Origin of the sequence: Streptomyces beigongshangae (assembly GCF_019710745.1) — a bacterium.
In the GTDB taxonomy this organism is placed as follows: domain Bacteria; phylum Actinomycetota; class Actinomycetes; order Streptomycetales; family Streptomycetaceae; genus Streptomyces; species Streptomyces beigongshangae.
In genome coordinates this window covers 1-49,152 of sequence record NZ_JAHKJW010000057.1, presented here as the reverse complement: position 1 = coordinate 49,152, position 49,152 = coordinate 1, and the positions used below count along the sequence as shown (strand labels likewise).

At 71.1% G+C, this 49,152-nt stretch carries 46 protein-coding genes, 2 pseudogenes and 1 riboswitch; of the genes and pseudogenes, 32 read left to right on the top strand and 16 right to left on the bottom strand.

Going from position 1 to position 49,152, the window contains the following annotated elements:
• The first annotated feature begins 147 nt into the window (after positions 1-147).
• The 10 genes from clsA to KM933_RS31705 all read left to right on the top strand — a co-directional run bounded on the left by clsA (position 148) and on the right by KM933_RS31705 (position 10,372).
• On the top strand, positions 148-780 hold the full coding sequence (clsA, locus tag KM933_RS31750; RefSeq protein WP_221358695.1) for a cardiolipin synthase ClsA: 633 nt from the start codon (positions 148-150) through the stop codon (positions 778-780).
• Positions 781-869: 89 nt separating this feature from the next.
• Positions 870-3,365: a mannose-1-phosphate guanyltransferase gene (locus tag KM933_RS31745; RefSeq protein WP_221358693.1), complete on the top strand. Its 2,496-nt coding sequence runs from the start codon at positions 870-872 to the stop codon at positions 3,363-3,365.
• A gap of 90 nt (positions 3,366-3,455) precedes the next feature.
• Positions 3,456-4,358, top strand: coding sequence for a DUF881 domain-containing protein (locus tag KM933_RS31740; protein ID WP_221358691.1), 903 nt, complete (start codon positions 3,456-3,458; stop codon positions 4,356-4,358).
• Positions 4,355-4,687 carry a small basic family protein gene (locus tag KM933_RS31735; protein WP_003988855.1) on the top strand — a complete coding sequence of 111 codons (333 nt, stop codon included), beginning with the start codon at positions 4,355-4,357 and terminating at the stop codon, positions 4,685-4,687. The genes KM933_RS31740 and KM933_RS31735 overlap by 4 nt, the downstream gene beginning before the upstream one ends.
• Before the next feature lie 5 nt (positions 4,688-4,692).
• A complete protein-coding gene (locus KM933_RS31730; RefSeq protein ID WP_221358689.1) occupies positions 4,693-5,562 on the top strand; it encodes a DUF881 domain-containing protein in 870 nt (289 codons plus the stop codon).
• A gap of 61 nt (positions 5,563-5,623) precedes the next feature.
• A complete protein-coding gene (locus KM933_RS31725) occupies positions 5,624-6,595 on the top strand; it encodes an FHA domain-containing protein (RefSeq protein WP_221358687.1) in 972 nt (323 codons plus the stop codon).
• Positions 6,596-6,639: 44 nt separating this feature from the next.
• Positions 6,640-7,374, top strand: a complete 735-nt coding sequence (ftsR, locus tag KM933_RS31720) for a transcriptional regulator FtsR (RefSeq protein WP_221358676.1) — start codon at positions 6,640-6,642, stop codon at positions 7,372-7,374.
• An 85-nt stretch (positions 7,375-7,459) separates the two neighbouring features.
• Positions 7,460-7,933 carry a bifunctional nuclease family protein gene (locus KM933_RS31715; RefSeq protein ID WP_006123076.1) on the top strand — a complete coding sequence of 158 codons (474 nt, stop codon included), beginning with the start codon at positions 7,460-7,462 and terminating at the stop codon, positions 7,931-7,933.
• Between the two features lie 215 nt (positions 7,934-8,148).
• Positions 8,149-8,781, top strand: coding sequence for a MerR family transcriptional regulator (locus KM933_RS31710; RefSeq protein WP_221358674.1), 633 nt, complete (start codon positions 8,149-8,151; stop codon positions 8,779-8,781).
• A 223-nt stretch (positions 8,782-9,004) separates the two neighbouring features.
• Positions 9,005-10,372, top strand: a complete 1,368-nt coding sequence (locus KM933_RS31705; RefSeq protein WP_221358672.1) for a DNA polymerase IV — start codon at positions 9,005-9,007, stop codon at positions 10,370-10,372.
• A gap of 52 nt (positions 10,373-10,424) precedes the next feature.
• Here KM933_RS31705 and KM933_RS31700 read toward each other — a convergent pair whose 3' ends face one another.
• Positions 10,425-10,799, bottom strand: a complete 375-nt coding sequence (locus tag KM933_RS31700) for a PRC-barrel domain-containing protein (protein ID WP_221358670.1) — start codon at positions 10,797-10,799, stop codon at positions 10,425-10,427.
• 103 nt (positions 10,800-10,902) lie between these two features.
• Positions 10,903-10,998: riboswitch (glycine riboswitch) on the top strand.
• Positions 10,999-11,180: 182 nt separating this feature from the next.
• Here KM933_RS31700 and gcvP point away from each other — a divergent pair.
• The gene (gcvP, locus tag KM933_RS31695) at positions 11,181-14,072 is read left to right on the top strand and encodes an aminomethyl-transferring glycine dehydrogenase (RefSeq protein WP_221358668.1); all 2,892 of its coding nucleotides are present in this window, start codon (positions 11,181-11,183) and stop codon (positions 14,070-14,072) included.
• A 135-nt stretch (positions 14,073-14,207) separates the two neighbouring features.
• Here the strand turns inward: gcvP and KM933_RS31690 are convergent, their stop codons facing one another.
• On the bottom strand, positions 14,208-14,411 hold the full coding sequence (locus KM933_RS31690; protein WP_149510476.1) for a DUF5999 family protein: 204 nt from the start codon (positions 14,409-14,411) through the stop codon (positions 14,208-14,210).
• 378 nt (positions 14,412-14,789) lie between these two features.
• Entirely contained in the window at positions 14,790-15,392 is a 603-nt protein-coding gene (locus KM933_RS31685; protein ID WP_221358666.1) for a hypothetical protein, read from the bottom strand.
• Positions 15,393-16,058: 666 nt separating this feature from the next.
• Here KM933_RS31685 and KM933_RS31680 point away from each other — a divergent pair.
• The gene (locus KM933_RS31680; RefSeq protein WP_221358664.1) at positions 16,059-17,579 is read left to right on the top strand and encodes a glutamate-cysteine ligase family protein; all 1,521 of its coding nucleotides are present in this window, start codon (positions 16,059-16,061) and stop codon (positions 17,577-17,579) included.
• 55 nt (positions 17,580-17,634) lie between these two features.
• Here KM933_RS31680 and KM933_RS31675 read toward each other — a convergent pair whose 3' ends face one another.
• Positions 17,635-19,404 (bottom strand): substrate-binding and VWA domain-containing protein, encoded by a 1,770-nt coding sequence (locus tag KM933_RS31675; protein ID WP_221358662.1) that lies wholly within the window; start codon positions 19,402-19,404, stop codon positions 17,635-17,637.
• 167 nt (positions 19,405-19,571) lie between these two features.
• Here KM933_RS31675 and KM933_RS31670 point away from each other — a divergent pair, with 167 nt between their 5' ends.
• On the top strand, positions 19,572-20,372 hold the full coding sequence (locus KM933_RS31670; protein WP_430727395.1) for a CPBP family intramembrane glutamic endopeptidase: 801 nt from the start codon (positions 19,572-19,574) through the stop codon (positions 20,370-20,372).
• 45 nt (positions 20,373-20,417) lie between these two features.
• On the opposite strand, the gene KM933_RS31665 is transcribed toward KM933_RS31670, so the two are convergent.
• On the bottom strand, positions 20,418-21,236 hold the full coding sequence (locus KM933_RS31665) for a PhzF family phenazine biosynthesis protein (protein WP_221358658.1): 819 nt from the start codon (positions 21,234-21,236) through the stop codon (positions 20,418-20,420).
• A gap of 245 nt (positions 21,237-21,481) precedes the next feature.
• Between KM933_RS31665 and KM933_RS31660 the strand changes: the two genes are divergently transcribed.
• From KM933_RS31660 to KM933_RS31650, 3 genes are all read left to right on the top strand, one after another.
• Positions 21,482-22,138 (top strand): PadR family transcriptional regulator, encoded by a 657-nt coding sequence (locus KM933_RS31660; protein ID WP_221358656.1) that lies wholly within the window; start codon positions 21,482-21,484, stop codon positions 22,136-22,138.
• A 207-nt stretch (positions 22,139-22,345) separates the two neighbouring features.
• A complete protein-coding gene (locus KM933_RS31655; RefSeq protein ID WP_221358654.1) occupies positions 22,346-22,924 on the top strand; it encodes a Clp protease N-terminal domain-containing protein in 579 nt (192 codons plus the stop codon).
• A 154-nt stretch (positions 22,925-23,078) separates the two neighbouring features.
• Positions 23,079-24,089, top strand: coding sequence for an EamA family transporter (locus KM933_RS31650; protein WP_221358644.1), 1,011 nt, complete (start codon positions 23,079-23,081; stop codon positions 24,087-24,089).
• Between the two features lie 7 nt (positions 24,090-24,096).
• Here the strand turns inward: KM933_RS31650 and KM933_RS31645 are convergent, their stop codons facing one another.
• The gene (locus tag KM933_RS31645; RefSeq protein ID WP_221358642.1) at positions 24,097-24,774 is read right to left on the bottom strand and encodes a pyridoxamine 5'-phosphate oxidase family protein; all 678 of its coding nucleotides are present in this window, start codon (positions 24,772-24,774) and stop codon (positions 24,097-24,099) included.
• A 121-nt stretch (positions 24,775-24,895) separates the two neighbouring features.
• On the opposite strand from KM933_RS31645, the gene KM933_RS31640 reads away from it, so the two are divergent.
• Positions 24,896-26,227, top strand: coding sequence for an aminotransferase class I/II-fold pyridoxal phosphate-dependent enzyme (locus KM933_RS31640; protein WP_221358640.1), 1,332 nt, complete (start codon positions 24,896-24,898; stop codon positions 26,225-26,227).
• 84 nt (positions 26,228-26,311) lie between these two features.
• Here KM933_RS31640 and KM933_RS31635 read toward each other — a convergent pair whose 3' ends face one another.
• Positions 26,312-27,406, bottom strand: a complete 1,095-nt coding sequence (locus KM933_RS31635) for a DMT family transporter (protein WP_221358638.1) — start codon at positions 27,404-27,406, stop codon at positions 26,312-26,314.
• Between the two features lie 38 nt (positions 27,407-27,444).
• On the opposite strand from KM933_RS31635, the gene KM933_RS31630 reads away from it, so the two are divergent.
• Positions 27,445-28,347, top strand: coding sequence for a LysR family transcriptional regulator (locus KM933_RS31630; RefSeq protein ID WP_221358636.1), 903 nt, complete (start codon positions 27,445-27,447; stop codon positions 28,345-28,347).
• Between the two features lie 108 nt (positions 28,348-28,455).
• Here KM933_RS31630 and KM933_RS31625 read toward each other — a convergent pair whose 3' ends face one another.
• Positions 28,456-28,923 (bottom strand): pyridoxamine 5'-phosphate oxidase family protein, encoded by a 468-nt coding sequence (locus KM933_RS31625; protein ID WP_221358634.1) that lies wholly within the window; start codon positions 28,921-28,923, stop codon positions 28,456-28,458.
• A gap of 140 nt (positions 28,924-29,063) precedes the next feature.
• Here KM933_RS31625 and KM933_RS31620 point away from each other — a divergent pair, with 140 nt between their 5' ends.
• The gene (locus KM933_RS31620; protein WP_221358632.1) at positions 29,064-29,732 is read left to right on the top strand and encodes a cysteine hydrolase family protein; all 669 of its coding nucleotides are present in this window, start codon (positions 29,064-29,066) and stop codon (positions 29,730-29,732) included.
• Here KM933_RS31620 and KM933_RS31615 read toward each other — a convergent pair.
• Both KM933_RS31615 and KM933_RS31610 read right to left on the bottom strand, forming a co-directional pair.
• Positions 29,719-30,180, bottom strand: coding sequence for a Rieske (2Fe-2S) protein (locus tag KM933_RS31615; protein ID WP_221358630.1), 462 nt, complete (start codon positions 30,178-30,180; stop codon positions 29,719-29,721). The genes KM933_RS31620 and KM933_RS31615 overlap by 14 nt on opposite strands.
• A gap of 98 nt (positions 30,181-30,278) precedes the next feature.
• On the bottom strand, positions 30,279-30,542 hold the full coding sequence (locus KM933_RS31610) for a hypothetical protein (protein WP_221358628.1): 264 nt from the start codon (positions 30,540-30,542) through the stop codon (positions 30,279-30,281).
• A gap of 72 nt (positions 30,543-30,614) precedes the next feature.
• Between KM933_RS31610 and KM933_RS40740 the strand changes: the two are divergent.
• A pseudogene (locus KM933_RS40740) lies at positions 30,615-30,689 on the top strand (HipA family kinase); the annotation flags it as partial.
• A 212-nt stretch (positions 30,690-30,901) separates the two neighbouring features.
• Here the strand turns inward: KM933_RS40740 and KM933_RS31605 are convergent.
• The gene (locus KM933_RS31605) at positions 30,902-31,453 is read right to left on the bottom strand and encodes an EF-hand domain-containing protein (RefSeq protein ID WP_221358627.1); all 552 of its coding nucleotides are present in this window, start codon (positions 31,451-31,453) and stop codon (positions 30,902-30,904) included.
• Between the two features lie 132 nt (positions 31,454-31,585).
• Positions 31,586-33,883 carry a molybdopterin-dependent oxidoreductase gene (locus KM933_RS31600; RefSeq protein WP_221358625.1) on the bottom strand — a complete coding sequence of 766 codons (2,298 nt, stop codon included), beginning with the start codon at positions 33,881-33,883 and terminating at the stop codon, positions 31,586-31,588.
• 667 nt (positions 33,884-34,550) lie between these two features.
• Between KM933_RS31600 and KM933_RS31595 the strand changes: the two genes are divergently transcribed.
• Positions 34,551-35,669: a hypothetical protein gene (locus KM933_RS31595; RefSeq protein ID WP_221358623.1), complete on the top strand. Its 1,119-nt coding sequence runs from the start codon at positions 34,551-34,553 to the stop codon at positions 35,667-35,669.
• Between the two features lie 202 nt (positions 35,670-35,871).
• Here the strand turns inward: KM933_RS31595 and KM933_RS31590 are convergent, their stop codons facing one another.
• Positions 35,872-37,095, bottom strand: coding sequence for a flavin-containing monooxygenase (locus KM933_RS31590; RefSeq protein ID WP_221358621.1), 1,224 nt, complete (start codon positions 37,093-37,095; stop codon positions 35,872-35,874).
• 289 nt (positions 37,096-37,384) lie between these two features.
• Between KM933_RS31590 and KM933_RS31585 the strand changes: the two genes are divergently transcribed.
• A complete protein-coding gene (locus tag KM933_RS31585; protein ID WP_308013604.1) occupies positions 37,385-38,020 on the top strand; it encodes an ABC transporter ATP-binding protein in 636 nt (211 codons plus the stop codon).
• A complete protein-coding gene (locus KM933_RS31580) occupies positions 38,017-38,823 on the top strand; it encodes a hypothetical protein (protein WP_221358619.1) in 807 nt (268 codons plus the stop codon). Before KM933_RS31585 ends, KM933_RS31580 begins: the two co-directional genes overlap by 4 nt.
• Before the next feature lie 266 nt (positions 38,824-39,089).
• Here KM933_RS31580 and KM933_RS31575 read toward each other — a convergent pair whose 3' ends face one another.
• Positions 39,090-39,905, bottom strand: coding sequence for a Rossmann-fold NAD(P)-binding domain-containing protein (locus tag KM933_RS31575; protein WP_221358618.1), 816 nt, complete (start codon positions 39,903-39,905; stop codon positions 39,090-39,092).
• 87 nt (positions 39,906-39,992) lie between these two features.
• Here KM933_RS31575 and KM933_RS31570 point away from each other — a divergent pair, with 87 nt between their 5' ends.
• From KM933_RS31570 to KM933_RS31545, 6 genes are all read left to right on the top strand, one after another.
• Positions 39,993-40,415: a winged helix-turn-helix transcriptional regulator gene (locus KM933_RS31570; RefSeq protein WP_221358616.1), complete on the top strand. Its 423-nt coding sequence runs from the start codon at positions 39,993-39,995 to the stop codon at positions 40,413-40,415.
• Positions 40,416-40,721: 306 nt separating this feature from the next.
• Positions 40,722-41,900 (top strand): Cmx/CmrA family chloramphenicol efflux MFS transporter, encoded by a 1,179-nt coding sequence (locus tag KM933_RS31565; RefSeq protein ID WP_221358614.1) that lies wholly within the window; start codon positions 40,722-40,724, stop codon positions 41,898-41,900.
• 539 nt (positions 41,901-42,439) lie between these two features.
• Complete coding sequence (locus KM933_RS31560; RefSeq protein ID WP_221358612.1) at positions 42,440-43,222, top strand: HipA family kinase; 783 nt, start codon at positions 42,440-42,442, stop codon at positions 43,220-43,222.
• Entirely contained in the window at positions 43,219-43,611 is a 393-nt protein-coding gene (locus tag KM933_RS31555) for a DUF3037 domain-containing protein (RefSeq protein WP_221358601.1), read from the top strand. The genes KM933_RS31560 and KM933_RS31555 overlap by 4 nt, the downstream gene beginning before the upstream one ends.
• Before the next feature lie 137 nt (positions 43,612-43,748).
• Positions 43,749-44,510, top strand: coding sequence for a 3-oxoacyl-ACP reductase FabG (gene fabG / locus KM933_RS31550; protein ID WP_221358599.1), 762 nt, complete (start codon positions 43,749-43,751; stop codon positions 44,508-44,510).
• A gap of 16 nt (positions 44,511-44,526) precedes the next feature.
• Positions 44,527-45,285: an SDR family oxidoreductase gene (locus tag KM933_RS31545; protein WP_221358597.1), complete on the top strand. Its 759-nt coding sequence runs from the start codon at positions 44,527-44,529 to the stop codon at positions 45,283-45,285.
• Positions 45,286-45,477: 192 nt separating this feature from the next.
• Here the strand turns inward: KM933_RS31545 and KM933_RS39860 are convergent, their stop codons facing one another.
• Positions 45,478-45,729 carry a hypothetical protein gene (locus KM933_RS39860; protein ID WP_260334454.1) on the bottom strand — a complete coding sequence of 84 codons (252 nt, stop codon included), beginning with the start codon at positions 45,727-45,729 and terminating at the stop codon, positions 45,478-45,480.
• On the opposite strand from KM933_RS39860, the gene KM933_RS31540 reads away from it, so the two are divergent.
• From KM933_RS31540 to KM933_RS31530, 3 genes are all read left to right on the top strand, one after another.
• A complete protein-coding gene (locus KM933_RS31540) occupies positions 45,611-47,188 on the top strand; it encodes an ABC transporter substrate-binding protein (RefSeq protein ID WP_260334448.1) in 1,578 nt (525 codons plus the stop codon). The genes KM933_RS39860 and KM933_RS31540 overlap by 119 nt on opposite strands.
• A gap of 79 nt (positions 47,189-47,267) precedes the next feature.
• Positions 47,268-47,951, top strand: a complete 684-nt coding sequence (gene ung / locus KM933_RS31535; RefSeq protein WP_221358594.1) for a uracil-DNA glycosylase — start codon at positions 47,268-47,270, stop codon at positions 47,949-47,951.
• A gap of 307 nt (positions 47,952-48,258) precedes the next feature.
• Positions 48,259-48,810: a hypothetical protein gene (locus KM933_RS31530; protein ID WP_221358697.1), complete on the top strand. Its 552-nt coding sequence runs from the start codon at positions 48,259-48,261 to the stop codon at positions 48,808-48,810.
• A 93-nt stretch (positions 48,811-48,903) separates the two neighbouring features.
• Here KM933_RS31530 and KM933_RS31525 read toward each other — a convergent pair.
• A pseudogene (locus KM933_RS31525) lies at positions 48,904-49,152 on the bottom strand (hypothetical protein); the annotation flags it as partial.

Below are 49,152 nucleotides of genomic sequence, written 5' to 3'. Positions count from 1 at the left end.
CAATCATTCCAGGAAAGCCCCCGCACCTCGGTGCGGGGGCTTTCCTGCGTTCAGGGGAAGTTCGTCGCAACCCCTGCACGCTGCGGGCAGAAGCCTGAGGGTAAGGTCAGGGGACAACGTTGGCACGTTCCCACAGGAGGCCCCCGGGTGGAGGTCCAGGAGACCCGCGTCCAGACGAACCGGGTCCTCACCATCCCGAACATCCTCAGCATGGCGCGCCTCGCGGGCGTACCGCTGTTCCTGTGGCTGATCCTCAGGCCGGAGTTCGGCGGGCCCAACAGCGACGGCTGGGCACTTCTGGTGCTCATGCTGAGCGGCATCAGCGACTATCTGGACGGCAAGCTCGCCCGGCGCTGGAACCAGATCAGCAGCCTCGGCCGGCTGCTGGACCCCGCGGCCGACCGTCTCTACATCCTGTCGACCCTGTTCGGGCTCACCTGGCGGGAGATCCTGCCCCTGTGGCTCACGGCCGTCCTGCTGGCGCGTGAGCTGGTCCTGCTCGTGATGGTGGGCATCCTCAGGCGCCACGGCTATCCGCCGCCCCAGGTGAACTTCCTCGGGAAGGCCGCGACGTTCAACTTGATGTACGCCTTCCCGTTGCTGCTGCTCAGTGACGGAAGTGGATGGCTTGCGTCACTCGCTGCGATTTTCGGCTGGGCTTTCGCCGGATGGGGTACAACTCTGTATTGGTGGGCAGGGATCCTATACGTGGTCCAGGTCCGCCGCCTTGTTCGCGCGGACAACCATGGCCGACTGAGCTCGCCCAATGGGCGGCCGTAGAGGCCTCTGATGGCCCGCAACCAGAATGTGCGGGACAATCTGACGGGTGAAGTCGGCTTGACCGTCTCTTCGAGGAGGACGCTTCCGACATGAAGGCCGTCGTGATGGCCGGCGGCGAAGGCACACGCCTTCGCCCCATGACCTCAAGCATGCCCAAGCCGCTCCTGCCTGTGGCCAACCGCCCGATCATGGAGCATGTGCTGCGGCTGCTCAAGCGGCATGGGCTCAACGAAACCGTCGTCACCGTCCAGTTCCTGGCCTCCCTGGTCAAGAACTACTTCGGTGACGGTGAAGAGCTCGGTATGGAGCTCACCTATGCCAACGAGGAGAAGCCACTCGGTACAGCCGGCAGCGTCAAGAACGCCGAGGAAGCACTGAAGGACGACACCTTCCTCGTCATCTCCGGTGATGCTCTGACCGACTTCGACCTGACCGACCTGATCAATTTCCACAAGGAAAAGGGCGGACTGGTCACCGTCTGTCTGACCCGGGTCCCCAACCCTCTGGAATTCGGCATCACCATTGTCGACGACGAGGGCAAGGTGGAACGCTTTCTCGAAAAGCCGACCTGGGGCCAGGTCTTCTCGGACACCGTGAACACGGGCATCTACGTCATGGAGCCCGAGGTCTTCGACTACGTGGACGCCGATGTCTCCGTCGACTGGTCCGGCGACGTCTTCCCCCAGCTGATGAAGGAGGGCAAGCCGATCTACGGCTATGTCGCCGAGGGCTACTGGGAGGACGTCGGCACGCACGAGAGCTATGTGAAGGCGCAGGCCGACGTCCTGGAGGGCAAGGTCGACGTCGAGCTGGACGGCTTCGAGATATCGCCCGGCGTCTGGGTCGCCGAGGGCGCCGAGGTGCACCCCGACGCGGTGCTGCGGGGACCGCTCTACATCGGGGACTACGCCAAGGTCGAGGCCGACGCCGAGATCCGCGAGCACACCGTGGTGGGCTCCAACGTCGTCGTGAAGAGCGGGGCGTTCCTGCACAAGGCCGTACTGCACGACAACGTGTACATCGGTCAGCACAGCAACCTGCGCGGCTGTGTCGTCGGCAAGAACACCGACATCATGCGGGCCGCGCGCATCGAGGACGGCGCCGTCATCGGCGACGAGTGCCTGGTCGGCGAAGAGTCGATCGTGCAGGGCAATGTGCGCGTGTACCCGTTCAAGACGATCGAGGCGGGCGCCTTCGTCAACACGTCGGTCATCTGGGAGTCGCGGGGTCAGGCCCATCTCTTCGGGGCCCGTGGCGTGACCGGGATCCTCAACGTGGAGATCACGCCCGAGTTGGCGGTACGCCTGGCCGGGGCGTACGCGACCACGCTCAAGAAGGGCTCCACGGTCACCACGGCCCGCGACCACTCCAGGGGCGCCCGCGCGCTCAAGAGGGCGGTCATCTCCGCTCTGCAGGCCAGTGCCATCGACGTACGGGACCTGGAGAACGTACCGCTGCCGGTGGCGCGGCAGCAGACCGCGCGGGGCAGTGCCGGTGGAATCATGATCCGTACGACTCCGGGGGTTCCGGACTCGGTCGACATCATGTTCTTCGACGGGAACGGGGCGGACCTGTCGCAGGGGAGCCAGCGCAAGCTGGACCGGGTGTTCGCGCGGCAGGAGTACCGGCGGGCGTTCCCCGGTGAGATCGGGGACCTGCACTTCCCGGCCAGCGTCTTCGACTCCTACACGGGTTCGCTGCTGCGGAACGTCGACACGACCGGGATCGCCGAGTCCGGGCTCAAGGTGGTCGTGGACGCGTCCAACGGCAGTGCCGGACTGGTGCTGCCCAGCCTGCTGGGCAAGCTCGGGGTGGACTCGCTGACCATCAACCCCGGACTCGACGAGTCCCGGCCCACGGAGACCGCCGAGACCCGCCGGTCCGGGATGGAGCGGCTCGGCGAGATCGTGGCTTCCGCGCGGGCCGCCTTCGGCGTGCGCTTCGACCCGGTGGGCGAGCGGCTGTCGCTCGTCGACGAGAAGGGCCGGATCATCGAGGACGACCGGGCGCTGCTCGTCATGCTCGACCTGGTGGCGTCCGAGCGGCGCAGCGGCCGGGTGGCGCTGCCCGTGACCACCACGAGGATCGGCGAGCAGGTGGCGGCGTACCACGGGACGCAGGTCGACTGGACGACCACCTCCCCGGACGACCTGACGCGTGTCGCGCGCGAGGAGTCGACGATCTTCGGGGGCGACGGGCGCGGCGGGTTCATCGTGCCGGAGTTCAGCAGCGTCTTCGACGGCACGGCGGCCTTCGTCCGGCTCATCGGTCTGGTCGCGCGGACACAGCTCACGCTCAGCCAGATCGACGCGCGGATCCCGCGGGCGCATGTCCTCAAGCGCGACCTGGCGACCCCGTGGGCGGTCAAGGGGCTGGTGATGCGGCGCGTGGTGGAAGCGGCCGGAGACCGGTCCGTGGACACGACCGACGGTGTCCGGGTCGTGGAGACCGACGGACGCTGGGTGATGGTCCTCCCCGACCCGGCGGAGGCGGTCACCCACCTGTGGGCCGAAGGACCCGACGACGCGTCGGCGCAGGCGCTGCTCGACGAGTGGGCCGCGGTGGTGGACAGCGCCGGCCGCTGACCGCACCCAGGCGCGCCGGACGGGTCCTCAACAGGACCCGTCCGGCGCGTCGGTGGGGCCGTTCGGAGGTACGGGGCGCGACGTGCGACGATGTGCGGCATGCCGCAGCCGCCCCCCGTTCGGAGCACCCCCGCGCGCCCCGCGCGCCCGGACGCGTCCATGTCGCTGCTCACCAACGTCATGGACCACAGCCTCGACGAGGGTTACGCCGAGGCGGCCGCCCGGAAGAAGGCCGAGGGCACGGGCGGGATGCCCAGGACACTGCGGGCCAAGCTCGGTCTCGCGGCGGGTCTGGTGCTCGCGGCGCTCGTGGTGACCGTCGGGGCGGCGCAGGCCCGGATAGCGGCTCCGGTCGTCGCCAAGGAGCGCGAGGAACTCATCGACCGGATCGACCGTGAGACGTCGGCGGCCGAGGACCTCGAGGACCGCATCGACGAACTCCGCGACGACGTGGGTGCCCGCCAGCGCGAGGCTCTGCGGGAGCACGGCGGCGACCAGGGCGAGCTGGTGGGCATCCTGGCCGGGGCCGTCGAGGTGCGCGGCCCCGGAGTGAAGCTGGTGGTCGACGACGCGAAGGAAGCCGACCACGCCGGTGACGGCGACGCGCGGGAGACGTCCGGCTTCTCCGACACGGGTCGCGTGCGCGACCGCGACATGCAGCGCGTGGTCAACGGGCTGTGGGAGTCGGGCGCCGAGGCCGTCACGATCAACGGACAGCGGCTGACGGCACTGTCCGCGATCAGGGCCGCGGGCGACGCGATACTGGTCGACAACAAACCCCTGGTGCCGCCGTACACGGTGCTGGCCGTGGGGGACGGCGACCGGCTGGCCACCGCGTTCCGCGGCAGCGGCGACGGGCAGTACCTGGACGCCCTGCGGAAGAACTTCGGGATCAGGACCAGCCTCTCCGTCGAGGACGAGGTCCGGCTGCCCGCAGCACCGAGTGTGATCGTACGAACAGCAGAGCCGCGCACAGAGAAAGGCACATCGTGATCGCCGTACTGGGTCTCGTCGTGGGAGTCGTGGCCGGACTGCTGGTCCGGCCCGAGGTTCCGGCGGTGGTCGAGCCCTATCTTCCGATCGCCGTCGTCGCGGCGCTCGACGCCGTGTTCGGAGGTCTGCGGGCGATGCTCGACGGTATCTTCGACGACAAGGTCTTCGTGGTGTCGTTCCTGTCCAACGTCGTGGTGGCCGCATTGATCGTCTTCCTGGGCGACAAGCTGGGCGTGGGCGCCCAGCTGTCCACGGGTGTCGTGGTCGTCCTCGGTATCCGCATCTTCTCCAACGCCGCGGCGATCCGCCGGCACGTCTTCCGGGCGTGAGGCCGATGAGCCGCGAGGAAGAGATCCAGGGAACCCCGGGCGGGCCCCTGCGCAGAGAACTGCCCGAGGAGGTGCCGGCGACGGTGGCACCGGGGACGCAGGCGCCCCGGGAGGCACCGGAGGCCGTGCCGCAGCGGAGCGGACCCGCTCGCCTCACGGGCCGTCAGAGGCTGGTGAAGGGCCTGTGGCCGCCCCGGGTGTCCCGTGCGCAACTCATCGTGGCGCTGCTGCTGTTCGGCCTGGGCTTCGGCCTCGCCGTCCAGGTGGCGTCCAACAGTGAGAGCGACGGTGCCCTGCGCGGCGCGCGTCAGGAGGACCTCGTACGCATCCTCGATGAACTGGACGACCGTACACAGCGTCTGGAAGAGGAGAAGCAGGGGCTGGAGGACCAGCGCACCGAGCTGGAGAACAGCTCGGACCAGGCCGAGGAGGCACGCAGGCAGACGGCCGAGAAGGAGAGGCAACTCGGCATTCTGGCGGGCACCGTGGCGGCGCAGGGCCCCGGCATCACGCTGACGGTCGACGACCGGAAGGGGACGGTCGAGGCCGACATGCTGCTCGACGCGGTCCAGGAGCTGCGCGCGGCCGGAGCCGAGGCGATCCAGGTCAATGGCGTACGGGTGGTCGCGGGCACCTATCTGACGGATGAGGACGGGGGAGTGGCCGTGGACGGGAACAAGATCGGTTCCCCTTATCGTTTCAAGGTCATCGGCAAGCCGCAGGACCTCGAACCGGCGCTCAACATCCCTGGCGGAGTGGTGCAGACTCTGGAGAAGGAGCAGGCCACTGTCATGGTGGAACGCGTCGACAAGATCGTCGTGGACGCCTTGCGAGCGGCGAAGCAGCCTGACTACGCTCGGTCGTCCTCCCGGTGAACGGAGGGCGCTTGGAAGCGGCTACCCCAGGGCATGAGCTTGCGGGGGGTCGGCGCACCGAATGGCTGGTGCGTGGTGGAAACTGTCTGGTGGATACGGACGTTGTGAGGGTGTCCGGCTCGGCCGGTGTGTGCAATCAGGGTTCGTCCTGCCCCACGGGCGGGTCTGTTTCGGTCAAGGGGAATCGCCCGTGAAGTTGTTTGCGAAGTTGTTCGGCAAGAGCGCACGAGAGGGCAGCGACAACGCCACTGCCCGGCACCGTGCACCGCGCCCCTCGGACGCCGAGGGACAGGGAGACCGCCCGCTGTTCCGGGACCAGGTCGGTGGGCCGGGCGGTGACATTTCCGGTGGTCAGGGCGCGCCGTCTGTTGACCCTGCCCAGTCGGGCCGCATAGGTTTCGGAGATCCGTCAGCCCCGGGTGCGGGTGGAGGTTTCGGCTCCGACCCGTACGCGTCCAATGCCCCGGCGGGGCAGTCGCGGCAGGAGGATCCGTCCATGTCGGCCCTGGTGTGTACGAGGTGCGGCAACCGCAACGCGGAAGCGAGCCGCTTCTGCTCCAACTGCGGCGCGCCGCTGCGGCCCGGGGCGACCCCGGAGCGTCCGTCGGAGACCACCTCGACGATCTCCATCTCCGGTCTGGAGGCGTACGACTCCGAGGCCACCGGCCAGACGCAGATGCCGATGCTGTCGCCCGAGGCGCAGGCCGCCGTCGACGCCCTGCCGCTCGGCTCGGCGCTCCTGGTGGTGCGGCGGGGGCCCAACTCGGGCAGCCGCTTCCTGCTGGACGGCGATCTGACCACGGCCGGCCGTCACCCGCAGAGCGACATCTTCCTGGACGACGTGACCGTGTCGCGCCGCCACGTGGAGTTCCGCCGCGAGTCCGACGGCTCGTTCACGGTGGCGGACGTCGGCAGTCTCAACGGCACGTACGTCAACCGGGAGCGGATCGACCGGGTTCCGCTGTCGAACGGTGACGAGGTGCAGATCGGCAAGTACCGGCTGGTCTTCTACGCGAGCCAGCGGGGCATCTGACCCTCCCCCGGACTTTGTCCGGGGGGACCCCCCAGGGAAGGTCCATGCTTCGAACACCGAGCGGCGGCGCCGGACACGGCGCCGCCGCCGCGGACAACGGGCTGATGAGCATCGGCACCGTGCTGAACGTACTGCGTGACGAATTCCCCGAGGTCACCGTCTCCAAGATCCGTTTCCTGGAGTCCGAGGGCCTCATCGAGCCGCAGCGCACCCCCTCGGGATACCGGAAGTTCGGTCCGGACGACGTCGAGCGCCTCGGCCACGTCCTGCGGATGCAGCGGGACCACTACCTGCCCCTGAAGGTGATCCGCGAGCACCTGGACGCCATGGGGCGCGGCGAGACGGTGCCGGTGCCCTCCGCGGGGCGTCAGCACGCCGGTGAGGCCCCCGGCGAGTCCGAGGGGTCCGTCATGGCCCGGATCGGGCGGGCCGAGCTGCTGGCCGCCGCGGGGATCGGTGAGCAGGAACTCGCCGAATGGGAGTCGTACGGACTGATCACCCCGCTGCCGGACGGCGTGTACGACGCGGAGGCGGTCACCGTGGCCGGACTCGTGCTGGAACTCGGACGGTCCGGCATCGAGCCGCGGCACCTGCGTGCCGTGAAGGCGGCCGCGGACCGCGAGGCCGGGCTGGTGGACCAGGTGGTGGCGCCCCTGCGGCTCCACCGCAACCCGCAGACCAGGGCACACGCACAGGCGCGCACCAAGGAGCTCGCGGGACTCGCGGTGAGGCTGCACGCCGCCCTGGTGCAGGCCGCTCTCGGGGTGCGGCTGCCCTGATCCGGCGGCCCGCCCGGACGTGGGATGGGGCACCCATTGCGTGCTCGACTACCCAAAGGTGCCGGGCACGGCCTAGGGTTGCTGTGTGAACGAGCTCGACGTCGTAGGTGTCCGGGTCGAAATGCCCTCCAACCAACCGATCGTGCTCCTGCGCGAAGTGGGAGGCGACCGTTACCTTCCCATCTGGATCGGTCCGGGGGAGGCGACGGCGATCGCCTTCGCGCAGCAGGGCATGGCCCCCGCGCGACCGCTGACCCACGACCTGTTCAAGGACGTGCTGGAGGCCGTCGGCCAGGAGCTGACCGAAGTGCGCATCACGGACCTGCGGGAGGGTGTCTTCTACGCGGAGCTGGTGTTCGCCAGCGGTGTCGAGGTCAGTGCCAGGCCGTCCGACGCCATAGCGCTCGCGCTGCGCACCGGGACGCCCATCTACGGCAGTGACGGGGTCCTGGACGACGCCGGCATCGCGATTCCGGACGAGCAGGAGGACGAGGTGGAGAAGTTCCGCGAGTTCCTCGACCAGATCTCGCCCGAGGACTTCGGGACCAACAGCCAGTGACGGTCCGGCCCGTTCGGCCCGTGACCCTCCGGGGCCGGTGGACGACGGGCCGTGCGGCGGTCGTCCCGAGAGCATTCGGCTAGCCTTTCCCCGCGGTGGGGCACGGGAAACCACTCTCAGGGTGATTATCACCCGGCGTGCCGAGTGTGGCGATCGTTGACGCGCCCCTGGTGACTGCCTACCGTCGTGAAGGCAGGTCAAGGACGGAGGTCGGCGTGAGAAGCAGCGGCGACGGTACGGCTGGGGGTGCTCCCGGACGCGTTCCGGGGGAGAGCGGCCCGTACCCGCTTCAGAGCAGCGCGGCCGATCACGTGAAGCGGCCGACGGTGGTACCGGGAGACGCCGGGACGGTGCCCGAGGAGATCGGCTACCGCGGTCCCACGGCCTGCGCGGCGGCGGGGATCACCTACCGCCAGCTGGACTACTGGGCCCGGACCGGGCTGGTCGAGCCGAGCGTGCGCGCCGTCTACGGGTCGGGGACGCAGCGGCTCTACAGCTTCCGGGACGTGGTCGTCCTGAAGATCGTCAAGCGGTTCCTCGACACGGGGGTCTCGCTGCAGAACATCCGCACGACGGTGCGGCACCTCCGGGAGCGCGGCAGCTGCGACCTGGAGCGGATGACGCTGATGAGCGACGGCGCGACGGTCTACGAGTGCTCCTCGCCCGACGAGGTCCACGCACTGCTCCAGAGCGGCCAGGGCGTCTTCGGCATCGCGGTCGGCGTGGTGCGGCGGGACGTGGAGCACGCGCTCTCACAGCTGCACGGCGAGCGGGTGGACACGGGCGAGACGCTCGTCGGGCCCAACCCGGCGGACGAGCTGGCACGGCGGCGCAACCGGGCGGTCTGAGGGCGGTCCGAGGGCTGCCGGGAGCGGACCGGAAATGGTCCGGGGCGGTTCGGCGGCAGTGACGGTTCGGCGGCAGTCAGGACCGGCGCGGCCTGCTCTGACCGGCGTGGCACGGCAGGCGCGGCCGCACCGGTGGCGCGGCTGCGCACCACCGGGACCGGCCGGGCCGGTGGCCCGTGGTGCGGGGTGGGCGTTGTCAGTGGCGTAGGGCAGCATCGGACGAGTGAGAACCGCGCCCACGATCCTGCATCTCGACATGGATGCCTTCTACGCCTCGGCGGAGCAGGCGGCCAAGCCGAGTCTGCGCGGGAAGGCGGTCGTCGTGGGCGGCCTCGGACCGCGTGGAGTGGTCGCCACCTGTTCGTACGAGGCGCGGGTCTTCGGGGTGCACTCCGCGATGCCCATGGCGCAGGCCCGGCGGCTGGCGCCGAACGCCGCGTACCTCGTCCCGCGCTTCGGGCTCTACCGGGAGATCAGCGAACAGGTGATGAAGCTCCTGCGGGAGCTGTCGCCGCTGGTGGAGCCGCTGAGCCTGGACGAGGCGTTCGTGGACCTGGAGGCCGGTCGGGCGGCCTGGGACGAGAGGTCGGCGCTGCTGGCCGGGGAGAAGCTGCGCGCCGACATCCGGGCCGTCACCGGACTCACCGGGTCCGTGGGGCTGGCCGCCTCCAAGATGCTCGCGAAGATCGCCTCCGAGCGGGCCAAGCCCGACGGACTCGTGCTGATAGAGCCGGGCACCGAGCGGGCCCTGCTCGCCCCCCTGTCGGTGCGCGTCCTGCCCGGCGTCGGGCCGGCCACGGGGGACCATCTGCGGCGCGGCGGGATCAGCACGGTCGGGGACATCGCGGAGGCGGGCGAGGACGAGCTCGTACGGCTGCTGGGGAAGGCCCACGGGGTCGGCCTGTACGCCATGGCGCTGGCGCGCGACGAGCGGCGCGTGGTGGCCGAGCGGGACACGAAGTCGGTGTCGGTGGAGGACACGTACGACGTGGACATCCACGACCGGGTGCGGGTCAGGGGCGAGGTGCAGCGGCTCGCCGACCGGTGCGTCCAGCGGCTGCGGGCCGCTCGGCTGTCGGGGCGGACCATCGTGCTGAAGGTGCGGCGCTACGACTTCTCGACGCTGACCCGCTCCGAGACGCTGCGGGGGCCCACGGACGATCCCGCGGTGGTGCGGGAGGCCGCGGCGCGGCTGCTGGAGTCCGTGGACACGACAGGGGGCGTGCGGCTTCTGGGGGTCGGGGTCTCGGGGCTCGCGGACTACACGCAGGAGGACCTCTTCGCCCAGGCGCGGACCGCCGCGGAGGAGGAGCCCGAGCCCCTTCCCGCCGGGGAGGGGACGGCCGAGGAGGCGCCCGAGGAACCGGTGCCCGCGGCCCGGCGGCGGTGGCACGCGGGGCACGACGTGCGGCATGCGGAGTTCGGGCACGGCTGGGTGCAGGGGAGCGGGCTGGGGCGGGTGACGGTGCGGTTCGAGACGCCCTTCTCCGGGCCGGGACGGGTGAAGACCTTCCGGGTCGACGATCCCGCGCTGGCGGCGGCCGAGCCGTTGCCGCTGGTCGAGCGGGGGGTTCCGCCGGGGAGCGGGTGAAGGGCGGGCGGGAGGCCGCCCCGGTCCCCGCGCTTTCGGGCGGGTGCCCGGGTCACGCCGGTTCCTCCGTGGTGGCCAGGCCGCCGAGGCCGTGGCCGGGGAGGGCGGGCGGCGGGGAGGCGTCCAGGGCGTAGTGGTGGCGGAGCTGGAGTTCCTGCTCGGGGGAGAGGTGGCGGCCCACGCCGAAGTCCGGGGCGTCCCTGATCAGGTCCCGTTCGAACGGGATGCGCAGACAGCCGCCGGCGTATGCGCTGGGCCGCAGGGGGACGAAGGCGTCCCGGCTGAACAGGCCGGTGCGGATGGCCGCCCACTCCGGTACGCCGGTCGCGTCGTCGAGGTAGACCTCGTCGACGGTGCCGATCCGCGTGCCGTTGCGGTCGAACGCCTTGCGGCCTATCAGGTTGCGCGGATCGATGTCGCTCTGCACGGGCCCTCCAGCTGCTCGCAACTCATCCGTAAGCACTACGAAAGAGCACTTCGGGCGGGACGGCCACTCGGGGGAACCCGCTGGTACCCTGAGCAACGGCTGCTGACCCCATGCGGGAGAGTCCTCCGGAGACCGCCGGAGGCGCCGAAGGAGCAACTCCTCCCCGGAATCTCTCAGGCACACGTACCGCATGGACGAGGTCACTCTGGAAAGCAGAGCGGTATGCGAGTCTTCGACGGCTTCCGCTCTCACCGACGGTGAAAGCCGGCGTGCCCCCGCGGCGAGCCGGTGAAGCTCTCAGGTCGAGATGACAGAGGGGAGGCCGTCCGGGCACCCAGACCGCGGTGCCCTCGAAGGTCGTCGGACCAGGAGGCCTCCGCCATGACCGCCCAACGCATTCCGCTCTCCGAACTCGAACAGGGAATCCCCTTCGAGCAGCGCCACATCGGGCCCGACTCCGAGGCCCGCGCCAAGATGCTCGCGCAGGTGGGGTACGGCTCGCTCGACGAGCTGACGGCCGCCGCGGTGCCGGACGTGATCAGGAACGCCGAGGCGCTCGACCTGCCCGGTGCGCGCACCGAGGCCGAGGTGCTGGCCGAGCTGCGCTCCCTGGCGGACCGCAACGAGGTGCTCGACTCCATGATCGGGCTCGGCTACTACGGGACGTTCACGCCGCCCGTGATCCTGCGCAACGTCATGGAGAGCCCCGCCTGGTACACCGCGTACACGCCGTACCAGCCGGAGATCTCGCAGGGCCGCCTGGAGGCGCTGCTCAACTTCCAGACCATGGTCGCCGATCTGACGGGCCTGCCGACGTCCGGCGCCTCACTGCTCGACGAGGGCACGGCGGCCGCCGAGGCCATGGCGCTGTCGCGGCGCATGGGGAAGAACAAGAAAGGTTTCTTCCTCATCGACGCGGACACCATGCCGCAGACCGTCGCCGTGATCCGGACCCGTGCCGAGTCCGCCGGCGTCGAGGTCGTCGTCGCCGACCTGGGCGACGGCATCCCCGCCGCGCTCGCCGAGCGCGAGATCAACGGCGTGCTCCTCCAGTACCCCGGCGCCTCCGGTGCCGTACGGGACCTGAAGCCCGTCGTCGAGCAGGCACACGGGCTGGGGGCGGTCGTCACCGTCGCCGCCGACCTGCTCGCCCTGACGCTCCTCACCCCGCCCGGGGAGCTGGGCGCCGACATCGCCGTCGGCACGACGCAGCGCTTCGGTGTCCCGATGGGCTTCGGCGGGCCGCACGCCGGATACATGGCCGTGCGGGAGAAGTTCGCGCGCAGCCTGCCCGGCCGGCTCGTCGGCGTCTCGGTGGACGCGGACGGCGACAAGGCGTACCGGCTCGCCCTGCAGACGCGCGAGCAGCACATCCGCCGGGAGAAGGCGACCAGCAACATCTGCACGGCCCAGGTGCTGCTCGCGGTGATGGCGGGGATGTACGCCGTCTACCACGGTCCCGAGGGCCTGAAGACCATCGCGCGGCGCACCCACCGGTACGCCGCGATCCTCGCCGCGGGTCTGCGGGCGGGCGGTGTCGAGGTCGTCCACGAGGCGTACTTCGACACGCTCACCGTGCGGGTGCCGGGCCGGGCCGCCGAGACGCTCGCGGCCGCCCGCCGGGGCGGGGTCAACCTCCACCTGGTGGACGCGGACCACCTGTCCCTGGCCTGCGACGAGACGACGACCCGGGCGCAGCTGGACGCCGTCTGGTCGGCGTTCGGCGTCGACGCCGACGCCGACGTGGCGGCGCTGGACGCGACGGCCGAGGACGCGCTGCCGGCCGCGCTGCTGCGCACCGACATGTACCTCACGCACCCGGTCTTCCACCAGTACCGCTCGGAGACCGCGATGCTGCGCTACCTGCGCCGCCTCGCCGACCGCGACTACGCGCTCGACCGGGGCATGATCCCGCTCGGCTCGTGCACCATGAAGCTGAACGCGACCACCGAGATGGAGCCGGTCACCTGGCCGGAGTTCGGGCAGCTGCACCCCTTCGCCCCCGCCGAGCAGGCGGAGGGCTACCTCATCCTCATCCGTGAACTGGAGGAGCGGCTCGCCGAGGTCACCGGCTACGACAAGGTGTCGCTGCAGCCCAACGCCGGTTCGCAGGGCGAGCTGGCCGGTCTGCTGGCCGTCCGCGGGTACCACCGGGCCAACGGCGACGAGCAGCGCACCGTCTGCCTGATCCCGTCCTCCGCACACGGCACCAACGCGGCCAGCGCCGTGATGGCGGGCATGAAGGTCGTCGTCGTGAAGACCGCCGGGGACGGCGAGATCGACGCCGAGGACCTGCGGGCCAAGATCGAACAGTACCGCGACGAGCTGTCCGTGCTGATGATCACGTACCCCTCGACGCACGGGGTGTTCGAGGAGCACGTCGCCGACATCTGCGCACAGGTGCACGAGGCGGGCGGCCAGGTCTACGTCGACGGCGCCAACCTCAACGCGCTGGTCGGGCTCGCCCGGCCGGGGCACTTCGGCGGCGACGTCTCGCACCTCAACCTGCACAAGACGTTCTGCATCCCGCACGGCGGCGGCGGTCCGGGCGTCGGCCCGGTCGGCGTGCGCGCGCACCTGGCGCCGTACCTGCCCAACCACCCGCTGCAGCCCGCGGCGGGCCCGGAGACGGGGGTGGGCCCGGTCTCGGCGGCCCCCTGGGGTTCCGCGGGCATCCTGCCGATCTCGTGGGCGTACGTCCGGCTCATGGGCGGTGAAGGGCTCAAGCGGGCCACGCAGGTCGCCGTGCTCAGCGCCAACTACGTGGCCAAGCGCCTGGAGCCGCACTTCCCGGTCCTCTACACGGGGCCCGGCGGGCTGGTGGCGCACGAGTGCATCATCGACCTGCGGCCGCTGACCAAGGCGACCGGTGTGAGCGTCGACGACGTGGCCAAGCGGCTCATCGACTACGGGTTCCACGCGCCGACGATGTCGTTCCCGGTGGCCGGCACGCTGATGATCGAGCCCACCGAGAGCGAGGACCTCACCGAGCTGGACCGGTTCTGCGACGCGATGACCGCCATCCGCGCGGAGATCGAGAAGGTCGGCTCGGGGGAGTGGGCGGCGGACGACAACCCGTTGCGCAACGCCCCGCACACGGCGGCGGCGCTCGGCGGGGAGTGGGAGCACGCGTACAGCCGTGAGGAGGCCGTGTTCCCGGCCGGGGTCTCGGCGGCCGACAAGTACTGGCCGCCGGTGCGGCGGATCGACCAGGCGTACGGCGACCGGAACCTGGTGTGCTCCTGCCCGCCGCTGGACGCCTACGAGGGCTAGCCGCTCCCGCGGGCGCGGCATGCGTCGGGGCCGGTTCCGGGAGTGCTTCCCGGGGACCGGCCCCTCGTGTGTCCGGACGGTCGGCTCCGCCGCCCATGGCGCTCCGTGCCGCCTGGCCGACTTTCAGAACACGGCCTAGGCGGCGGTCATCACGTCCATGGCCGGCGACCGGTGCGGAGCGATGATCCGGCCGTCCGGCAGGATCTCACCGGTGTCCTCGAAGAGCAGGACGCCGTTGCACAGCAGGCTCCATCCCTGCTCCGGGTGGTGCGCCACGAGGAGCGCGGCTTCCCGGTCGGCGGAGTCGGCTGTCGGGCACGGTCGCTGGTGCTGGCACATTGATGGGATCTTTCGCTTCGGTGTGAGGTCGGTGTTCGGTGTGTTCTCTGTCTTGCGGCTCGAACTGGTGTCCATGGCCGCCCCCCGTTTGTCAGATGGTCCGGAACCCAGTGTTGCCCTACGGCCGTCGATCCGCAGGGATTTGACGGCAGCACTCCTCACAGGTTGATGACGCATGGCCCGGGCGGACGGTTCACCCCGACCGGGCTGTCCCTTCGGGGGGTTCGCCATGGCCGGATGGGGCTAGTCCGTACGGGCCAGGAGCGCGTCGCGTGTCCCGGGCGTCGCTCCGTGCGACACCCTCCCCGGCGGTGCGGCGCACACGGTGAAGTGCCCCGCGGCCGGGTGGGGCCGCGGGGCACGGAGGTACGGGTGCTCTCAGGCGGGTGAGCCGAGCAGCGGGGCGGGCGCGGGGACGGACTTCGGCGTGAGCCGGTGCGTCAGGACGGGCAGCAGGTCGGCCGCCCGGTGCGGGCGGTGGGCGGCGATGCCGGGCGGCGCGGGCGCCAGGGGCACCAGCAGGTCGGTGGCGGCGAGGTGGCCTCCGGCGCCGTCGGCCGGGAAATCCCCGTGCAGCCAGAGTGTGAGCATGTAGAGCTCGGGTACCGAGAGCAGACGTGGCTGGTACGAGCCCGGCATCGTCTCCGCCTGGCGCAGGGCGCGCTCGGTCGCGGTGACGTAGGGACCCTCGAAGAAGTGGGAGAAGGCATGGCCGTCGGGGGTCAGCCTGGTCTCCGCGGCCGCCACGGCACGTTCGTGGCAGCGGATGAGGAACCGCCAGCCGGTGAGCCGGGTGGCCGAGGTGCCGACCGGGGCGACCCGGTCGAGCACATGGACGGGCAGGGGGAGGTCGGGCGTGAGGGGCCCCTGGGTGTTGCGCAGGGACGGAGTACGCGCTTCGCGGACCGCGGTCGGGGAACCGAGGGCCGTGAGGACGGTGCGCAGGGCCGGCGCGGGAGCCGGAGGGACGTGCAACGGCATGATGGATCGCCTCTCGATCGACAGGCATGGTGGCGCGGGGGCGGGGGCGGACGGCGCTGTCAGCATGGGTCAAAGGGGCGGGGGTGCAGGACCTGACGCCCAAGGGACGTCCGCCGCGCGATGTCCGCCGCGCGAGCCCGCCGGCCGCCGGAAGGTCCGGGCGATCGCGCCACCAGGATTCTTCCGGTGCCCGTGCGGGAACGCGCGCACCGGACGCCGCGCGGCCCGTCCTTCGGCGAAGACGTCACTTCGACGACAGATCCTGCGACCGCGAGCGCCAACTCTCTGCCTCGTGGGCGGAGTTTATACGACCTGTGTTCAGGCGGTGTTTCAGCTAGCTGTTGCGCACATTAAGTGCAAGAGCCGATCGGGTCGCCGTCACGCGCGTTTGACCGTGGATCGTGCCGGGTACCTGGCGATGACCTCGGAATACTCCTCCGAAGTGGACGGCTGGTTCTCGTCGGCTTTTTTTACGACACAGTCGGCCGTCAAGAGGAATACGGTGCCTCATGCCTGATGAATGTGCCCCGAGGAAACCGAGTTCAGAGTAGCGCCCGGGAGGTGGATCCGGGGCGTTATCGATCACATTGGCTGGGCATCATCCCCGATGACCCGGGACACCAGCGGCCGGTTCTTGGGGCTGCCCAGTCGAGGAGGGAAGCTTCGATGGGGGAGAACGTCGTGGCGGGGACCATCGGCCTGTCCGACCGCCGGCGGTACCGGGAAAAGCTCCAGCAGTGTCTGGAGGGGCTGGCGCGGTTGCTGGAGGAGAAGCAGTTCGACCGTCCCAAGAATCTCATGGGTATGGAGATCGAGCTGAATCTGGCGGGGCCCGACGGCATGCCGAGGATGATGAATGCGCAAGTACTCGAACGCATAGCCAGCCGTGATTTCCAAACAGAGCTCGCCATGTTCAATCTGGAAGTGAACATCGCCCCCCACCGGCTGGAGGGCCGCGTATTCGACCAGCTTGCCGAGGAGCTGCGCGCCTCCCTCGCGTACGCCCACCGAAAGGCGAAGGAGGTCGACGCCGGAATAGTGATGATCGGCATTCTGCCCACCCTCGCCCGCGACGACCTCGTCTCGGCGAACCTCTCCGACGTGGACCGCTACACGCTGCTCAACGACCAGATCGTCGCGGCCCGCGGCGAGGACTTCACGCTGGACATCGAGGGCGTGGAGCGGCTCAGCTGCACCTCGGCGTCCATCGCGCCCGAAGCGGCCTGCACCTCCGTGCAGCTGCACCTCCAGGTGACCCCCGACCGGTTCGCCGACGTGTGGAACGCCGCGCAGGCCACGGCCGCGGCCCAGATAGCCGTCGGCGCCAACTCGCCGTTCCTCTTCGGCCGTGAGCTGTGGCGCGAGTCCCGGCCCCCGCTCTTCCTGCAGTCCACTGACACCCGTTCGCCCGAGCTGCAGGCGCAGGGGGTACGGCCGCGCACCTGGTTCGGCGAGCGGTGGATCTCCTCGGCGTACGACCTCTTCGAGGAGAACCTGCGCTACTTCCCTCCTCTGCTGCCCATCCGCGACGAGGAGGACCCGATGCGCGTCCTCGACGAGGGCGGCACCCCCAAGCTCGCCGAACTCGTCCTGCACAACGGCACCGTGTACCGCTGGAACCGCCCGGTGTACGACATCGAGGACGGCGTCCCGCACCTGCGCGTCGAGAACCGCGTGCTGCCCGCGGGCCCCACGGTGGTCGACACCGTCGCCAACGCGGTCTTCTACTACGGACTCGTCCGCGCCCTGGCCACCGAGACGCGGCCGGTCTGGACCCGGCTGCCCTTCGAGGCCGCGGCGGCCAACTTCGACCAGGCATGCCGCTACGGCATCGACGCGAAGCTGGAGTGGCCGCGGCGCGGCAGGCACGGCGGCGTCACACGGATGCCCGCGGTACAGCTGGTGCTGGACGAACTGCTGCCGCTCGCGGCGTCGGGCCTGGACGCGTGGGGCATCGAGCCGGCCGACCGGGACCTCTACCTCGGAGTCATCGAGGAGCGGTGCAAGCGGGGGATCAACGGCGCCTCCTGGCAGTCCCGTGCGTTCCACGGGGCGCTGGAGAGCGGCATGGGACGGGACGAGGCGCTGGCCGCCACGACGAAGCGGTACAGCGAGCTGATGCACCTCGGCGAGCCGGTGCACACCTGGCCGGTCGGGCTGGCGGAACCGGCCGTTCCGGTGAGATGAGATGAGATGAGGTGCCCGGGGCGGGCGAGGTGACGGGGGCCGGTGGGGCGGGAGGTCAGCGCTTGTCGCCCGCCTTCACGACGGCCTTCAGGATCACCGAGTGGATCTGGGACGGATCGGTGACCAGGTGTCCCGACCCGCCGGTCGCCTCGGCGATCTCGCTCAGCTCGCCGCGGTCGGCCTCCGGCCCCACGGCGATGGCGATCAGCGGTACGGGGCGCTCCGGGTCGGTGAGCCTGCGCAGTTCGGCGATCAGCCGGGAGCGCGAGACGGACCCGGGATCCTGGTTCACGCCGTCGGTGAGCAGCACCAGCGCGTTGAACTTGCCCTTGGCGTAGGAGGCCGTCGCCGCCTTGTACGCGGCCAGGGTGGTGTCGTACAGGCCGGTCGCGCCGTCGCGGACCGGTTCGAGGTCCCCGAAGGCCGCCGACAGCCGGTCCCGCCGGGTGCTGCCGCCCACCTGGTCGCCGAGCCGGCCGGTCGGCACCAGGACGCGGTGGTCGCGCTCGCCGTCGAGTTTCGTGGAGAACTCCCACAGCCCGATCTCGTCCTCCGGCGTGAAGGTGGCCAGGGCCTGCAGCAGCGCCGCCCTGGTCACGTCCATCCGGGACTCGCCGGTACCCGGCACCGGGTCCGACATGGACGAGGAGACGTCGACGACGGTGGTGAGGCGGGCGCTCTGCACCGTGATCGTCCACATGCCGAGGGCCTCCTCGACCTCCTTGTCCGTGGCGGGCCTCTCCGGCACTTCCCCGTACGGTTGCGGGGCACGGCCGCCGGCCGCGGACACCAGCCCGGCCGGGACGTCGTCCTCGTCCGTACGGAACCCGTGCTCCTCCATGATCCGGCGTCCGCCGGGCTCGCCGAGGAGGGTCATGAACCGCAGCGCCGCGCGGCTCTCGTCCGTGGTCAGCGTGGGCTCGTCGACCAGCGCGAACGGATGGTCGAGCCGGGGTGCGCCGTCCTTCGGGTAGAAGAGGTCGAGGTCGTCGCCGCTGTCCGCCGACGCGTTGTACGCGAACGCCGCCTGCTCGGAGAGGACCAGCGCCTGGTTGCGCTTCGGGTTGCCCTGTTCGGTGCCGGACAGGTCGCGCGGCAGTGTGTCCAGGACCTGGTCGTCGCTGTCGGAGGTGCGCTGCGAGAGGGCCTTCGCGGCAGCCGCCGCGAGGATCTCGCCGTCCTTCGACCCGCCCGCGGTCCGGGACAGCTGGGCCAGGGCGAGCAGGCCCGTGGCGCTGCGCGAAGGGTCGCCCGCGCCGAGCCTCAGCCGCTCGTCGGCCATGGTGGCATTCGCCAGCTCGGTCCAGGAGTACGCCTTCCGGGGCCAGCCGAGGGACTTCGCGGCCGACGGGATCATGGCGACGCCGACGGGTGACAGGGCGACGTTGCCCGCCGGTGTCACCGGAACCGACTGGCTGTCCGCCAGCACCCGGTCCACCCACACGCCCGAGTCCGGTACCCAGACCTCGAAGTCGGTCGCGCTCTTGCGCCTCGACCGCAGGGCGTCCGCGACCTCGTAGGTGTCCCGGGCGGTCACGCGGACGTCGAGGCAGCTGCCGTCGGACGTCACGTCGTGCTCCCGGGCGTGGTCGGCCGCGTCCTGGAGCGCGGGTGCGACACCGGGGGCGGCGACGATCCTCAGCCGTACGGCGCTGTCCCAGCAGGAGGAGCCGAAGGAGAACACGCTCCCGTCGACGGCGGCCACGGTGCCGGCGGCGACCCCGAGCACGAGGGCCGTCGCGAGCACCGCGTCGCGGCGCCGGGTGCGTGACCGGGGGCCGGTGCCGCGCCCGCGCGGCCCGTCGGGCAAGCTGTGACGTCCCATGCCGGTGGTGCCCCTCCCTGATCGAGCCCGCCGCTGAACCGCTGAAGTCGCGGCACGGCCGGACGACAGGGCGCCGGGGCCCGTCGCGCACGATCTTCGTAACTTCTTTCGAGACCCTAGCGGGGCGGGGACGGGGATGAGGCGGGATTACACAACTGGAGGCAGGAGTGCAGGTGGGGCAGGCGCCGACAGCGGATTCCTTTCCCGGGGAGCGGCCCGGACGACGGATTCTCCGCGACGAGACACTGCTCGTCCTGGGCGTCTCGCTCGGGGCGAGCGGGGTCTCCGCACTGATCAGCTTCGTCGGTTCGGTGACCAGACCGGGAGGACTGAAGGACCAGGCGGCCACGCTCAACGCCTCGGCCGCCCCCGGCCGTCCCTGGCTGGACCTGGCATGGCAGCTGTTCGGCATCGCGTCCGCGCTGGTGCCGGTCGCCCTGGTGGCGCACTTCCTGCTCCGTGAGGGCGCGGGGCTGCGCACGCTCGGCTTCGACCGCACGCGCCCCTGGTCCGATCTCGTCCGCGGCGCCGGGATCGCCGCGGTCATCGGCAGCTCCGGCATCGCCTTCTACCTGGCGGCCCGCGGGTTCGGGTTCAACCTCACCGTGGTGCCCGAGGCGCTGCCCGAGGTGTGGTGGAAGTACCCGGTGCTGATCCTCTCCGCGCTCCAGAACTCGATCCTGGAGGAGGTCATCGTCGTCGGTTACCTGCTGCGCCGCCTGGACCAGCTGGGCTGGACGCCGGTCACCGCCCTGGTGGCGAGCTCGGTGCTGCGCGGTTCCTACCATCTGTACCAGGGCATCGGCGGATTCGTCGGCAACATGGTCATGGGTGTGGTCTTCGTCTGGCTGTACCGCCGCTGGGGCCGGATCGGACCGCTGGTGGTCGCCCACTCGCTCCTGGACATCGGCGCGTTCGTGGGATACGCGCTGCTGGCGGGGAAGGTGGGGTGGCTGCCCACCGCGTGAGACACCGCACGGCGTTCACGCACGGCGTTCACCCGAGCGGGGTGTTCACGCGAGCAGGTCGCCCTCGATCACGGTGACCGCGCGGCCGGTGAGCAGGGTGCGGTCGCCGCGGAGCTCCGTACGGACCCGTCCGGAGCGGGGCGAGGCCTGGAGCCCCGTGAGTCCGGTACGGCCGAGGCGCCCGGACCAGAACGGGGCGAGGGCCGTGTGGGCGCTGCCGGTGACCGGGTCCTCGTCGATGCCGACGTTCGGGAAGAAGCAGCGGGAGACGAAGTCGTACCCCCGGGCGGGGTCCTCGGCGCGGGCCGTCGCGATGATGCCGCGCTCGGAGTGGCGGCCCAGGGAGGCCAGGTCGGGGGCCAGGCCCAGGACCGTCTCCTCGTCGGCGAGTTCGACGAGCAGGTCGCCGAGGCCCGGGCCGGTGTCGTGCGTCGTGAGCGGCTCGGCGCCCAGGGCCTTCGCGACGCCCGGCGGGATCCCGACCGCCGTGAGCGGGGCGGTCGGGAAGTCGAGCGTGACGGAACCGTCGTCGAGCGCGGTCGCGACGAGCACGCCGCTCCTCGTCGCGAACCGCACGGGACCCCGGGCGGCTCCCGTGGTGGCCAGCACGTGCGCGGTGGCGAGGGTCGCGTGGCCGCACAGCGCGACCTCGGTGGCGGGGGTGAACCAGCGCAGTGCCCAGTCGGCCCCGCCGCCCTCCGGAAGGGGGTGGGCGAACGCCGTCTCGGCGTGGTTGACCTCCAGGGCCACGTTCTGCAGCCAGGCGTCGTCCGGGAAGGACTCCGCCCCGTCGAGGAGAAGGACCCCGGCCGGGTTGCCGGCGAAGGGGCGGTCGGTGAAGGCGTCGACGATACGAATCCGCATGAGGCGACGGTAGGCGCCGCTCGGCGGCCCGGACCAAGGCCAATCCGGGATCGGTGGCCCCGAAAGGGGCGGTCGCCGGATGCGGGGGACGGTCACCCGGTGCGGACGGGCGGTCGCCGGATGAAGGGAGTGGCCGCGGACGAGGGGAGCGGGTGCCGGATGTGTCGCCAACCCTTGTCGAACGAACTGTTCCGATATATCGTTGAAGCATCGCGATTGATCAACGCTGGAATGGAGTGAGGGCGATGCGTTCCCATGGAGAGGAATACGGACCGGGCTTCGGGCCCGGCCACGGACACGGCCGTGGGCGTGGCCGCGGCCGGGGCGGACCCGGCGGCTCCGACAGGGGCGGCTTCGAGGGACTGCGGGCGGCTTTCGGCCCCTTCGGGCCCGGTTTCGGCGGTCCCGGCTTCGGCCCGGGGCCCTGGGGTGGGCGCGGCGGCCGGGGCGGACCGCGCGGCAGGGCGCGGCGCGGTGACGTGCGCGCGTCGATCCTGGCGCTGCTCAAGGACCGGCCCATGCACGGCTACGAGATGATCCAGGAGATCGCCGAGCGCAGCGGCGGGGCGTGGAGGCCCAGCCCCGGCTCGGTGTACCCCACCCTTCAGCTGCTGGAGGACGAAGGTCTGATCAGCAGTGCGACCGAGAGCGGCAAGAAGCTGTTCTCGCTGGCCGAAGCGGGGCGTGCCGCCGCCGCCGAGGGTCCGGAGGCGCCCTGGGAGGATGCGGGCCGCGGGGTCGACTGGGAGGCGCTGAGCGACGTCCGGCAGGCCGGCTTCGGCCTGATGGAGGCGTTCGGGCAGGTCTGGAAGACCGGCAGCAAGGAGCAGCGCGAGAAGGCGCTGTCCCTCGTCCACGAGACGCGCAAGAAGCTGTACCTGATCCTCGCCGACGAGGACTGACGGCGCGTCAAGAAGCGCGGTCGGGAGGGGCGGTGGCTTCCGTTCAGCAAGGCGGCGCGCGCGGCGGAGGGGAAAATCGAGGGACGAACGGCGTGATGTCATCCGTGAGGAGGAGGGGCCCGGCGCCGGCGCACACCTTGTGTCGGACGCGGGAATGCTCCTCCGCGCGGATGACCGGATACGGGGCCGGCTGATGGGGTGGGGAACGTGCACCACCGTATTCCCCAGCAGCAGGCCGCCGGGCGCGGCCCGGCCGGAGCGGACGTCGAAGCCCGCCTGAGCGCGGAACTGGCCGCGGTGATCGCCGGTGCGCGCAGACGGGCGCTGCGGGACGGGGACCGGCAGATCGACACGGCTCATCTGCTGCACACGCTCCTGGAGTCGGACCCCGAGGTGCGCGAGGCCCTCGCCGACGGCCCGCAGGTCGCCCGGCTGCTCGGCTATCTCGTCCAGCGCAGCATCGGGTACGGGCTCCGCTGGCAGAGCTCCGTCGAGAACTCCGTCGAGAGCTCGGTCGAGAGCTCCGTCGAGAGCTCGGTCGAGAGCTCCGCGGCCGGGCTGGCGGTGACCGGGGGCGGGTGCTCACCGGTGGCCGCCCGGGTCATGGCGGCCGCGTACGAGCGCGCCGCGGGGCGGGGCGAGCGGCTCGCGCACGGAACCGACCTGCTCGCCGCGCTCGCCGCCGCACCGGACTCGCGGGCCGTGGAGGTGCTGCGGCGGGCGGGGGTGGACGCGGAGGAACTGGTGGCGCGGCTGGAGGCGGCGGCGCGGGGGGTGGAGGCCTGAGGCGTCCACGGTCTGGCCCCCTCCGGGGTTCCGCTGGCCCGCCGGCCGGGCGCGGTCGGCTCCGCCTGGTGCCGGCCGGTTGCCGGGAGCGGCCCGTCCGGACGCTGAGACAGGTGTCATTCGACATGACGCTCATGTCATTGCCTGTCATCATGTGGCGGTGCATACGTCGATGAGCAGTCAGGGCCACCGTGGGCGAGGCGTCGGGCTGGGGCTCGCGCTCGGGTCGGCGGTCGCCTTCGGGGGATCGGGCGTCGCCGCCAAGCCGTTGATCGAGGCGGGTCTGGACCCCCTGCACGTGGTGTGGCTGCGCGTCGCGGGCGCCGCTCTGGTCATGCTGCCGCTGGCCGTGCGCCACCGGCGCCTCGTGCGCGAGCGCCCGCTGCTGCTCGCCGGGTTCGGGCTGCTGGCCGTCGCCGGTGTCCAGGCATGCTACTTCGCCTCGATCTCCCGGATACCCGTCGGCGTCGCGCTGCTCGTCGAGTACCTCGCGCCCGCGCTGGTCCTCGGGTGGGTGCGGTTCGTGCAGCGCAGGCCCGTCACCCGCGCCGCCGCCCTCGGTGTCGTCCTCGCCGTCGGCGGCCTCGCCTGTGTCGTCGAGGTGTGGGCGGGACTGGGCTTCGACGCCCTCGGGCTGCTGCTCGCGCTCGGCGCCGCGTGCTGCCAGGTCGGCTACTTCGTCCTCTCCGACCAGGGCGGCGACGCGGGTGGGGCGGCACCGGCCCCGCTCGGCGTCATCGCGTACGGGCTGCTCGTCGGCGCGCTCGTCCTGACGGTCGTGGCGCGGCCGTGGGGCATGGACTGGTCGGTCCTCGGGGGCGGTGCGGACCTGGACGGGACGTCCGTCGCGGCCGCGCTGCTGCTGGGCTGGATCGTGCTGGTCGCGACCGTCGCCGCCTATGCGACCGGCGTCCTCGCGGTACGCAGGCTCTCGCCCCAGGTGGCCGGGGTCGTGGCGTGCCTGGAGGCGGTCATCGCGACCGTGCTCGCCTGGGTGCTGCTCGGGGAGCACCTCTCGGCGCCTCAGATCATCGGCGGTGCGGTGGTGCTGTGCGGTGCGTTCATCGCGCAGACGTCCGCACCCGCCAAAGCCCCGCAGGCGCCGGTGGCGCGTGGCACGGCGGACACCGGGAGCGCGCTGTCCGAGCGGGGGTCCGCCCTCTGACCCGGTGTCAGAGCGTCGTCAGGTAGTCCGGCACCCCGATGCCCGGAGCCAGGTCGTCGGCGGGCAGGGGCGCCCCGTGGACCGTACGGACGGGTACGACCCCGGTCCAGTGGGGCAGGCCGAGGTCCTCCGGCTCGTCGTTCGGGCCGCCGGTGCGCAGCTTGGCGGACACCTCGGCGAGATCCAGGCGCAGTACGGCGGTCGCGGCCAGCTCCTTGGTGTCGGCGGGCCGGGAGTCCTGCGAGCGGCCGGGCACCACGTGGTCGACCAGCGCGTCCAGGGCCCGGCGCTTCTCCTCCGGGTCCGTCACCGGGTGCGCCACGCCGTGCACCACCACCGAGCGGTAGTTGAGCGAGTGGTGGAACGCCGAGCGCGCCAGCACCAGTCCGTCCACGTGGGTGACCGTGAGGCAGACCGGCAGCCCCGGGTCGGCCTGTCCCGCCATCCGCAGCGGACGCGAACCCGTCGAGCCGTGCACGTAGAGCCGCTCGCCGACCCGCCCGTACAGCGTGGGCAGGACGACCGGCGCCCCGTCCCGGACGAAGCCGAGGTGGCAGACGTACCCCTCGTCGAGTATCGAGTGCACCATCTCGCGGTCGTACGCGGCCCGCTCCCTGGACCGGGTGGGAACGGTGCGGTCGGTCGGGGTGTAGGTCCGGGGGTGCCGGTCTGCCGTCTCCGTCATCAGAGCTCTCCAGGTCGGTGGTGTCGTACGGGCTGCGGCGCCCGCTCGGTGTGCTCGGGGTGTGCTCACGTACGCCGGGTTCGCTTTGCGGTACCTATTGCACTAGTGCATAATTTGTTTTGTGCTAGGAGAGTATCTGATCGAGGGGAAGCGCGCAGCCGAGATCGCGGGCAGCGTGGAGCACGCGGTGGGTGCGGGGAAGCTGGAGCCCGGACAACCGCTGCCGCCGATGCGGGAGCTGGCCGCCCGGCTGGAGGTCAACCCCAACACCGTCGCGGCCGCGTACCGCACACTGCGTGAACGCGGGGTCATCGAGACGGCCGGCCGGCGCGGCAGCCGAGTCCGCTCCAAGCCGGTGACGACCGCGCGGGAACTGTCCCGCCCCGACGTACCGCCCGGAGCGCGGGACCTCTCCGACGGCAATCCGGACCCCGCCCTGCTGCCCCCGCTCGCCGGGGCGCTGGCGGCGGCCGCGGAGCTCTCGGACCGTGCCCCCACGCTCTACGGCGCGGCGGCCGTGGATCCCGACCTGGCGCGGCTCGCCCGCGCGGACCTGGACGCGGACGGGGTGCCGGACGGGCCGGTCGTCGTCGCCTCCGGGTCGCTCGACGGCATCGAGCGCGTGCTGGCCGCCCATCTGCGGGCCGGGGACGCCGTCGCCGTGGAGGACCCCGGCTGGCACAGTGTGCTCGACCTCGTTCCGGCCCTCGGGCTGCGGGCCGTCCCTGTCGGCGTCGACTCGCAGGGGCCGCTGCCCGACGACGTACGCGCCGCGCTGGCGGACGGGGCGCGGGCCCTGATCGTCACCGACCGTGCGCAGAACCCGACCGGCGCCGCGCTGAGCGCCACGCGCGCGCGTGCCCTGCGCGTCGTGCTGGAGGAGTACCCGCAGACCCTGCTCGTCGAGGACGACCACGGGCACCGGATCGTCGACCTGCCCCTGCATCCGCTGGCCGGCACGACCCGGCACTGGGCGTTCACGCGGTCGGTCGCCAAGGCGTACGGGCCCGATCTGCGACTGGCGGTCCTCACCGGCGACACCGTCACCATGGACCGGATCCGCGGGCGGCAGCGGCTGGGACCAGGGTGGGTGAGCCGCCTGCTGCAACGGGCCGTGGTGGAGCTGTGGTCGAGCGGCGTCGTGGACACCCGGGCCGTGGCGTCGGCGTACGGGCGGCGGCGGGACGCGCTGATCGGCGCGCTCGCGGAGCGCGGTGTCGAGGCGTACGGGCGCAGCGGCATGAACGTGTGGGTGCCCGTCCCGGACGAGACCGGGGCGGTCGCGCGGTTGCTGCACTCCGGCTGGGCCGTGGCGCCGGGGGCGCGCTTCCGGATGAGCGCGCCGCCCGGTCTGCGGATCACGGTGTCGACGCTCGGGCCGGACGAGGCGGTGGCGGTCGCCGACGCGGTCGCCGTGGCGGTGGGGCCCGCGCCCGCACGCCGTTACGTCTGACGGGGTGGTGGGGTCAGGGGTGACGGGGTGACGGGGTGACGGGGTGAGGGGATACCGTCCGTCCGGACCGGGACGGCCGGCCTCTCAGCCGTCCCGGCGGGGCCGGGGCCGGGACTGGGTGAGGGCCGCGCCCGCCAGCACGATGACGGCGCCCACCGGTGTCGACCAGGTCAGCGATTCGCCCAGGATCGCGACACCCGCGGCGGTGGCGATGACCGGGATGAAGTACGTGACCATCTGGGCCGTCGTCGGGCCGACCTCGGCGACCAGGCCGTACTGGATGAGGACGGCGAAGCCCGTGCCGAGGGCACCCAGTGCGATCACCGCGAGCAGCGGCGCGAGGGCGAAGCGGCTGGGCACGGTGGTGAACAGCGGGGTGACGACGGCCAGTTGCACTGTCGCGAGCAACAACTGGGCGCCGGTCAGCGACAGGTGGGAGTGACCGGAGCCGGCCAGCGTCCGGCGGACGTAGATCCAGCCGACGGGGTAGCTGAGCGAGGCCAGCAGGGCCATGGCGGTCCCCGGGCCGTCCAGGCCGTCGAAGCCCTGCCAGGCGCCCAGCACCGTCAGGACGCCGAGGAACCCGATCCCGAGACCGGCCACACGGCGCCGGGTGGGCCGGTCCTCGGAGAGGGCGACCAGCGACAGGGCCATGCCCCACAGGGGGGAGGTCGCGTTGCAGATCCCCGCCAGCGTGGACGGGATCGTGAGCTCGGAGTACGCGAACAGGGAGAACGGCAGGGCGTTGAGGAGGAGGGCCGCGACCGCCAGGTGGACCCAGGTGCGGGCACCGCGCGGCAGGCGCTCCCGCTTCCACGCCATCGCGGCCACGAGCACCAGCGTGCCGAAGAACAGGCGGCCGAGCGTCACCTGGAAGGGCGCGTAGCCGTTCGTGCCCACCTTGATCAGAAGGAAGCTGAAACCCCAGACGAGGGAGAGGGCGCCGAAGCGCAGGCGCCAGTCGAGAGCGGGACGCGGGGCCGGGACCCGGACCGGACCGCTCCGGGACGGACCGCTCCGGGATGGTGCCGGCCTCACGTCCGGGGCGGGAACCTCGGCCGGGGGCGGACCGGCCGGGAGTGGAGCGGACGGGGTGTCGGGTGTGGTGGGGAGGGATGCGCGGGGCTCGGTCGGGGCGCTCATGCGTTTCACGATGACCGAGAGGATCTCGTAGAACAAGCGAGATTTTTCGTCCGGTATCTCGTAGCATCACTTACATGTTGAACCTGGAGCGCCTCCGCACGCTCGACGCCCTCGCCCGCCACGGCTCGGTGAGCGGCGCGGCCGACGGACTGCACGTGACGACGTCGGCCGTCTCCCAGCAGATGTCCAAGCTGGAGCGGGAGGTGGGACAGCAACTGCTCGCGAAGAACGGGCGGGGGGTGCGGCTCACCGACGCCGGGCGGCTGCTCGCCGACCACGCCGCGCGCATCCTGTCCCAGGTGGAGCTCGCCCAGTCCGACCTGGAGGCGCAGCGCGGCCAGGTGGTGGGGGAGCTGCGGCTGTCCGCGTTCCCCACGGCGGCACGCGGGCTGTTCCCCGCGGCCCTGGCCGCGCTGCGCGCCGAGCATCCCGGACTGCGCGTCCGCTCGCGCGAGCTGGAGCCGGAGGGCGCGGTCGCCGGGGTGCTGCGCGGCGACATCGACCTGGCGGTCGTGCTGGACTGGTACAACAAGCCGCTGCCCATGCCCGAAGGGCTGGTCAAGGCATCGCTCCTGGACGACCCCACGGATGTGGCGATGCCCGCGGACCACCGGCACGCGGAGCGTTCCGAGGTGGACCTCGAAGACTTCGCCGACGACGAGTGGATCGCGTGGGAGGAGGGCGAGTTCTGTCACGAGTGGCTGCTCTTCACCCTGCGGGGCAAGGGCGTCGAGCCGGTGATAGCCCACCGCGCGGTGGAGCACCACACACAGCTCGCGCTGGTCGCGGCGGGGCTCGGCGTGTGCGTCGCGCCGCGGCTCGGCCGGGGTCCGGTGCCGGCGGGCGTGCGGACGGTCCCGGTGCGGCACCGGGTCACCAGACATGTGTACGCCGTGTGGCGGGCGGACGCCGACCGCCGTCCGTCGATCAGGGCGGTGGCGGCCGCGCTGCGGAAGGCGGGCGCGGCGCACGGGTGACCCGCCCTCCCGCCCTCCCGCCGTCCCTCGCCCCGCGGCGTCGCCTGTCCGCCGCCGCATGCCCGTCACCTCACGGCGTCACCTGCCCGCCGTCGCATCTCCGTCACCTCACGGCGTCGCGAGCTTGCGGAAGTCCCAGGAAACCGTCGCCTCCGGTGTCAGCCGCATCCAGGCGTGCCTGCCGTCGTGCGGCATCTCCTCCAGGCCGAAGTTCTTCCGCGCGAACAGGCGCTCCACGGCCTCCAGTTCGGCGCACGGTTCACCCGTGCGCGGCAACTCGCCGACGAACTCGACCGAGCCCGACAGCTCGGCGCCCCGCAGCTCGCCGTACTCCTCGCCCGCGTCGACGACGACGGCCACCCGAGGATCTCGGCGCAGGTCGGCCCAGCGCTTGCTGCGGGTGATCGAGTACAGCCAGAGGGATGTGCCGTCCCAGGCGAACCACAAGGTGCTGACGTGCGGGGCACCGTCCGCGGAGACGGTCGCCACGCGGCAGGTGCGCTGGGTGGCCAGGAACCCGTCCAGTTCCTCGGGCGTCATCATGATCTTTCGCCCCCGGCGCTGCGTGGCGGTCATACGGATCCCCTTCCGCGCTGTCCTCCGACGTCGGGCCTGACGTCGGGTCAGCGAATCATCGGCTGTCTTCCGTCCGTACGCAATGGTGGCTACGCTCGCCTGCCACCGTCGGCGGACAGCCGCTCGCGACAGGGGAAGCCATGCCGTCGTACGAAGAGCTCAGGGAACTCCTCGACCCCTCCACCACGGTGCTGCTGACCGTCGAGTGCCAGCGGGGTGTCGTCGGACCGGACAGCGCGCTGCCCGAACTCGCGCGCGAGGCACGGCTGTCGGGTGCGCTGGACCGGATCGCCCGCCTCGTGGCCGCGGCCCACGGGAGCGGAGTGCAGGTGATGCACGCGATCGCCGAGCGCCGCCCCGACGGCCGCGGCGCCAACCACAACGCCCGGCTCTTCCGCGCGGCCGAACGCCTGCCGGTGCGGCAGCTGGCGGGAAGCGACGCGGTCCGTGTGGCACCGCCCGTCGAAGTCGCCGAGGAGGACCTCGTCGTGCGCCGCCTGCACGGTCTGTCACCGCTCGCGGGCACGGACGCCGACGCGCTGCTGCGCAACCTGGGCTGCCGCACGCTCGTCGTGACCGGCGTCTCCGCCAACGTGGCCGTGCCCAACACGGTGTTCGACGCCGTGAACCGCGGGTACACCGCCGTGGTCCCGAAGGACGCCATCGCGGGCGTGCCCCCGGACTACACCTCCGCGATGATCCGCAACACGCTCGCCCTGGTGGCGACCGTCACCACCACGGACGACGTGCTGGCCTGTCTCGCGCGGTCCGGCCCGGTCCGCCCCGTCCGTCCCGTCAGGCGAGCGTGATCGAGTCGCCGCTCACACTGATCCTGGCCTCGGCCAGTCCGCTGGTGGCGGGCCCCTTCTTGACGCCGCCGTCCGTGACGCTGAACTGGCTGCCGTGGGCGGGGCAGGTGATCAGGCCGTTCTCCACGCTGTTGACCCGCTGCTTCTGATGCGGGCACACGGTGGAGAAGGCTTTGAACTCGCCCGTCGTCGGCTGCGTGACGACCACGGACCGATCGGCGAAGATCTTGCCGCCGCCCTCCGGGATGTCGGTGGTCCTGGCCAGTGCCGCGCCACCGGTGGCCCCGGAGGACGCGTCGGAGCCGGACGAGGCATCGGAGGAACCGGACGACTTGTCGTCCGAGCCCCCGCAGGCGGTCAGCGCGGCGGCGGCACCGGCCCCGCCCAGCGCCGCCAGGAGGGTGCGACGACAGAGCATCGGCGCGGGCTGCATGGATTCACTGGACATGGTGGCGGTCCCTTCCACGGATGTGCAGGTGTATGGATGTGCGTTTGCTTGGAAGTGCGTCTGTCTGATCAGGGGTACGGGTCCGCCGCTCGCCTGGTTCAGACGGTCCGGAGATCGAGCGACTTCTTGACGAGGCCGGGATCCGTGCGGAGCAGGGTGTCACTCACCCCTTCCTGTGCCACCGGACGGGTCGCTCCCGCGGAGAACCGCGGCCCATGGGCGTGCGCGACCGACGAACAGTGATCGTAGTGGCCCGGCCGGGCATCCGGGTGCCCCGGGCGCCGCTCCCCCTCGTACGTGTCGTACGTGTCGTGCGGTCGTGGATCGGTCGGCGCCGTGCCCGCGACGGCGGCGTGGCACACGTCGGGACGGTGCGGTCGGAAGACGCCCGGTGACCTGGGGCGGTACTCAAGGAAGTCACCGCGACCCGCTAGATCACGCCCCTGCGTGAGGGCGGCTCGCTGCCGGGACTCGTCGAGGGTGACGATCTCGGGACGTACGTCATGAGGTTGCCCACCTGGAGGCACTGACCTGCGTCTATGCGGCCATCCATGCCTCTGACCTGCGCACTTGGCGGCTATGGGCAGCTCGTCGGAGTCGGTGGCCCGGGAATGGCCCGGATCTCGCTCCGCCCGGGGCGGCGCCAGGGACTGCCTGGCCCGGGGCCTCGACGCCGCCCGCCCACGCGGCCGTGGTGTGGACGGGGGCGTATCCCGGGCTGTCAGGCGGTGACCCTGCCGAAGAGGTGGTTGGCAGGAGCATCCGGGTCGTTGCCGTAGAAGAACTCGGTGAGGGCCTGGTGGAACTCGGCGCGGTCGAGCCCACCGGAGCCGTCCCTGTCCAGAGCGGCGAAGACCGTGGCGCAGTCCTCGCCGGGCACACCGGCGACCGAGTCGAACATCTGCTGGAACTCGGCCTGGTCGATCCTGCCGTCCGCGTTGAGGTCAACGAGGTCGAAGAAGCAGTCGGTGACCGGCGCGATCTGCTGCGGATAGAGGGCGGGGTCGGTGAGGGCGTTTCTGAAGCCCTCCGTCATCTCCCGCAGATCGACCTTCCCGTCACCGTCCTGGTCCATCGGGGCGATCACATTCGTCCAGAACGCGTCCATTCCCTCGATGAGCCGGCGGGCGGACACCGAGTCCGGCGCGGTGTCCCGGGCGGCGATGTAGCGCTCGCTCATCGCGCGGACGTCCTGCTGGGTGATGAACCCGTCGCCGTCGACGTCGGCGCCCCTGAACCACTGGCTGAACTTGAGGTCTTGAAGTGCAGTCATGGCTGCGTACGGTATTCATCTGATTACGCAAACGCAAAACGGGAGGTGCCTCCGGTGGCCGGGGCGGCTCGTTGCGCGCTTGACGACGGCGAACATGGAAGGGCCTGCCCGAAGGGGCAGGCGCGCTGCGTGTCAGTGTTCGAGGTGGGGTGGCGCGAAGGCGAGCACCTCCGGAGGAGGGCCGTCATGGAGCTCGACCTCGACGAGCGCACTGTGGGCGCTCGGCCCCTGGGACAGGCGCGAGCACCCTCGGTCGGCCGTAAGGGTGTTCGGATTGCCGTGGCGGTCCAAGGTGCCGCTCCGGCCTGGCCGGGCGGGGTCCCACCACGCTCCTGTGGACAGTTGGACGACGCCCGGCATGACGTCGTCCGACACGACTGCGCCCGCCAGGCAGCTGCCGCGGTCGTTGTGGATACGTACGATCATGCCGTTCTCGATGCCACGGGATGCGGCGTCCAGCGGATTGATCGTCACGGGCTCACGGCCATGGATCTTCGACTTGAGGCTGCGGTCGCCGTTGTCGTACTGGCTGTGCAGGCGTGAGGCGGGCTGATTCGAGATCAAGTGCAGCGGGAACCGGTCCGAGAGGCCGGCGCGGAGCCACTCCACTGGTTCGAACCACGCCGGATGCCCGGTGCAGTCGTCGTAGCCGAACGAGTCGATCTCCTCGGAGAAGATCTCGATCCGGCCCGACGGGGTCGTGAGGGGGAAACGCCGCGGATCTGCGCGGAGCGCCTCGAAGCTGCCGGGGAACGGGCCGCTCAGCGCCGGCAGCTCGGCCGTGGAGCTTCGCCAGAAGTCGTCGAAGCCCGGCAGGGCCCCGTCGTCGCCGAGGTCGGCCCTCGTCCGTTCGTAGAGGTGCCGGACCCATTCGATCTCGGAGCGTGACTGAGTGAACTCGCACTCGTATCCGAGCCGGGAGGCCAGGGTGGTGAAGATGTGGTGGTCGGTGCGTGACTCGCCCGCCGGCTCACGGACTTTCGGCATCGCGACGAGGTGGGGGTCGGAGAATCCGGCGGCGAAGTCGTCGCGCTCCAGGCTGGTGGCCACGGGAAGGACGATGTCGGCGAACTTGGCCGTGGTGTTCCACCAGGCTTCGTGAACCACCACCGTGTCAGGGGCCTGCCAGGCACGGGTCAAGCGGTGCAGATCTTGGTGGTGGTGGAACGGGTTTCCTCCGCACCAGTAGATCAGGCGGAGTTCGGGCAAGGTCAGGCGCCGGCCGTCGTAGTCGATGGTCCTGCCCGGATGCAGCAGGGTGTCGGCGATCCGTGCGACGGGGATGAAATCCGCGACAGGGTTGGGAATTCGGGGGATCGACGCCACGGAGGGCCGGCCCGGGGCGACGCCGGTCGCGTCCATCGTCGCGTAGCCCGCGCCCCAGCCGCAGCCGGGGCGCCCCATCGAGCCCGCCATGGCGGCCAGCACGACCGACATCCAGATCGGCTGTTCACCGTGGTCCGCTCGTTGTATCGCGTAGTTGACCATGATGAGCGAACGTCGCGTGGACAGGCGGCGAGCCAGTTCGGTGAGCGTGTCCCCGCTCGTGCCCGTGATCCTCGCCGCCCAGGCGGCATCCTTGGCGACGCCGTCGAATTCGCCGGTCAGGTAGGAGGCGAAGCGGTCGAACCCGACGCAGCAACGGCGGAGGAAGTCCTCGTCGTGCCAGCCGTTGACCAGCATGGTGTGTGCGATGCCGAGCATCGCGGCGGTGTCGGTGTTGGGGATGACGGGCAGCCACTCGGCGTCGAGGAAGCCGGCGGTGTCGCTGCGGATGGGGCTGACGTTCACGAACCGCACCCCGGCCGCCCGGCACCGGCGCTGCAGGTCCTGTGTTCGGTGTCTGGCCAGTCCGCCGGGGTTGATCTGGCTGTTCTTGAGGGCCAGCCCTCCGAACGCCACCACGAGTTCACAGTTCTCGGCGATCGCGTCCCACATCGGCATCCGGGACTGGTAGCTCCACGGAGCTCCGCCGATCACATGGGGGAGAACGACCTCCAAAGCCGCGGTGCTGTACGTGTTGCGGGAGTCGGTGTATCCCCCGCCCAACGCCAGGAACCGGTGGAGTTGCCCCTGGGCGTTGTGGAACGCGCCCGCACTAGCCCAGCCGTAGGAGCCGCCGAACACGGCGCCGTCTCCGTGCCGTGACCGCACTCGGCGCAGTTCCTCGCTCACCAGGTCGATCGCATCGTCCCAGCTCACCTCCACGAAGGCGTCCGTGCCCCTGGCCGTGTCGCGCGCACGCGGCAGGCCGTTCAGCCAGCCCCTGCGCACCGCGGGGCGCAACACGCGGGCGCTGTCGTCGGCGGCTGTCACCATTCCGGGTCCGATGGGCGACGGCGCGGGGTCGTCCTCCCTCGGCTCGATGCGCACCAGCCGACCGGAATCGACCACCGCGACGAAACTGCCCCAGTGCGTCGCGACCGACATGCGTCGTTCCACGATGCCTCAACTCCGTCTGCGAGGTTCCCCGGCTCCCGGACAGTGGCCACTCATGTCACAGAGGTTTCATGTCAGTTGACGGGCCGTAGGACACAGACTCCCACTGCGGCCCGCTTCCCGACCCCTGTAGGCGCCCGGGCCTTTCGACGGCCGCACAGAAGCACCGTCCGCGTCGACTCGCCCGAGGGAGCATGCGTCGTCAAACGGTCGTTCGACGACAGGCGCAGTCGGCATTCCGTGGACCCGGACATTTTGAGACCTCGGGGCGGGCGCGCCGGCCTCATCGAATCCGCCGTGCTGCCGCCAACGGGGCGACGGCCTCCATCACGCCGTGGGTCGGTGTCCTTCCTGCGGGTTCCGCGCTCGACTCCGGCTCCACGGGCCGGCGGTACGTCCGGAAGACCCGGGTCGGCGCGCCCGGGGCCGGCGGCACACCGGGCTGGGGAGCCCGCGCCGGAGGATCTTCGAATGTTGCCGCGCGGGCAGACGGGGACGCGGTCCCGTGCGATCCGACCGTCGGCGGAAGGACCCAGCGGCTCGCCGTGCGGTGGTGGCTCGTTGTGTTCGAACGGTCACAAGGAGTGCTTGTGGGGCGGGTGGACGTGCGCAAACCATGAGTGCTCCCCCAACTCCTCGCGAAAGGACGTCCGCCTTCATGGCCCACCGAAAGGTGTATCTCGCCGTCGGCAGGATCAACACCCGCATCTACCGCTTCGATCCCGTCGACGGTGACACCCGTGTCGTCGAGAACGTGCGGCCCTACGAGCCCGGATACACCGCCATGGGTGCGCAGTACCGTGGCGACGACCAGGAGCCCCTGCTGCTGGCCGTGGGCCGGAACAAGCTCGTCACCATCGACGTGGCGACGGGCACCCTGAAGGACCGGGTCGTCGACGGGCTGCCGAGCGGGCCCTGGTTCGACGGTGACATGGATCCCGACGGGAAGACCCTCTTCGTCGTCAGCAACCCCGACGTGCACAGCTACGCCATCGATGTGGCGGCCCTGAAGGCCATGCCTCGCAACGCACCCGGAAGCGGCCGGTGGGACGACTTCGCCTACCACCCCAAGGACGGGCGGCTGATCTCGGTGGAGGGCGACAACGGCGACCTGCTGCTCGTCGACCCGGGCCGGCAGCCCATGAGGACCGTTCTCAAGAAGGGGGTCTTCCCGCCGGCGGAAGCCAGCACCGCAGCAGGCTCGCGCAAGTCGTACTCGGCCACCTTCTTCGACCAGGACGGCAACTTCTACGCGGTCGACTCCGCGGGCAACGTCAACCACCTCGACTTGACCACGGCCACGATTCCCGACCACTCGCAGCGCATCGGGCGGGGAAGGGTACCCGTGGGCGCCCTGGAGATCATGAACGGCGCCGGGCGCATCACCCCCCTGCCCGTCCCGCCCAGTTACGACGAGATCGACGTCTCCAAGCAATTCAACCGGGCCTGGGAGAGCGGCGATCCCCGGGGCAGGGTGTACAGCTTCGACCTCACGCTCACCGCCGTCAGCAAGGGCAGTGGCAAGGCCGAGGACGTCAGGAGGTTCCGGATCTCCTTCGATCTGCCCTCGCTGAAGGGCGCGAAGGCCGAGGCGTCCGGCGTACGTGTCATCGCCCAGGACGGCAAGGCGTACCTGGAAGCCGAAAGCGACCAGTTCCTGGCCGCGGGCAGCTCTCGGCCCATCACCGTGCAGATCACCGTCCCGGGGGACCCGTCCCGCCTGCCCCAGGAGTATCCCCTCGACGGCCTCAGGGCCACGCGTCTGCCCAGCCGCTGATCAAGTCGCACGGGACATACCTCGCCACCGGCCGGTACCGGGCGTGGCCTGGCGCACACTCGCACCATCGCCCTCGCCGACCCGTGACCGGTGGCAAGGTGCCCGGTACCCGCGTCAGCGGCGCAGCGGCTTCGCGTGTCCGGGCGGTCGCCGTTCACCGGCTGCTACCGCCCACCCCCGAGAGCTCCGGGCCTGCACTGGCTCATCCACGGCGGGAGTCAACGTGCGTCGGCCGTGCGGTCGCCGAGCCGGGGGTGAAACGGGTTGCCCGGGCCTTCTCGCGGCGGAGCGCGTGGGCGATGGCACGCGCCTCGATGCCCGCCTGCCGGAGGACACCCGTGAGGGGATTGGTGTATCCGGCGAAGTGGAGACACGGGGCCGCGGGATGGGCCTGCGCCCCCACGGCGAGGGGCCGCCCCTCATCGTCGAGTACGCCCAGGGACCCGACCAGGTCGAGCAGGTCGGGCCGGTACCCCGTGGCGGCGATGACCGTGTCGGGTCGCAGCCGGGTGCCGTCGGCCAGTATCACGTAGGGGCCGTCGAACGCCTGGACGGCCGCGACCGGTTCGACCTGCCCGGAGCGGACGGCGTCCACGAAGCCGTGGTCGAGCACCGGGTTGACCCCTTCGCGGGCGTTGCGGGTGTACAGACCCGTGCGGGGCCGCGGCAGCCCCCGAGAGGTCAGGTCGGGCACCGCGAGACGTTGCGTGAGCAGGGAGGTGCGGTCGCGCCACGCGAGCGGGAGGGTCTCCGTCAGCCGGCCGGCCGCATGCCAGCGTGCGCTGGAGCGGGGCAGGATGTTGGGTGGGGTGCGGACCGCGATCCGTACTCGCTCGGCTCCGGCTCCGGCCAGGACGCTCGCGATCTCGGTACCGCTGTTACCGGCGCCGACCACCAGGACGCGCTGCCCGCGGTAGGGGTGCGGAGAGCGGTAGTGGGCCGAGTGCAGCAGTGTGCCGGTGAAGGTCGAACGCCCGGGCCAGTCGGGGATGTTCGGGGTGTGGCAGCGTCCGGTGGCCACCACGACCGCACCAGCGGGCACCGGGCCGTCGGGAGTACGGAGCAGCCACTGTGCTTCCGAACCTGGTTCGGCCCGCACGACGCGCTGCACCGGGGTGGCCACCCGGACGTCGAGCCGGTGATGGGCGACGTAGCCCCGCAGGTAGCGCACGTAGTCGTCCCGGCTCACCCACCGGCCCGCCTGGCGCGGCACCGACAGGCCGGGGAGTCCCGATGTGCCGGAAGTGGTATGCAGGCGCAGGTGGTCATAGCGCTGCGCCCAGCTCGCTCCCACGCGGTCCGACCGTTCCAGGACCACGGCCGGTTCTCCGAAGCGGTTCAGCAGCGCGGCGGCCGCCAGGCCGTGGGGGCCGGCTCCGATCACGATCGTGGGAGCGCCGAGGTCTCGTTCTGGTGTCGTGGGCATCGCCCCCTACAACGGCGCACCGCGGCGCACGTCACGCCCAACTGACGGGTGGAGAACAGCGGATGACCACCGTTACACCGGCGGTACGGAGTCGTTGGACACCGGGCAGCCGACCTCACGGGGAACCGGTCCGCCCCAGGACAGGGCTGTCCGGGCAGGGTGCGACCGAGCGGTCGTGAGCCTGGCAGGCCAGGGGACCTGAACCTGCGCGGCCCTGGTCGCTGTGGCCGGGCTTCTCCGGACCGGCTCGCTGTCCAGACCGATCCTTCGAGGGGCTCATGTGCAGGCAGTGACGACACCTTCCCGGCCACACCGGTCACGGCTGCGGATCAGCGGAGTCCGCAAGGGATACGGCGGCAGGCAGGTCCTGCACGATGCGGATCTTGATGTGTCCGCCGGGACGCTGGTGGGAGTCGTCGGCGAGAACGGGGCGGGGAAGAGCACTCTGCTGGAGATCGCCGTGGGACACCTCGCACCCGACCGCGGAACGGTGACACGGACCGGGACGGTGGGGTACTGCCCGCAACGGGCGGTACTGAACGACGCGTTCACCGTCGGACAGCATCTGCGGTTGTTCCAGATGGCCTACCGGCTGCCGACACTGGAGCGCGCCGACGAGCTGATGGAGTTGCTGGCGCTGACCGGCTGCCGGCGACAGCAGGTCGGCGAGCTCAGCGGAGGAACGCGACAGAAGCTGAACCTGCTGATCGCTCTCATGCACGATCCGCAGTTGCTGGTCCTGGACGAGCCCTACCAGGGCTTCGACCGGGACACCCACCAGCGGTTCTGGAACCTGGCCGCCGACCTGCGAGATCAGGGCCGGTCGATCATCGTGGTCTCCCACCTGCTGCACGACCTGCACCACTTCGACGTGATCGCTCACCTGCGCCAAGGTCGTCTGCACTTCGAGGGGACCGACCGATGAGGCCCTCCTGGACGGCATTCACCGAACTGCTGCGCTGCACTCTGCTGGGCCACCTGCGCAACCGGCTGGCCCTGGCTCTGGCGATCGCGTTCATCCCCGTCTGGATCGTCGTGGCACGCCTGTGCACCTCCGACCAAGTGGTGAGCATCCGGCTGGACGCCATCAGCGTCCCCGTCTCCGCTCCGGCCAGCCAGGCCGGCCAGGTGGCCAGCGCGCTGGGCGCCATCACCATGGTGGCCGGTTTCGTCGCCTTCACCGAGACCTTCCAATCACGGGAGATGGACCGCCGTCTGCTGCTGGCCGGTTATCCCCGGCTTCCGATACTGCTGGCCAAACTTGCCGCCGTCGCCCTCACGGCCACCCTGCTGGCCCTCTACACCACGATCCTGCTGTGGATCTCCCTGCCCGTACGCCACACCGCACCCCTGGTACTGGCCCTTGCGGGCGCCGGCCTCGCCTACGGCGGCATCGGCCTTCTGCTCGGCTCCCTGGTCCGCGGCGAGTTGGAGGGCTTCTTCCTCATCATCATGCTCAGCCTGGTCGACACCGGCCTGCAGAATCCCGTCTTCAACACGCTCATGGACGTGGCGGGCGTGTCCGCGCTTCCTCTGTACGGCGTGAACCAGCTGGCGCTGGGTTCAGTCCTCACCCCACACATCCCCTGGTCCCACGGCCTGCTCTCCCTCACCTGGTCCGCAGCGACCGGCGCCCTGGCACTGCTCGTCCTCCACACCCAACGCCCTTTCCTCTCCCGGTGGTCCCGCTCCCGGTGGTCCCGCAGAGCGAGAGTCCGGACAAGGTGATCACGGTCTTTCCCACGGGTCCTCGTCGCCGGTCGAGAGGCTGTCCCATCACCGGTGTGCGTAGCGTGGTTCAGGCCGGTGCCGTGCCGTGCCGTGCCGTGCCGTGCCGTGCCGAGTCCGCAGTCGAAGACGACGGCCGTACGCCGGAGCCGATTCGGACATCACGACGCCGGTACCCGCGAGTTCCGCAGGGACCTGCCGTACGCCGTGGCAGCCCTGCCCTGCCCTGTCCGGGACGGCTTGCGACTGCCCACGCGCTGTCCGTGTCAGACGGCCTCGCGGCGCATCATGGCCGCGGTGTGCGTGGCGACGGTGAGCGGGTCGGTGAGTGGTCGGCCGAGCAGGCGGGCGAGGTCGGGGCCGGTGGTACCGAGGAACCCGTGGCGAACGCCGGTCGCGATCGAGGCGAGCATCGGCGGCTGGAACGGCAGCAGCGTGTCGTCGGCCAGGAGCCGGGCCCGGTACTCCTCCAGTGCAAGGGTCCGGTGCGCGACCCCCAGGGATCCGGCGACGCCGGCGGCGGTGATCGGTTCGCCGACCAGGTCGTAGGTCCGGCCGGCGTGCGCGGCCGGATCGCCGGCCACGACGGCTGCGGCCGCCGCCAGGTCCGCCCGCGCCACAGCGGCGAGCGCCCCGGCGCCGAACGCCGATTCCACGCCGTCGTCCGTCCAGGTCAAAAGCGCCCCGAAGAGTTCGGCGTAGAGCCCGTTGCGCAGGACCGTCCACCCGAGTCCGCTGGCTTTGATCAGCTGCTCGGTGGCGCGATGGGCGAGCGCGAAGCCGAGGTGGTCGCCGTCGCCGGTCAGGCTGGTGTAGACCACGTGGCTCACGCCATCGCGCACCGCGGCGTCCAGGGCCGCCTGGTGGCGGGCGATGACCCGGTCGTCCTCGGCGTATCCGGCCGAGACGAGGACCAGTACGGAGACGCCGGTGAGGTCGAGGCTCGTGGTGTCGTCGAAGTCGAGTCGCCGTTGCCCTCCTGCGGGCGACCGAGTGCCGCCCAGGGCGGGTGTGCGGCGCTCGGCCAGTTCCTGGAGCGTGAGGGAGGCGAGCTGTCCGTTCGCGCCGGTCACCATGATCATTGTGGTTCCGTCTCCTGCCGTGGTTCTCTTCAGTAACTACGGTGAGATCTTCGACCGGCCCAGGTCGGCCCACAAGGAGGCAGTTTCGTGTCAGTGACGCACACCGGGGTAACCGCTGGACCCGCTGCACTCGAACCCTGCGGACAGCAGGACCACCCCGACTGCGGGATCCGCGACGTCCTCGACCGGGTCGGCGACAAGTGGTCGGTCCTCGTCATCGTCGAACTCGCCAGCGGTCCGCGGCGCTTCCGGCAGCTTCAGCGCGCCGTCGAGGGGATCTCCCAGCGCATGCTGACCCTTACGGTGCGCCGGCTGGAGCGAGACGGTCTGGTCCTTCGGACCGTGTATCCGACCGTGCCGGCCCAGGTCGACTACCGGCTCACCGGGACGGGCGCGAGCCTGACCCACCTCGTCAAGGCACTCGCCGACTGGTCGCTCGAACACCGGGCCCACATCGCCCGCGCCCGTGAGACCTACGACAGCGAGCACCCCGACAACGAGATCCGCTGATCAGCGAGACGTCGTCCACCTCCCGACCCGCAACGGCCAGGTGTTGCGGGACATGACGTCGGTGACACGGGCCGATGCCGGTGAAACCAGGATGCTCCGACGGGCATCGGTCGGGTAACGTGCGGGCCATGTCGAGTCCTGAGTCGGACAAGGTGGGGGCTTTCGGTCACGCCGTCAGCCCCCTGAACCACTGAGCTCATAGCCCTGTCGTCGCGCCGCGTTCCGCGGCTGGACGAGGGTGCCCTTGGGGCTGGCCGCGGTGACGAGATGACCTTCTCGTGCTTGTCCTCACCTCGGAGCCACTTGATGCCTCTCCCGCTGTACCTGCTCGCCATGGCGGTTTTCGCCATGGGCACCTCGGAATTCATGCTCGCCGGTCTCTTGCCGGACATCGCCTCGGACCTCGATGTCACAGTCGGGACGACTGGAACGCTCACCTCGGCCTTCGCAGTCGGCATGATCGTCGGTGCCCCTCTTGTGGCCGCACTCGCCCGTAACCGGCCCAGGCGCTCCAGCCTTGTCGGATTCCTCTTCGTCTTCGCGGCAGCCCACGTCGTGGGAGCCGTCACCACGAGCTTCCCCGTCCTGTTCGCCACCCGGGTCGTCGCCGCGCTCGCGAACGCAGGGTTCCTTGCCGTCGCTCTGACGGCTGCGGCCGCGCTGGTTTCGCCCGACAGGAAGGGACGTGCGCTGGCCGTGCTGCTGTCAGGCACGACGGTGGCCACGATCGCCGGTGTCCCCGGTGGTTCGGTGCTCGGCACGTTGCTCGGCTGGCAGGCCACCTTCTGGGCTGTCGCCGCTCTCTGCCTGCCTGCGGCTCTTGGCATTCTGAAAGGAATCCCCGCAGGACGGGATGAGGAGGAGGCAACCGGCAGGCCGGCGTTGCGCGCGGAGCTCGCCCACCTCACGCGGGCGCGGTTGATTCTGGTGATGCTGCTCGGCGCGCTGGTGAATGCGGCGACCTTCGCAAGCCTCACCTTCCTGGCCCCTGTGGTGACCGACAGCGCAGGGCTGGGCGAGTTGTGGATCTCTGTCGCCCTGGTGCTCTTCGGCGCCGGTTCCTGCGTGGGCGTCATCGTCGCCGGCCGGCTGTCCGACCGGCATCCCGGTCAGGTCGTCGCGGTCGGCGGTCCGTTGCTGCTCGTCGGCTGGCCGGTCCTGGCGCTGCTGGCGCACAAGCCGGTCGCCCTGTTCATCCTCGTGTTCGTGCAGGGCGCACTGTCGTTCGCCCTGGGCAGCACGCTGATCACGCGGGTCCTCTACGAGGCCGCGGGAGCCCCCACGATGGCCGGCTCGTATGCGACCGCGGCGCTCAACGTGGGCGCCGCCACCGGCCCCGTCATCGCTGCGTCCACTCTCAGCACCGAAGCCGGGGACCTTGGGCCACTCTGGGTGAGCGGGCTCCTCGTCGCGGTCGCACTGCTCATCGCGTTCTCCCTCTTCGCCTCCCTCACGGCCGACCAAAGGACCGAGGCGCTCCGGTGACACATGCGGGTGAGGTGTTCTAGTTGAGCCCGGCGGACATCGGCCACGCAAGAGACGTGAGCCATGTCCGCCGCCAAGTCCAGGCAATCAAATGGAACACCTACACCTGGAACACCTGCACCTGGAAGCCCGCATCGGCCAAGGCCGGTGTCATTCCCCCGCGCGCCGAGGGGGGAGAACGTAGGCAATGGGCGGCGGCTCCGAGGGACGGCTTCCATGTGCTGCCGCACATCTACGCCTCGCTCATGCCGGAGGCCGGGGAGTCCGTCGTGACCCTGGCGCGGTGGCTGGGGCACTCCTCGCCCGCGATCACTCTCGGTTACTATGCTCACTTCATGCCGGAGTCCGGGGTCCGGAGGCCGGAAGCAGGCAGCGGGGAGCGAACCGCCATCGACGGATTGCTCGGGAAGCGGGGGAGCTGCGCAGCGGTCGAAACTCCCCGGATTCTGCCCGGGGCTGCTGACGGGCGATTTCCACCGTGGCTACCATTCGGAGGTGGCCATGGATTGTAAGGTTACATAGATGGGTGGCCTGAGAAAATGCTGAGAGAGGTCACCGCGACCCGATACATCACGCCCTTGCGCGAGGGTGGCTCGCTGCCTGGGCTCGTCGAGGGCGACGACCTCGGGACGTACGTCATGAAGTTCACCGGCGCGGGGCAAGGGCGCAAGACCCTGGTCGCGGAGGTCGTCTGCGGTGAACTCGCCCGTCGCCTGGGCCTGCGGGTGCCGGGGCTGGCCGTCATCGGGCTCGACCCGGTCATCGGGCTCGGCGAACCGGACCAGGAGGTGCAGGAGTTGCTCAAGTCGAGCGGCGGGCTGAATCTCGGGATGGACTTCCTCTCCCGGGCGATCGGATTCGACTCCCTCGCGCACCGGGTGAGCCCGGAGGAGGCCGGGCGGGTCGTCTGGTTCGACGCGCTGGTCAACAACGTCGACCGGTCGTGGCGGAACCCCAACATGCTGGTCCACGACGGCGACCTGTGGCTCATCGACCACGGTGCCACCATGATCTGGCACCACAACTGGCCCGGCGCGCGGGCCTCGGCGGCCAGGCCGTACGACGCGTCCGACCACGCGCTCGCCCCCTTCGCTCCCGACGTCCGCTCCGCCGCGGCGGAGCTGGGCCCGCGTGTCACGCCGGAACTGCTCGCCGAGGTGACCGCCGCGATCCCGGAGGAGTGGCTGCGGGACGAGCCGGGGTTCGAGTCGGCCGACGCGCTGCGACGCGCGTACGCGGAGCCGCTCCTGGCCCGGGCCGCCACCGTCCACGAGCGCATCCGCGTCCAGGACGGCCGGGGTGCCGAGGAGGGGGCGAAGTGAACGGGAATGACGGCCGCGTCGTCTACGAGTACGCGGTGCTGCGCGTCGTACCGCGTGTCGAGCGGGGCGAGTACTTCAACGCCGGCGTGCTCGTGTACTGCCGCGCGCACTCCTTCGTGGCCGCCCGCACCCATCTCGACGAGGCCAAGCTGCGCGCCCTCGACCCGGCGGCGGACGCGGCGGGCGTGCGGGCGGCCCTGCGGGCCGTCGAGGGCGTCTGCGCCGGGGGTGCGGCGGCCGGACAGGCCGCGGGCGACGACGCCGGGCGGCGCTTCCGCTGGCTGATCGCGCCCCGCTCCACGGTCGTGCAGCCGGGGCCGGTGCACACCGGTCTCACCGCGGATCCCGCGGCCGAGCCGGGGCGGCTGCTCGACCTGCTGGTCAGGTAATGGATCACATGGGCGCGATCTGCCGTTGACACTGGGTGCCAAGGCTTCTAGCGTCTCGTCTGCTGAAGGTACTAAGCGGTCGCTCACCTGTGGGGCGTACCGTTCCAGGACTTCCCCGAGGGCGAGGAGAACCAGCAATGTCCACCACTGAGCAGCGTGTCGCCGTGGTCACCGGCGCAGCGCGCGGCATCGGCGCCGCGACCGCCGTACGACTGGCCGCGGAGGGCCGCGCCGTCGCGGTGATCGACCTCGACGAGGACGCGTGCAAGGACACCGTGGAGAAGATCACCGCCGCCGGCGGCAGGGCGCTCGCGGTGGGCTGCGACGTCTCCGACGAGGCGCAGGTCGAGGCCGCCGTGGCGCGCGTCGCCCAGGAGCTCGGGGCGCCGACGATCCTGGTGAACAACGCGGGCGTGCTCCGCGACAACCTGCTGTTCAAGATGAGCGCGTCCGACTGGGACACGGTCCTGAACGTGCACCTGCGCGGCTCCTTCCTGATGACGCGCGCCGTCCAGAAGTACATGGTGGAGGCCAAGTTCGGCCGGGTCGTCAACCTCTCCTCGTCCTCGGCGCTCGGCAACCGCGGCCAGGCCAACTACAGCGCCGCCAAGGCCGGTCTCCAGGGCTTCACCAAGACCCTCGCCTTCGAGCTCGGCAAGTTCGGTGTCACCGCGAACGCCGTGGCGCCCGGCTTCGTCGTGACCGACATGACCGCCGCCACCGCCGAGCGGGTCGGCATGGGTTTCGAGGAGTTCCAGGCCGCGGCCGCCACCCAGATCCCGGTCCAGCGCGTCGGCAACCCGGACGACATCGCCAACGCGATCGCCTTCTTCACCGGCGACGCCGCCGGATTCGTCTCCGGCCAGGTGCTGTACGTGGCCGGCGGACCGCTCGACTAGGACTGGGGACAGGAACATGACCACTGTGGAACTCTCGGGCAAGGTGGCCCTCGTCACCGGCGCCAGCCGAGGCATCGGCTACGGCGTCGCCGAGGCGCTGCTCGCCCGCGGCGACCGGGTGTGCATCACCGGCCGCAACGAGGACGCGCTCAAGGAGGCCGTCGAACGGCTCGGTGCCGACCGCGTCATCGGGGTCGCCGGCAAGGCCCACGACGAGGCCCACCAGGCCGTCGCGGTCGAGCGCACCATGGAGGCGTTCGGCCGCGTCGACTTCCTGGTCAACAACGCCGGCACGAACCCGGTGTTCGGGCCGATGGCCGACCTGGACCTCAACGTGGCGCGGAAGGTCTTCGAGACCAACGTCGTCTCCGCACTCGGCTTCGCCCAGCGGACGTGGAAGGCGTGGCAGAGCGCGAACGGCGGCGCGATCGTCAACATCGCCTCCCTCGCGGGCGTCTCGGCCTCGCCGTTCATCGGGGCGTACGGGATGAGCAAGGCGGCCATGATCAACCTGACCCTGCAGCTGGCGCACGAGTTCGCGCCCGTGGTGCGGGTCAACGCGATCGCCCCCGCCGTGGTCAAGACCAAGTTCGCGCAGGCCCTGTACGAGGGCCGGGAGGCCGAGGCGGCCGCGTCCTACCCGCTCGGCAGGCTCGGTGTGCCGTCGGACATCGGGGGCACCGCCGCCTTCCTCACCTCGGAGCAGTCGGACTGGATCACCGGGCAGACGCTCGTGGTCGACGGTGGCATCTTCCTCAACGCCGGGGTGTCCTGAACGGCCCCGGCCCCGGCCTCGACCTCGGCCCCGGCTCCGGCCCGATCCAGGTCCCGGCCCCGCTCCCGACTCCGGAATACTGCGCTCCGGCAACGAATTCGGTCTTTTGAACACTGTGTCGTACACGGGATTCCCGTTCGGACAATTCATATGGTTGATGGATATGCTCCGCACAGATTCCAAACAACAGTGTCAGAGCCGAAAAAAAACGAACAGATGATGTTCACGCACGTCAAACGCCCCGCCGTCGGGACAGCTCGACCGGCGGGGCGCTGCGATATGGTCCTGCCCACCTTGGCGGGGCTCATCGAGGAGCGTGCGCGTGTTGAAGCGGAACCGGTCTCTGCGGAACTTGTCGGCGATCGCGTCCATATCGCTGGTGACGGGATGCGGGGTGTTCTCCGCGGACGCGTCCGAGGAGGACGGCCCGATCGTCGTGGGCACGACCAGCGCACCCAGCACCCTGGACCCCGCCGCGTCGTGGGACGGCTCCTGGGAACTGTTCCGCAACATCTACCAGACCCTGCTCAGCTACCCCGCCGGAGCGTCCGCGCCCGAGCCCGACGCCGCCGAGAGCTGCCGTTTCACCGACGACTCGAACCGTACGTACAGCTGCACGCTGCGCGAGGGCATGTCCTTCTCGGACGGGCACGAACTCGACGCCGGGGCCGTGAAGCACTCCATCGACCGCATCCGGAAGATCGCCGTGGACGGCGGCCCCGCCGGCCTGCTCGGCAGCCTGGAACGGGTGGAGGCGAAGGGCGAGCGCGAGGTGGTCTTCCGCCTCAACAAGCCCGACGCCACCTTCCCGTTCGTGCTGGCCACACCGGCCATGTCGATCGTCGACCCCGAGGAGTACCCGGCCGACGCCCTGCGTGAGGACGGAAAGGTCACCGGATCGGGGCCGTACGGCCTGGACTCCTACGAGGAGGGGCAGGAGGCCCGGCTCGTCCGCAACGACGAGTACAAGGGCTTCGCCGACCGCAAGAACGGCTCCGTCACCATCCGGTACTTCCAGGACTCGGACGGCATGGCCGCGGCGCTCAGGGACGGGAAGATCGACGTCACCCTGCGGGGACTCGCCGCGAAGGACGTCGTCGGCTTCGAGGAACGGCGCGGCAGGGACGAGATCCAGCTGGTGGAGGGCGTGGGCACGGAGATCCGCTACCTGGTCTTCAACCCGAAGGACCCCTGGGCCCGCAAGGCCGCGGTCCGCAAGGCCGTCGCGCAGATCGTCGACCGTCCGGCCATCGCGCACCACGTCTACCGGGACACCGTGGAGCCGCTGTACTCGATGGTCCCGCGCGGGCTGGCCGGCCACACCACGGGTTTCTTCGACGACTACGGCAGCCCCAGCACCTCCAAGGCGCGGCAGATCCTCCTGGAGGCGGGCATCGCCGAACGCGTGCCGCTCACCCTCTGGTACACGACGGACCGGTACGGCTCCACGACCAAGCCGGAGTTCGAGGAGCTCAGGCGCCAGCTCAACGAGACCGGCCTGTTCAGCGTCACCGTCAAGGGCCGCCCTTGGAAGACGTACGAGGCGGGCTACCGCAAGGGCGAGTACCCCGTGTTCGGCCGCGGCTGGTTCCCCGACTTCCCGGACGCCGAGAACTTCATCGCACCGTTCGTGGGCGAGCGGAACGCCCTCGGTACGCCGTACAGGTCTCCCCGGATCACGGACGTGCTGCTGCCCGAGTCGCGCCGTGAGAGCGACCGGGGGGACGTCGTCGAGCAGTTCGAGAAGGCCCAGGACATCCTGGTGGACGACGTGCGGCTGCTGCCGCTGTGGCAGGGCAAGCAGTACGTCGCCGCCAGCGAGGAGATCTCCGGCATCGAGCGCTCCATCGATCCGTCGACGATCATGATGGTGTGGGAGCTGGACCGTAAGACCAGCTGGTAGTGGCGTGGAGAGTCCGGTTGTCAGTGGGCGGCGGTAGGTTCTGTGCACCGGAGACGACCGCACATCTAAGGAAGTTCACGTGACCGACACCGCCATGCTGCCCGAGTCCTGGCGCGGCGTTCTGGGCGAAGAGCTGCGGAAGCCCTACTTCAAGGAGCTCACCGAGTTCGTCGAGGAGGAGCGCGCGAAGGGGCCCGTGTACCCGCCCCGCGACGAGGTCTTCGCCGCGCTCGACGCGACTCCGTACGAGCGGGTGAAAGTGCTCGTCCTCGGCCAGGACCCGTACCACGGCGAGGGCCAGGGCCACGGCCTGTGCTTCTCGGTCCGGCCCGGTGTGAGGACGCCGCCCTCCCTGCGCAACATCTACAAGGAGATGAAGGAGGAGCTCGGCCACCCCGTGCCGGACAACGGCTATCTGATGCCGTGGGCCGAACAGGGCGTCCTGCTGCTCAACGCGGTGCTGACGGTCCGCGCCGGCGAGGCCAACTCGCACAAGGGCAAGGGCTGGGAGAAGTTCACGGACGCGGTGATCCGGGCCGTGGCCGACCGGCCCGACCCGGCGGTCTTCGTCCTGTGGGGCAACTACGCGCAGAAGAAGCTCCCGCTCATCGACGAGGAGCGGCACATCGTGGTGAAGGGCGCGCACCCCTCGCCGCTGTCCGCGAAGAAGTTCTTCGGCTCGCGTCCCTTCACGCAGATCAACGAGGCGGTCGCCGAGCAGGGGCACGAGCCGATCGACTGGCGGATCCCCGACCTCGGCTGACGACCGGCGGCAGACGCCCGCGTCGTCACGGCCGACGGCATCGGGGGTGGTGCCGGCCGTGGCACCCCGGGCCGGGGCCGGTCCGCCCGGGTGGCGGGCCCGGTCCGTCACCGGGGTGGCGCAGTGGCGTGCGGGGCCGCCTGAGACCGATTGCCGCTGCCTGCCGTTAGCGTCGGGGCAGGCGGCAATCGGCAATCGATAACGGCAGGCGGCAGCGGCACGCGTGGGCGCGCGGGCGCGTCGGTCGGCGGACGAGCGGGTGGAGGACGACGCGGTGGCGGAGCAGCAGGAGCCGGCGGCGGACACGATGACGACCAGGATCGGGCAGGCCGTCATGCTCCTCCACGGCGGTGACCGCGAGGAGGCCCGGAGCCGCTTCCTGGACCTGTGGGCGGAGCTCGGCGAGGAGGGCGACGCGCTCCACCGCTGCACGCTCGCCCACTTCATGGCCGACGCGCAGGACGACCCCTCGGACGAACTCGCCTGGGACCTGCGGGCCCTGTCGGCGGCGAACGAGCTCACGGACGCGCAGGCCATGGAACACCACCAGCACTACCAGCACCACCAGCACCCCCGGTCCCTCGCGGTACGGGCCTTCTACCCGTCCCTGCACCTGAACCTCGCCGCGGACTACGCGAAGCTCGGCCGTCGCGAGGCGGCCCGGGGCCATCTGGGGGTGGCGCGGAACAGCGTGGACGCACTCGGCGACGGCGCCTACGGCGACGGCATCCGGGCCGGTATCGGCCACCTGCAGTCACGGCTGGACCGGGAGGGACCGGGCGGAGCACCCGAACCCGCACCGGAGCGGGGGAGCGGACCGGGAGGGGAGACGCTGGGGCCGCCGCGCCGGCAGCCCTAGCGGTCGGAGGACCGGCCCCGGGGGACCGGCGGCCGTGAGTCCACGGAGGTCCCTCGGACGCCTCCTGGACGCCCCTTGAACGTCAGCTGAATGTCAACGGCCGTAGACGTCCTCGCAGAGGGCTGCCTCCGGGCTGTCCGCCTTCCAGCCTCCGTAGGTCCGGCCGAGCGCGCACACGTCCATGTCCGGCTGCGGCACGGACGTGGACGATCGCGGGACGGAAGGCAGTCGGGACGACCACCGCGGCTCCGGCCGCCGGGGCGGCTCGGCGACGGTGGCGCGCCGCCGCGGCGACGGTGGCGCCGGGACCGCGGCGGGGCCGGCCGGGGCAGTGCGGACGGG

What these genes read in the sequence shown, in the direction of transcription:
- KM933_RS31660 (WP_221358656.1), top strand. Translation starts at nt 21,482, where the DNA reads ATGCGTTCCCATGGAGAGGAATACGGACCGGGCTTCGGGCCCGGCCAC.
- KM933_RS31590 (WP_221358621.1), bottom strand. Translation starts at nt 37,095, where the DNA reads ATGCCCACGACACCAGAACGAGACCTCGGCGCTCCCACGATCGTGATC.
- KM933_RS31740 (WP_221358691.1), top strand. Translation starts at nt 3,456, where the DNA reads ATGTGCGGCATGCCGCAGCCGCCCCCCGTTCGGAGCACCCCCGCGCGC.
- KM933_RS31600 (WP_221358625.1), bottom strand. Translation starts at nt 33,883, where the DNA reads ATGTCGGTCGCGACGCACTGGGGCAGTTTCGTCGCGGTGGTCGATTCC.
- KM933_RS31560 (WP_221358612.1), top strand. Translation starts at nt 42,440, where the DNA reads ATGCTGAGAGAGGTCACCGCGACCCGATACATCACGCCCTTGCGCGAG.
- KM933_RS31530 (WP_221358697.1), top strand. Translation starts at nt 48,259, where the DNA reads ATGACGACCAGGATCGGGCAGGCCGTCATGCTCCTCCACGGCGGTGAC.
- KM933_RS31645 (WP_221358642.1), bottom strand. Translation starts at nt 24,774, where the DNA reads ATGACGGAGACGGCAGACCGGCACCCCCGGACCTACACCCCGACCGAC.
- KM933_RS31675 (WP_221358662.1), bottom strand. Translation starts at nt 19,404, where the DNA reads ATGGGACGTCACAGCTTGCCCGACGGGCCGCGCGGGCGCGGCACCGGC.
- KM933_RS31625 (WP_221358634.1), bottom strand. Translation starts at nt 28,923, where the DNA reads ATGACCGCCACGCAGCGCCGGGGGCGAAAGATCATGATGACGCCCGAG.
- KM933_RS31580 (WP_221358619.1), top strand. Translation starts at nt 38,017, where the DNA reads ATGAGGCCCTCCTGGACGGCATTCACCGAACTGCTGCGCTGCACTCTG.
- KM933_RS31595 (WP_221358623.1), top strand. Translation starts at nt 34,551, where the DNA reads ATGGCCCACCGAAAGGTGTATCTCGCCGTCGGCAGGATCAACACCCGC.
- fabG (WP_221358599.1), top strand. Translation starts at nt 43,749, where the DNA reads ATGTCCACCACTGAGCAGCGTGTCGCCGTGGTCACCGGCGCAGCGCGC.
- KM933_RS31725 (WP_221358687.1), top strand. Translation starts at nt 5,624, where the DNA reads ATGGCTGGTGCGTGGTGGAAACTGTCTGGTGGATACGGACGTTGTGAG.
- KM933_RS31630 (WP_221358636.1), top strand. Translation starts at nt 27,445, where the DNA reads ATGTTGAACCTGGAGCGCCTCCGCACGCTCGACGCCCTCGCCCGCCAC.
- KM933_RS31615 (WP_221358630.1), bottom strand. Translation starts at nt 30,180, where the DNA reads ATGTCCAGTGAATCCATGCAGCCCGCGCCGATGCTCTGTCGTCGCACC.
- ftsR (WP_221358676.1), top strand. Translation starts at nt 6,640, where the DNA reads ATGCTTCGAACACCGAGCGGCGGCGCCGGACACGGCGCCGCCGCCGCG.
- KM933_RS31685 (WP_221358666.1), bottom strand. Translation starts at nt 15,392, where the DNA reads ATGCCGTTGCACGTCCCTCCGGCTCCCGCGCCGGCCCTGCGCACCGTC.
- KM933_RS31575 (WP_221358618.1), bottom strand. Translation starts at nt 39,905, where the DNA reads ATGATCATGGTGACCGGCGCGAACGGACAGCTCGCCTCCCTCACGCTC.
- KM933_RS31545 (WP_221358597.1), top strand. Translation starts at nt 44,527, where the DNA reads ATGACCACTGTGGAACTCTCGGGCAAGGTGGCCCTCGTCACCGGCGCC.
- KM933_RS31620 (WP_221358632.1), top strand. Translation starts at nt 29,064, where the DNA reads ATGCCGTCGTACGAAGAGCTCAGGGAACTCCTCGACCCCTCCACCACG.
- KM933_RS31605 (WP_221358627.1), bottom strand. Translation starts at nt 31,453, where the DNA reads ATGACTGCACTTCAAGACCTCAAGTTCAGCCAGTGGTTCAGGGGCGCC.
- KM933_RS31745 (WP_221358693.1), top strand. Translation starts at nt 870, where the DNA reads ATGAAGGCCGTCGTGATGGCCGGCGGCGAAGGCACACGCCTTCGCCCC.
- KM933_RS31690 (WP_149510476.1), bottom strand. Translation starts at nt 14,411, where the DNA reads ATGTGCCAGCACCAGCGACCGTGCCCGACAGCCGACTCCGCCGACCGG.
- gcvP (WP_221358668.1), top strand. Translation starts at nt 11,181, where the DNA reads ATGACCGCCCAACGCATTCCGCTCTCCGAACTCGAACAGGGAATCCCC.
- KM933_RS31565 (WP_221358614.1), top strand. Translation starts at nt 40,722, where the DNA reads ATGCCTCTCCCGCTGTACCTGCTCGCCATGGCGGTTTTCGCCATGGGC.
- KM933_RS31665 (WP_221358658.1), bottom strand. Translation starts at nt 21,236, where the DNA reads ATGCGGATTCGTATCGTCGACGCCTTCACCGACCGCCCCTTCGCCGGC.
- KM933_RS31680 (WP_221358664.1), top strand. Translation starts at nt 16,059, where the DNA reads ATGGGGGAGAACGTCGTGGCGGGGACCATCGGCCTGTCCGACCGCCGG.
- KM933_RS31730 (WP_221358689.1), top strand. Translation starts at nt 4,693, where the DNA reads ATGAGCCGCGAGGAAGAGATCCAGGGAACCCCGGGCGGGCCCCTGCGC.